Annotated in this window: 53 protein-coding genes and 1 other RNA gene (2 of these 54 running past the window's edge); 24 read left to right on the forward strand and 30 right to left on the reverse strand. The window is 67.5% G+C overall.

The window, feature by feature from the left end; all coding sequences use genetic code 11:
• On the forward strand, positions 1-197 hold the end of the coding sequence (gene xth / locus AC1DMS_RS10105; protein WP_012746780.1) for an exodeoxyribonuclease III. 589 nt of this gene lie to the left of the window's left edge; the window shows 197 of its 786 coding nt (coding positions 590-786); its start codon lies beyond the left edge, outside the window; the stop codon is at positions 195-197.
• Positions 197-709 carry a hypothetical protein gene (locus AC1DMS_RS10110; RefSeq protein ID WP_012746779.1) on the forward strand — a complete coding sequence of 171 codons (513 nt, stop codon included), beginning with the start codon at positions 197-199 and terminating at the stop codon, positions 707-709. Before xth ends, AC1DMS_RS10110 begins: the two co-directional genes overlap by 1 nt.
• A 143-nt stretch (positions 710-852) precedes the next feature.
• Here the strand turns inward: AC1DMS_RS10110 and ntrC are convergent, their stop codons facing one another.
• From ntrC to ompA, 16 genes are all read right to left on the reverse strand, one after another.
• Entirely contained in the window at positions 853-2,388 is a 1,536-nt protein-coding gene (gene ntrC, locus AC1DMS_RS10115) for a nitrogen regulation protein NR(I) (RefSeq protein ID WP_012746778.1), read from the reverse strand.
• Positions 2,389-2,411: 23 nt separating this feature from the next.
• Positions 2,412-3,491, reverse strand: coding sequence for a nitrogen regulation protein NR(II) (gene glnL / locus AC1DMS_RS10120; RefSeq protein ID WP_012746777.1), 1,080 nt, complete (start codon positions 3,489-3,491; stop codon positions 2,412-2,414).
• A gap of 4 nt (positions 3,492-3,495) precedes the next feature.
• Positions 3,496-4,002, reverse strand: a complete 507-nt coding sequence (locus tag AC1DMS_RS10125; RefSeq protein WP_012746776.1) for a hypothetical protein — start codon at positions 4,000-4,002, stop codon at positions 3,496-3,498.
• Positions 4,003-4,215: 213 nt separating this feature from the next.
• On the reverse strand, positions 4,216-5,631 hold the full coding sequence (gene glnA, locus AC1DMS_RS10130; RefSeq protein ID WP_012746775.1) for a type I glutamate--ammonia ligase: 1,416 nt from the start codon (positions 5,629-5,631) through the stop codon (positions 4,216-4,218).
• Between the two features lie 146 nt (positions 5,632-5,777).
• On the reverse strand, positions 5,778-6,578 hold the full coding sequence (locus tag AC1DMS_RS10135; RefSeq protein ID WP_027730788.1) for a competence/damage-inducible protein A: 801 nt from the start codon (positions 6,576-6,578) through the stop codon (positions 5,778-5,780).
• The gene (locus AC1DMS_RS10140; protein WP_012746773.1) at positions 6,575-7,459 is read right to left on the reverse strand and encodes an EI24 domain-containing protein; all 885 of its coding nucleotides are present in this window, start codon (positions 7,457-7,459) and stop codon (positions 6,575-6,577) included. Before AC1DMS_RS10140 ends, AC1DMS_RS10135 begins: the two co-directional genes overlap by 4 nt.
• A 38-nt stretch (positions 7,460-7,497) precedes the next feature.
• Positions 7,498-8,472, reverse strand: coding sequence for a sterol desaturase family protein (locus AC1DMS_RS10145; protein ID WP_478180965.1), 975 nt, complete (start codon positions 8,470-8,472; stop codon positions 7,498-7,500).
• Between the two features lie 10 nt (positions 8,473-8,482).
• Positions 8,483-9,295: a polysaccharide deacetylase family protein gene (locus AC1DMS_RS10150; protein WP_012746771.1), complete on the reverse strand. Its 813-nt coding sequence runs from the start codon at positions 9,293-9,295 to the stop codon at positions 8,483-8,485.
• Positions 9,279-10,286: a YncE family protein gene (locus tag AC1DMS_RS10155; protein WP_012746770.1), complete on the reverse strand. Its 1,008-nt coding sequence runs from the start codon at positions 10,284-10,286 to the stop codon at positions 9,279-9,281. The genes AC1DMS_RS10150 and AC1DMS_RS10155 overlap by 17 nt, the downstream gene beginning before the upstream one ends.
• Before the next feature lie 81 nt (positions 10,287-10,367).
• Positions 10,368-11,117: a pseudouridine synthase gene (locus AC1DMS_RS10160; protein WP_062362443.1), complete on the reverse strand. Its 750-nt coding sequence runs from the start codon at positions 11,115-11,117 to the stop codon at positions 10,368-10,370.
• A gap of 60 nt (positions 11,118-11,177) precedes the next feature.
• Positions 11,178-12,914, reverse strand: a complete 1,737-nt coding sequence (gene ggt, locus AC1DMS_RS10165; protein ID WP_012746768.1) for a gamma-glutamyltransferase — start codon at positions 12,912-12,914, stop codon at positions 11,178-11,180.
• 41 nt (positions 12,915-12,955) lie between these two features.
• Positions 12,956-14,551, reverse strand: coding sequence for a methyltransferase regulatory domain-containing protein (locus AC1DMS_RS10170; protein WP_436035398.1), 1,596 nt, complete (start codon positions 14,549-14,551; stop codon positions 12,956-12,958).
• A 139-nt stretch (positions 14,552-14,690) separates the two neighbouring features.
• Positions 14,691-15,075: a transfer-messenger RNA gene (gene ssrA, locus AC1DMS_RS10175) on the reverse strand.
• A 12-nt stretch (positions 15,076-15,087) separates the two neighbouring features.
• Positions 15,088-15,756: an HAD-IA family hydrolase gene (locus tag AC1DMS_RS10180; RefSeq protein WP_012746766.1), complete on the reverse strand. Its 669-nt coding sequence runs from the start codon at positions 15,754-15,756 to the stop codon at positions 15,088-15,090.
• Positions 15,753-16,481 (reverse strand): bifunctional 2-polyprenyl-6-hydroxyphenol methylase/3-demethylubiquinol 3-O-methyltransferase UbiG, encoded by a 729-nt coding sequence (gene ubiG / locus AC1DMS_RS10185; RefSeq protein WP_012746765.1) that lies wholly within the window; start codon positions 16,479-16,481, stop codon positions 15,753-15,755. Before ubiG ends, AC1DMS_RS10180 begins: the two co-directional genes overlap by 4 nt.
• A 126-nt stretch (positions 16,482-16,607) precedes the next feature.
• Positions 16,608-17,261 carry an outer membrane protein OmpA gene (gene ompA / locus AC1DMS_RS10190; protein WP_012746764.1) on the reverse strand — a complete coding sequence of 218 codons (654 nt, stop codon included), beginning with the start codon at positions 17,259-17,261 and terminating at the stop codon, positions 16,608-16,610.
• A gap of 225 nt (positions 17,262-17,486) precedes the next feature.
• Between ompA and gyrA the strand changes: the two genes are divergently transcribed.
• From gyrA to mnhG, 21 genes are all read left to right on the forward strand, one after another.
• On the forward strand, positions 17,487-20,132 hold the full coding sequence (gyrA, locus tag AC1DMS_RS10195; protein ID WP_012746763.1) for a DNA gyrase subunit A: 2,646 nt from the start codon (positions 17,487-17,489) through the stop codon (positions 20,130-20,132).
• Positions 20,129-20,719 (forward strand): DUF2059 domain-containing protein, encoded by a 591-nt coding sequence (locus tag AC1DMS_RS10200; protein ID WP_012746762.1) that lies wholly within the window; start codon positions 20,129-20,131, stop codon positions 20,717-20,719. The genes gyrA and AC1DMS_RS10200 overlap by 4 nt, the downstream gene beginning before the upstream one ends.
• 1 nt (position 20,720) lies before the next feature.
• Entirely contained in the window at positions 20,721-21,854 is a 1,134-nt protein-coding gene (gene serC, locus AC1DMS_RS10205) for a 3-phosphoserine/phosphohydroxythreonine transaminase (RefSeq protein ID WP_012746761.1), read from the forward strand.
• Positions 21,855-21,878: 24 nt separating this feature from the next.
• Positions 21,879-23,000 (forward strand): prephenate dehydratase, encoded by a 1,122-nt coding sequence (pheA, locus tag AC1DMS_RS10210; RefSeq protein ID WP_018903086.1) that lies wholly within the window; start codon positions 21,879-21,881, stop codon positions 22,998-23,000.
• A 14-nt stretch (positions 23,001-23,014) separates the two neighbouring features.
• Positions 23,015-23,896 (forward strand): prephenate dehydrogenase, encoded by an 882-nt coding sequence (locus tag AC1DMS_RS10215; RefSeq protein WP_012746759.1) that lies wholly within the window; start codon positions 23,015-23,017, stop codon positions 23,894-23,896.
• Position 23,897: 1 nt separating this feature from the next.
• Complete coding sequence (locus AC1DMS_RS10220) at positions 23,898-25,910, forward strand: bifunctional 3-phosphoshikimate 1-carboxyvinyltransferase/cytidylate kinase (protein WP_012746758.1); 2,013 nt, start codon at positions 23,898-23,900, stop codon at positions 25,908-25,910.
• A gap of 229 nt (positions 25,911-26,139) precedes the next feature.
• The gene (gene rpsA / locus AC1DMS_RS10225) at positions 26,140-27,828 is read left to right on the forward strand and encodes a 30S ribosomal protein S1 (RefSeq protein ID WP_012746757.1); all 1,689 of its coding nucleotides are present in this window, start codon (positions 26,140-26,142) and stop codon (positions 27,826-27,828) included.
• Positions 27,829-27,899: 71 nt separating this feature from the next.
• Positions 27,900-28,214 (forward strand): integration host factor subunit beta, encoded by a 315-nt coding sequence (locus AC1DMS_RS10230; protein ID WP_012746756.1) that lies wholly within the window; start codon positions 27,900-27,902, stop codon positions 28,212-28,214.
• A gap of 45 nt (positions 28,215-28,259) precedes the next feature.
• On the forward strand, positions 28,260-28,598 hold the full coding sequence (locus AC1DMS_RS10235; RefSeq protein WP_012746755.1) for a LapA family protein: 339 nt from the start codon (positions 28,260-28,262) through the stop codon (positions 28,596-28,598).
• Positions 28,588-29,766 carry a lipopolysaccharide assembly protein LapB gene (lapB, locus tag AC1DMS_RS10240; RefSeq protein WP_012746754.1) on the forward strand — a complete coding sequence of 393 codons (1,179 nt, stop codon included), beginning with the start codon at positions 28,588-28,590 and terminating at the stop codon, positions 29,764-29,766. The genes AC1DMS_RS10235 and lapB overlap by 11 nt, the downstream gene beginning before the upstream one ends.
• A gap of 149 nt (positions 29,767-29,915) precedes the next feature.
• The gene (locus tag AC1DMS_RS10245; protein ID WP_012746753.1) at positions 29,916-30,257 is read left to right on the forward strand and encodes a ComEA family DNA-binding protein; all 342 of its coding nucleotides are present in this window, start codon (positions 29,916-29,918) and stop codon (positions 30,255-30,257) included.
• A gap of 213 nt (positions 30,258-30,470) precedes the next feature.
• Complete coding sequence (locus AC1DMS_RS10250) at positions 30,471-31,439, forward strand: TRAP transporter substrate-binding protein (RefSeq protein ID WP_012746752.1); 969 nt, start codon at positions 30,471-30,473, stop codon at positions 31,437-31,439.
• A 21-nt stretch (positions 31,440-31,460) separates the two neighbouring features.
• On the forward strand, positions 31,461-31,970 hold the full coding sequence (locus tag AC1DMS_RS10255) for a TRAP transporter small permease (RefSeq protein ID WP_012746751.1): 510 nt from the start codon (positions 31,461-31,463) through the stop codon (positions 31,968-31,970).
• Entirely contained in the window at positions 31,963-33,264 is a 1,302-nt protein-coding gene (locus tag AC1DMS_RS10260; protein WP_012746750.1) for a TRAP transporter large permease, read from the forward strand. The genes AC1DMS_RS10255 and AC1DMS_RS10260 overlap by 8 nt, the downstream gene beginning before the upstream one ends.
• Before the next feature lie 31 nt (positions 33,265-33,295).
• On the forward strand, positions 33,296-33,673 hold the full coding sequence (crcB, locus tag AC1DMS_RS10265) for a fluoride efflux transporter CrcB (protein ID WP_018903093.1): 378 nt from the start codon (positions 33,296-33,298) through the stop codon (positions 33,671-33,673).
• A gap of 91 nt (positions 33,674-33,764) precedes the next feature.
• Entirely contained in the window at positions 33,765-36,716 is a 2,952-nt protein-coding gene (locus tag AC1DMS_RS10270) for a monovalent cation/H+ antiporter subunit A (RefSeq protein ID WP_012746748.1), read from the forward strand.
• Positions 36,716-37,069, forward strand: a complete 354-nt coding sequence (locus tag AC1DMS_RS10275) for a Na+/H+ antiporter subunit C (RefSeq protein WP_012746747.1) — start codon at positions 36,716-36,718, stop codon at positions 37,067-37,069. The genes AC1DMS_RS10270 and AC1DMS_RS10275 overlap by 1 nt, the downstream gene beginning before the upstream one ends.
• Entirely contained in the window at positions 37,066-38,772 is a 1,707-nt protein-coding gene (locus tag AC1DMS_RS10280) for a monovalent cation/H+ antiporter subunit D (protein WP_012746746.1), read from the forward strand. The genes AC1DMS_RS10275 and AC1DMS_RS10280 overlap by 4 nt, the downstream gene beginning before the upstream one ends.
• Positions 38,769-39,260 (forward strand): Na+/H+ antiporter subunit E, encoded by a 492-nt coding sequence (locus AC1DMS_RS10285; RefSeq protein WP_012746745.1) that lies wholly within the window; start codon positions 38,769-38,771, stop codon positions 39,258-39,260. The genes AC1DMS_RS10280 and AC1DMS_RS10285 overlap by 4 nt, the downstream gene beginning before the upstream one ends.
• Positions 39,257-39,535, forward strand: coding sequence for a K+/H+ antiporter subunit F (locus tag AC1DMS_RS10290; RefSeq protein ID WP_012746744.1), 279 nt, complete (start codon positions 39,257-39,259; stop codon positions 39,533-39,535). Before AC1DMS_RS10285 ends, AC1DMS_RS10290 begins: the two co-directional genes overlap by 4 nt.
• Positions 39,532-39,888, forward strand: a complete 357-nt coding sequence (gene mnhG / locus AC1DMS_RS10295; RefSeq protein WP_012746743.1) for a monovalent cation/H(+) antiporter subunit G — start codon at positions 39,532-39,534, stop codon at positions 39,886-39,888. Before AC1DMS_RS10290 ends, mnhG begins: the two co-directional genes overlap by 4 nt.
• A 15-nt stretch (positions 39,889-39,903) precedes the next feature.
• Here the strand turns inward: mnhG and AC1DMS_RS10300 are convergent, their stop codons facing one another.
• The 7 genes from AC1DMS_RS10300 to AC1DMS_RS10330 form a co-directional block, all read right to left on the reverse strand.
• Positions 39,904-40,926 carry an XdhC family protein gene (locus AC1DMS_RS10300; protein ID WP_018903096.1) on the reverse strand — a complete coding sequence of 341 codons (1,023 nt, stop codon included), beginning with the start codon at positions 40,924-40,926 and terminating at the stop codon, positions 39,904-39,906.
• A gap of 14 nt (positions 40,927-40,940) precedes the next feature.
• Positions 40,941-41,555 (reverse strand): SRPBCC family protein, encoded by a 615-nt coding sequence (locus AC1DMS_RS10305; RefSeq protein WP_012746741.1) that lies wholly within the window; start codon positions 41,553-41,555, stop codon positions 40,941-40,943.
• Positions 41,556-41,586: 31 nt separating this feature from the next.
• On the reverse strand, positions 41,587-42,801 hold the full coding sequence (locus AC1DMS_RS10310) for a vWA domain-containing protein (RefSeq protein WP_012746740.1): 1,215 nt from the start codon (positions 42,799-42,801) through the stop codon (positions 41,587-41,589).
• A gap of 27 nt (positions 42,802-42,828) precedes the next feature.
• Positions 42,829-43,815 (reverse strand): AAA family ATPase, encoded by a 987-nt coding sequence (locus AC1DMS_RS10315; RefSeq protein ID WP_012746739.1) that lies wholly within the window; start codon positions 43,813-43,815, stop codon positions 42,829-42,831.
• A 70-nt stretch (positions 43,816-43,885) separates the two neighbouring features.
• Positions 43,886-44,677 (reverse strand): FAD binding domain-containing protein, encoded by a 792-nt coding sequence (locus tag AC1DMS_RS10320; protein WP_018903097.1) that lies wholly within the window; start codon positions 44,675-44,677, stop codon positions 43,886-43,888.
• 31 nt (positions 44,678-44,708) lie between these two features.
• Complete coding sequence (locus AC1DMS_RS10325) at positions 44,709-47,093, reverse strand: xanthine dehydrogenase family protein molybdopterin-binding subunit (RefSeq protein ID WP_478180966.1); 2,385 nt, start codon at positions 47,091-47,093, stop codon at positions 44,709-44,711.
• 13 nt (positions 47,094-47,106) lie between these two features.
• The gene (locus tag AC1DMS_RS10330; protein WP_012746736.1) at positions 47,107-47,604 is read right to left on the reverse strand and encodes a (2Fe-2S)-binding protein; all 498 of its coding nucleotides are present in this window, start codon (positions 47,602-47,604) and stop codon (positions 47,107-47,109) included.
• Between the two features lie 181 nt (positions 47,605-47,785).
• On the opposite strand from AC1DMS_RS10330, the gene AC1DMS_RS10335 reads away from it, so the two are divergent.
• Complete coding sequence (locus AC1DMS_RS10335; protein ID WP_369664292.1) at positions 47,786-48,922, forward strand: helix-turn-helix domain-containing protein; 1,137 nt, start codon at positions 47,786-47,788, stop codon at positions 48,920-48,922.
• A 9-nt stretch (positions 48,923-48,931) separates the two neighbouring features.
• Here the strand turns inward: AC1DMS_RS10335 and AC1DMS_RS10340 are convergent, their stop codons facing one another.
• From AC1DMS_RS10340 to AC1DMS_RS10370, 7 genes are all read right to left on the reverse strand, one after another.
• The gene (locus AC1DMS_RS10340; protein ID WP_012746734.1) at positions 48,932-49,309 is read right to left on the reverse strand and encodes a nuclear transport factor 2 family protein; all 378 of its coding nucleotides are present in this window, start codon (positions 49,307-49,309) and stop codon (positions 48,932-48,934) included.
• Positions 49,310-49,415: 106 nt separating this feature from the next.
• The gene (locus AC1DMS_RS10345; RefSeq protein WP_012746733.1) at positions 49,416-50,276 is read right to left on the reverse strand and encodes an ABC transporter substrate-binding protein; all 861 of its coding nucleotides are present in this window, start codon (positions 50,274-50,276) and stop codon (positions 49,416-49,418) included.
• Positions 50,273-50,992 (reverse strand): ABC transporter ATP-binding protein, encoded by a 720-nt coding sequence (locus AC1DMS_RS10350; protein WP_012746732.1) that lies wholly within the window; start codon positions 50,990-50,992, stop codon positions 50,273-50,275. Before AC1DMS_RS10350 ends, AC1DMS_RS10345 begins: the two co-directional genes overlap by 4 nt.
• Positions 50,989-51,744, reverse strand: a complete 756-nt coding sequence (locus AC1DMS_RS10355; protein WP_012746731.1) for an ABC transporter permease — start codon at positions 51,742-51,744, stop codon at positions 50,989-50,991. The genes AC1DMS_RS10350 and AC1DMS_RS10355 overlap by 4 nt, the downstream gene beginning before the upstream one ends.
• A gap of 95 nt (positions 51,745-51,839) precedes the next feature.
• Complete coding sequence (locus AC1DMS_RS10360) at positions 51,840-53,312, reverse strand: M81 family metallopeptidase (protein ID WP_062362474.1); 1,473 nt, start codon at positions 53,310-53,312, stop codon at positions 51,840-51,842.
• Complete coding sequence (locus AC1DMS_RS10365) at positions 53,309-54,565, reverse strand: Zn-dependent hydrolase (RefSeq protein ID WP_478180967.1); 1,257 nt, start codon at positions 54,563-54,565, stop codon at positions 53,309-53,311. Before AC1DMS_RS10365 ends, AC1DMS_RS10360 begins: the two co-directional genes overlap by 4 nt.
• A gap of 34 nt (positions 54,566-54,599) precedes the next feature.
• Positions 54,600-55,262: the 3' portion of an ABC transporter ATP-binding protein gene (locus AC1DMS_RS10370; RefSeq protein ID WP_012746728.1), read on the reverse strand. 51 nt of this gene lie beyond the right edge of the window; the window shows 663 of its 714 coding nt (coding positions 52-714); the start codon falls outside the window, past its right edge; it ends in the stop codon at positions 54,600-54,602.

Genomic DNA, 55,262 nt, shown 5'->3' on the forward strand with positions numbered 1-55,262 from the left:
CCGAGAAAAGCTTTTCGTGGTGGGACTACCGGATGCTCGGCTACCAGAAGAACCGCGGCCTGCGCATCGACCACATCCTGGTGAGCGAGCCGCTGGTGCCGCGCGTCAAGGGCTGCATCATCGACCGCGTGCCGCGCAAGTGGGAAAAGCCGAGCGACCACGCACCGGTGGTGCTCGATCTCGACCAGGGAATTTGATGACCATGACCTTTCGCACCCTCACGATCGTCGCGGCGGCGCTCGCGCTCGCCGCCTGTTCCGCATTCAAGCCTGCGGACAAGGCCGGCGACGGCAAGCCGCCCGCTACCGCCACCGACGAGGTGCCCGGCACAAGGGGCGACGTGCCGACCGTGCGGCTGATCACCGCGCAGACGCCCGCCGTGCGGGCCTACCGCAAGACCGGCGCGCGCCAGATCTACAAGGCCTATCCGCAGCGCATCTACAAGGGAAAGATCCCACCGCTCGTCTATGCGGTGGTGGTGGTCGAGACCGACATCGATGCCGAAGGCAACGTCAAGAACGTCACCTTCAGCCGCGTGCCGAGCCATGCGCCCGAGGTGCCGGGCAAGATTGCAGAACTCATCAAGGCGGCGTCCCCGCTGCCCAGTCCGGGGCGCCTGGGCGGCCACACCTACGTGGACACCTGGCTCTGGGACAAGAGCGGCAACTTCCAGCTCGACTCGCTGACGCTGGGCCAGCGCAGCCGGTAAATAGGCTCGCCCCCAGTCTTCGCGCACTTCGTGTCGCTACGCCTTCCCCCTACCGGGGGCAACACCAGCGGCCCGGCAAAGCCGGTTCCGCGGTGTTCCTGGAAGGGGCCCAGCCACCCTCTTCCTTCTCTGTCCGAGGCAGCCTACTCGATCCCGAGTTCCTGGATCTTGCGGGTGATGGTGTTGCGGCCGATGCCCAGCTTCTGAGCGGCTTCGATCCGTCGGCCGCGGGTGTTGGCCAGCGCCGTGAGGATCAGCCGCGACTCGAAACGGCGCGACAGCACATCCCAGACGTCGGTGCGCCCGGCCGCGAGCAGCGCCTGGGCTTCGATCTCCAGGCCGCTCTCCCAGCTGCTTGCGCCCACCAAACCTTCAGTGGCCTCGGGTGCAGCGCCGCCCGCCGCCGGTGCCGCTTCGCGCTCGAGCCCGGGCGACGGCAGCGGTGCGGCTTGCGCGGGCACCGCGGTGGCGGCCGTGCCTTCCGCGGCTTGCACCGGCGCACCGGCCGCCGCGGCCATGACTTCGGGCGGCAGGTCCTTGGCCTCGATCAGCTGGGCCGGTGCCATCACGGTCAGCCAGTGGCAGATGTTCTCGAGCTGGCGCACGTTGCCCGGAAAGCTGAACGACGCCAGCTTGGCCAGCGCCGCATCGGAAATGCGCTTGGGCTCGACGCCGAGCTGGCGCGCGCTCACCTGCAGGAAGTGGCGCGTGAGCGCCGGCACGTCTTCGCCGCGCTCGCGCAGCGCCGGCAGGCGCAGGCGGATCACGTTGAGGCGGTGGAACAGGTCTTCGCGGAAGCCGCCGAGCTTCACGCGCTGCTCGAGGTCCTGGTGCGTGGCCGCGATCACGCGCACGTTGGCCTTGACCGAGTTGTGGCCGCCCACGCGGTAGAAGTGCCCGTCGCTCAGCACGCGCAACAGGCGCGTCTGCAGGTCGAAGGGCATGTCGCCGATCTCGTCGAGAAAGAGCGTGCCGCCCTCGGCCTGCTCGAAGCGGCCGCGCCGCATGGTCTGCGCGCCGGTGAAGGCACCGCGCTCGTGGCCGAAAAGCTCGCTCTCGAGCAGGTCCTTGGGGATGGCCGCGGTGTTGATGGCCACGAAGGGGCCGTTGGCACGCGGCGAATGCTTGTGCAGCGCGCGCGCCACCAGTTCCTTGCCCGAGCCCGATTCGCCCGTGATGAGCACCGTGACGTTGCTCTGCGAGAGCCGGCCGATGGCGCGGAACACGTCCTGCATGGCGGGCGCCTGGCCCAGCATTTCGGGCGCGGCGACCATGCGCTCCTCGGCCACTTCCTCGCGCTGGCTTTCGTCGACGGCGCGGCGGATCAGCTCGACGGCGCGCGGCAGGTCGAAGGGCTTGGGCAGGTATTCGAAGGCACCGCCCTGGAACGCCGAAACGGCGCTGTCGAGGTCGGAAAACGCCGTCATGATGATGACGGGCAGGCCCGGGTGCTTGGCCTTGATCTTGTCGAGCAGATCGAGCCCGGAGCCGCCGGGCATGCGGATGTCGCTCACCAGGACCTGGGGGCCCTGCTGTTCGTCGTCGTCGGCGAGTTCGAGGGCGGCCAGCACCTCGCGCGCGTTGGTGAAGCTGCGCGTGGGCAGGTCTTCGCGCAAAAGGGCCTTCTCCAGCACGAAGCGGATCGATTGGTCGTCATCAACTATCCAGATCGGCTTCATGCATCTCCTTGTTGCCGTGGCTGCTAGGGCAGCGGAATCAATATCTTGAAATCGGTTCGGCCCGGGACGCTGTCGCACTCGATCACGCCGTGATGCTGTTGCACGAAAGTTTGTGCAAGCGTCAATCCAAGCCCGGTCCCGCCCTCCCTGCCCGAGACGAGCGGATAGAAGATGCGGTCCTTGATCGTGTCCGGCACACCCGGTCCATTGTCGATGACATGCAATTCCAGTGCCAATCGATACCACTGCTTGTTGAATATCACCTGCCGGGCGATGCGGGTCTTGAAAGTGATCTGCGCATCGCCTGCGGCGCGGCGCTCGGCCAGGGCCTGCGCCGCGTTGTGCACGATGTTGAGCGTGGCCTGGATGAGCTGCTCGCGGTCGCCGCGGAATTCGGGAATCGACACGTCGAAGTCGCGCTCGATGTGCAGGTCGCGCGGAAACTCCGCAAGAATGACCGAGCGCACGCGCTCGCAGACTTCGTGGATGTTCACGTCGCCCACCACGTGCGGGCGCCGGTGCGGTGCCAGTAGCCGGTCGACCAGCGTCTGCAGCCGGTCGGCCTCGTGGATGATGACCTGCGTGTATTCGATGAGGTCGCGCGATTCGACCTCCATCTGCAGCAATTGCGCCGCGCCGCGGATGCCGCCGAGCGGGTTCTTGATCTCGTGCGCAAGGTTGCGGATGAGCTCCTTGTTGGCCTGCGCCTGGTCGAGCAGGCGCTCCTCGCGGTCCTGGCGCACCTGCTGCTCGAGCGGCGACATCTCGATGATGAGCTCGCCCGTCTTGTCGCCCTGCGCCAGCGTGACCTGCACCGGCATCAGCTCATGATTGACGCGGCGCAGGAAGGCCTCGTAGCGCAGCGTGGCGAAGTCGTTGCTGCGCGCTCCGTCGATGGCGGTGCGAAGCACGTGCGGCTCGTGAAAGCAGGCACCGAACTGAGAGCCTTCGAGCGTGCGGCGCGAGGTGCCCAGCGCGTCTTCGAGGGCCGCATTGGCAAACAGCACCGAACCGTTGGTGCTGACCACCGCGATCAGCGTGGACAGCAGGTCGAAGGACTGAAAGCGCGGAGTGGCGCCGGCCGCCTTCTTCCCGAACGCCATGGCCCTACTGCTTGGCCGGCAGGCGGCCGAGTTCGCGGCGGATGCCCGCGATGTCGCTCTCATTGCGGGCCAGCTCTGCCTTCATTTCAGCCACGCGATCGAGGTACTTCTGGTAGTTGCGGCCTTCGCTGCCCTGCTTCTCGGGCTCGCCGTTGTTGTATTCCTTCTGCAGCTCCGCCTGTCGGGCCTCGGCCTTCTTGAGCTCGGCTTCGAGCACCGAGCGGGCTTCGCCATCGCGTGCGCGCTGGTCGACGCCTTCGACGCGCGGACTGCCCGCGGGCGCACGAGAGGCTGCGGGCGCCGAGTTGCCGCCAGCCGAACCGCCGCCCGACGGCTTGGTGCCCTGCACGACGGTGACGTTGCCGCCTTCCATGACCTTGCAGCCCTTTTGCTGGGCGATGGTCGAATTGTTGGTGTATTCATTGCCGCAGCGCCACACGCGCTCCTGGGCGAGCGCAGGCAAGGCGACCAACAATGAACCGGCCAGGAAAATGAGGGAAGCAGTCTTCATGTGAATCGGTGATGGCGCAACAAAGGTGCATTTTCCTGCAATTCGACGCCACTGGTGACAAGATGTTCCGCGCCAGTAAAAAAGGACGGCCAAGCCGTCCTTTTCGATTCCCTTCCAGCAACACCGCGGAACCGGCTCCGCCGGGCCGCCGGTGTTGCCCCCCTTCGAGGGGGAGGCGGCTACACGAAGTGAGCCGCTTCGGGGGTGGGCCAATTACAGCGAGTAGTACATGTCGAACTCGACCGGATGGGTCGCCATGCGGAAGCGCGTGACTTCCTGCATCTTCAGTTCGATGTACGCATCGATGTAGGCATCGGTGAACACGCCGCCCTTGGTCAGGAACGCACGGTCCTTGTCGAGGTATTCCAGCGCCTGGTCGAGGCTGTGGCACACGGTCGGGATCAGCGCGTCTTCTTCCGGCGGCAGGTGGTACAGGTCCTTGCTGGCGGCTTCGCCCGGATGGATCTTGTTTTCCACGCCGTCGAGGCCGGCCATCAGGAGCGCAGCGAAACCGAGGTACGGGTTCATCAGCGGATCGGGGAAGCGCGCTTCGACGCGGCGGCCCTTCGGGTTGGCCACGAACGGGATGCGGATCGAGGCCGAGCGGTTCTTGGCCGAGTAGGCCAGCTTCACCGGGGCTTCGAAGCCGGGCACCAGGCGCTTGTAGCTGTTGGTGCCGGGGTTCGTGATGGCGTTCAGGGCACGGGCGTGCTTGATGATGCCGCCGATGTAGTGCAGCGCGAAGTCCGACAGGCCCGCATAGCCGTCGCCGGCGAACAGGTTCTTGCCGTCCTTCCAGACCGACTGGTGCACGTGCATGCCCGAGCCGTTGTCGCCGACGATGGGCTTGGGCATGAAGGTGGCGGTCTTGCCGTAGGCGTGGGCCACGTTGTGGATCACGTACTTCTGCAGCTGGACCCAGTCGGCGCGCTGCACCAGCGTGCTGAACTTGGTGCCGAGCTCCATCTGGCCGGCGTTGGCCACTTCATGGTGATGCACTTCGACCGGGATGCCGAGCGATTCGAGCACCAGGCACATTTCCGAGCGCATGTCCTGGAAGCTGTCGACCGGGGGCACAGGGAAATAGCCGCCCTTGACTGCGGGACGGTGGCCGGTGTTGCCGTGCTCGTATTCCTTGTCGGTGTTCCACGAGGCTTCTTCGGAGTCGATCTTCACGAAGCAGCCCGACATGTCGTTCTTCCAGCGAACGCCGTCGAACACGAAGAATTCGGGTTCCGGACCGAAGTAGGCGGTGTCGCCCAGGCCCGAAGCCTTCATGTAGGCCTCGGCGCGCTTGGCGAGCGAACGCGGATCGCGCTCGTAGGCCTTGCCGTCGGCGGGGTCGATCACGTCGCAGGTCAGGATCAGCGTCGTTTCTTCGAAGAAGGGATCGATGTTGGCGGTGTTCGGGTCGGGCATGAGCTGCATGTCCGAAGCCTCGATTCCCTTCCAGCCAGCGATGGACGAGCCGTCGAAAGCATGGCCCGAAGTGAATTTGTCTTCATCGAAAGCCGAGACGGGCACGGTCACGTGCTGCTCTTTGCCGCGGGTGTCGGTGAAGCGGAAGTCGATGAACTTGACCTCGTTTTCCTTGACGAGCTTGAGTACATCGGCGACGGTCTTTGCCATCAGTTTCTCCTGAGTTGGATGGTGGTTAGGAATACAGGGACGGAGGATGCAGTTTCTATGCCATTGTCGCCGCACGGGAACAGGCTTTGACGGCAGGCGCAAACCCCAAAAAAAGGCGAATAATCACCAAATTGGTGCAATAAAAACTACCGCACCAATTCCGGGCCAAGCTTCGCATCATAGGCGTGCAGACCCTCGATCAGCTGCGCGTAGGCGGCCTCCAGGCGGGTGGGGTCGCCTTTCACGCCAAGTTCGATGTGGCGGCCGTACTGCGGATGGTCGACGCTCGGCAGGCTGAACACCTTGATGCCGGCGTGCGCCGTCTCGATCGCGAGCATCAGCGGCGTGAGCGTTGCCTCCATCGCGCCGAACACGATGACCGACTTCTCGGCCGACTGGCCGCTGGTGAACAGGTGCGCATAGCGGCTGTCGAGCACCGACTCGATCATTGGCCAGGCCATGACCGGAAAGCCCGGCACGAAATGGACGTGCTCGACGCTGAAGCCCGGAATCTTGTTGTAGGGGTTGCGGATGATCTCGGCGCCCTTCGGGAACACGCCCATGTTGAGGCGGTGAATGTTGTCGGGGCGGTCGGGTTCGTAGGCAATGCCCTGCTCGCGCGCGGTGTCCTGCATGCGCTCGCGGATCAGCAGTTCGGCCTCGGGATGCAGTTCCAGCGGCACCCGCAGGGCTTGCGCGGCGCACTGGCGCGTGTGGTCGTCCGGCGTGGCGCCGATGCCGCCGGTCGAGAAGACGATGTCGCCCGAAGCGAAGGCCCGGCCGAGCGCGGCGGTGATGCGGGTGGGCACGTCGCCGACGTATTCGGCCCAGCCGAGCTGCAGGCCGCGCGCGGCGAGCAGTTCAATGACCTTGGGCATGTGCTTGTCGGCGCGCTTGCCGGAAAGGATTTCGTCGCCGACGACAATCAGGCCGAATGCACGGGTCATGGGGATTTCCATTGGGAGAGAAGGGCCTGGTCGGTCTCGGCCGCGGGTGCGCCGCCGGGCGGACCGGAAGAAGCTGCGGCGGCCCCGCGTTGGGCGCGAAGCTGCGCCAGCGCGTCGAGGCAGTAGTGGCCGAACCAGAGCGCCGAAAACGCAAACACCAGCGTGTAGATCCAGATCGCGAGCGGCACCAGCACGAAGAAGGCGGCGGCAAACAGCAGGCCGGAGGCCCAGACGATGCTGGGCGCCGCGCCCAGGTAGCCGCACAGCACGCCGATGCACAGCAGCGGCAGCCGGTGCGCGCGCAACAGTGCGGCGCGCTCTTCGGGGCTCGCGTGCTCGGCCAGCGCGTCGAAGCTCATCACGCGGTAGGTGAGCCAGCCCCAGATCAGCGGCGGCAAGATGAGCACCAGCGGCGGAATGAGCCAGAGCGGCATCGACACCACGAGCGCGAGCAGCGCCAGCAGCGTGAGGCCGAGCGAGCGCGCCACGCTGCCGAAGAAGGACGCGCCCTTCTTGCGTTCGAGCGCGGGAAAGCGGCGGTGCGCGACCAGCGCGGTGAGCGGGCCTGCCATGAGGCCGGCCACGATCAGCAGCGAAACCACCACGATCACCGGCGTGGCGGCAAACACCACCACCAGCGGCGCCAGCACGGCCGTGACGTCGCCCGAGAAGAGCCGTCCGATCCAGCCCCAGAAGCTCGACAGCAGCGGCCAGGCGTCGAGCGCGTCGCGGGTCCAGGCGACGGTCGCGTCCCAGTAGAAATAGCCGAAGCCTGCAGCCAGCAGCACCATCAGGCCCAGCGGCAGCAGCGACAGCACGATCACGCGCGGCAGCATGCAGTAGGCGACCGCGCGCCAGAAGGAATCGAGGAGCAGGCGCATTGGGTGCGAGGATAACCGGCCCGGTTCGGGCCCGGTGCTCAGCCGCAGCCGGCCATCCGCTTGAGCCCGAGCCATTGCTGGGCCCAGAAGCCGCGCCCGTAGTCGCGCACGCGGCCGTCCGCGTCGGGCTCGACCTGGTCGCGGATGCCCGTGGGGTCGTAGCGCTCCTCGAAGTTCACGGTGCGAAAGAGCATGTCCCACCATGGCAGCAGGACGCCGAAGTTGCACCCGCCCAGCGTGTGGGCGCCGCGCGATTCGTGGCCCAGCCCGATGCTGTGGTGCAGCCGGTGGAAGCGCGGACTGATCCACAGCCGCTCGCCAATGGCGCCGAAAGCCAGCCTCAGGTTGGCATGCTGCAGGCTTTCGCTGAGCTGCGTGAACGCCACGAACGCAATGAACTGCCCCGGCGCCACGCCAATGAGCTGCGCGACGATGACGATGAGCGTGTCGTGGATGATGTCGTCGAGCAGGTGGTTGCGGTCGTCGCTCCACATCGTCATCTGGCGCTGCGAATGGTGCAGCGAATGCAGGCCCCACCACCACCGGAACTGGTGCTGGCCCCGGTGGATCCAGTAGCCCACGAAGTCGAGCACCACGAGATAGATCGCAAAGGCCACCCACGGCACATCGGTCACGCCGGGCCAGACCTCGTCGAGGTGGAAGGTGCCCCAGCCCGCAGTGCGCAAAAAGCCGATGCCCTCGTCGAAGAACGGCTCGAGCGTGAAGAACATCGCGAGCCGGAACAGGCCCAGCCGATGGATCAGCGTATAGAGCACGTCGATGCGGATCGCGCGGCGGTCGGTGACCGGCTCGACGGCGCGCCAGCGCTGCAGCGGCCCGATGACCGCGAGCAGCACCACGACCTGGATCAGCCCGACCAGCAGCCAGCCGGTGGCGTCGAAGGCGTCCTCGGTCCAGCCGCCCAGGCCCACGGCAAACACCAGCGGCTGGACCAGTGTCTCGAAGAACCAGCCCTGCAGCGCGGAAAAAGCGTCCGTCAACCGATCGATCACGGCAGCAGCCTCAGGGGTGGGACGCGATCCAGGCGCGGTACTGCGGATGCTGGCGCAGCGTCTCGAAGCAGAAGCCCTTGGCCTTGAGGCCGGCGATCAGCGGTTCGAGGTTGGCCGGCGCCCACGGATCCTTGCGCGACCAGATGCCCAGGTGCGCGAGCAGGACGTCGCCGGGGCGGATGCTCTCCAGCGCCTGCGAAAGGAGCTTTTCGTTGCTGAACTTCTCGCTCGGCAACTCGTCCCCGAGGAAGCCGGCCGGCGACCAGCCCACGTGCTCGAAGCCGCAGGCCTTGGCCGCCGCCAGCAGCCGGGGCGAGGTCTTGCCGCCCGGTGCGCGGAACAGCGGCAGCGGCTTCTTGCCGGTGATGAGGGCCAGCCGCTCGGAGGCCTTGCTGATGTTGGCGCAGTATTCGGCCGCGCTCCAGGTGAACTCGCGCCCCGCCAATGCGCCCGCCGAAGGCTTGATGCGGAAGCTCGGCGCCACGCCCTTGAGGTCGCCGCGCCAGTACGCGTGGTCGTAGGTGTGGGAGGCGAATTCGTTGCCCTCGGCCGCCCTCGCCTTCCACCACGGCGCCCACTGGCTGTCGAGGCTGTCGCCGCCGGTCAGCGTGGGCTCGGCGGCAGCAAAGAAGGTGACGCGGACGTTCTGCCGCTTGAGCACATCGGCCACCAGCGGGGCCACGCCCATGTGACCGGTGTCCAGGGTCAGGTAGACCGGCTTCTCGCAGGACGCGCCCTGCTGGGCCCAGGCAGCGGGCACCGCCGCCAGGGCGATCGCCAGCAGGGCTGCGGCACGGCTGCTGCGGCTAGATGCGCTTGCCATGGTCCAGCGTCCAGACGCCGTGCGGCGAGCGGCCGACGTTCACCTGGCGCACGAGCTTGTTGTTCACCAGGTCCACCACGCTGAGCTTCTTGGCCCAGCGCGAGGTGACATACAGCGTCTTGCCGTCGGCTGACACGTCCATGCAGTCGGGCCCGCCCGGCACCGGGTAGACGGCGCCGACCTTCAGCGTCGCAAGGTCGATCCGGCTGATGGTGTTGGCCACCCGGTTGCTCACGAACACGCTCTTGCCGTCGCCAGCCGAGCGGAAGGCATGGGCGCCCTTGCCGGTCGGGATCTTGCCGACCAGCTTGGGCTCGGCACCGGCCACGTCGAACACCTGCACGCCGTCGCTGCCGGTCAGGCCCACGAGCAGGGTCTTGTCGTTGTGGACGCCGAAGATGTCGGCCGGCATGGCGCCGGTGGCCACGCGCCAGCGGATGGTCTGCGTGGGCAGGTCGATGGCGATCAGCTCGTCGCTGTCCTGCATGGTCACGTAGGCGATGGTGCTGGTGTTGTCGATCCAGATGTGGCTGGGCGTCTTGCCCGACGCGATGCGCTTGGCCAGCTTCAGGTCCTTGCCGTCCCAGCGGTAGATGTCGACGTGGTTCAGGCGGTTGCCCGCGGTGACGAACCACTTCATGTCGCGCGAGAACTGCAGCTGGTAGGGATCGATGATGCCGTAGACCACGCGCTGCACTTCGGCCGTCCTGGGGTTCAGGAAAGTGAGCGAATCGCCCGCCGAATTGGCCACGATGACCGACTTTTCGTCGGGCGTCATGTAGAGGTGGTGCGGCTCCTTGCCGGTGGCGATGCGCTGCTTTTCAGTCCAGTCGACTGGACTGATCACGCTGACGCTGGCGTCCAGCGAATTGAGCACGAAGATCGGCGGGGCTTCGGGCGGTGCGGCGGCGGCGGCTTGCGCCAGCCAGACCGCGAGGCATGAGAACAGGAAGGCCGAAAAGCGGCCATTCGGTCGGGCAGGAAATCGCAAGGGAAAGGTTCCGAGAGAGAGCTGGGAATCTTAACGGCCGCGCCTTAGGACTGGCTGACCGGGAAGACGCGCTTTCTGCCCTTATTTCGGCGTTTTCGGCGGCTTGGCGGGTGCCCGCAGCGCCGCGACCTGCTCGGCCGTGAGCCAGCGCCACTGGCCGGCCGCCAGGTCGCCCGGCAGCGCCAGGTCGCCGATGCGGGAGCGGTGCAGCCCCTCGACCCGGTTGCCGACCGCCGCCAGCATGCGCTTGACCTGGTGGTACTTGCCCTCGGTCAGCGTCAGCCGCAGGTGCAGCGGGCTGTCGGATTCGCAGGCCGCCGCGCGCACCGGCTTCGGGTCGTCGTCGAGCACCACCCCGGCCAGCAGCTTCTCGATCTGGGCCGCGTCCACCGGGTGCTTGGCCGTGACTTCGTAGACCTTGGGCACATGGTGCTTGGGCGAACCCATCTTGTGGATGAACTGGCCGTCGTCCGTCATAAGCAGCAGCCCGGTGGTGTCCTGGTCGAGCCGGCCGATGGCCTGCACGCCCTGCACCGCGCCCTTGTTGGGCCGAAGCCGCAGCGGCGACGGCAGCAGCGTGTAGATGCTCGGGTAGGTCGAGGGCTTCTGCGAGCACTCGGTGCCCGCGGGCTTGTGCAGCATCAGGTAGGCCTTCTCGTGGTAGGCCCATTCGGTGCCCTGCACGGTGAACAGCAGGTCTTCGGGATCGAGGTCGGCAAAGGGGTCGGTCACGGCCGCGCCGGCAATGCTCACGTGGCCTTGCTGGACCAGGCCCGCACACACGCGGCGGGTGCCGAAGCCCTGGGAATAGAGGATGTCTTGCAGGTGCATGAAAAATGAAAAAACGGCCGTGCCGACAGGGGCACGACCGCCTTCGAGTGTGCCGCAGGTTCAGTAGCCTGCCGCGAGGCCCGTGTTGCGGCGCGGGTCGTTCGCGCCGTAGAAACGGTTGGCACCCACCGGCTTGCCGCCCAGCGAGGGCGCGCCGACGATGATCGCCGCCAGGTGGTTGGCTGGCTGCGGCACGCCCAGGTTGTGGCCCATGTCGGTCAGGATCTTGCGGGTGTCGGGGCTCAGGGCGAAGGTTTCGACGTTGGTCACGTCGGGCAGCCACTGCTGGTGGAAGCGCGGCGCGTCGACGGCTTCCTGCACGTTCATGCCGTAGTCGACCACGTTCAGGATGGTGTGCAGCACCGCCGTGATGATGCGGCTGCCGCCGGGCGTGCCGACCACGAACACCGGCTTGCCGTCCTTGGAGACGATGGTCGGGCTCATCGAGCTCAGCGGGCGCTTGCCTGGAGCGATGGCATTGGCCTCGCCCTGCACCAGGCCGTACATGTTGGGCACGCCGATCTTCGCGGTGAAGTCGTCCATCTCGTTGTTCAGCAGCACGCCGGTCTTGTCGGCCGTGACCTTGGCGCCGAACCAGTCGTTCAGCGTGTAGGTGACCGACACCGCGTTGCCCTGCTGGTCGGTGATCGAATAGTGGGTGGTGTTGCTGCCTTCGTGCGGCGCGACGCCGGGCTTGATGTCCTTGGAGACGCCGGCCTTCTTGGGGTCGATGGCGGCGCGGATCTTCTCGGCGTAGCCCTTGTCGAGCAGGCGCTCGAGCGGGTTCTTCACGAAGTCGGGGTCGCCCAGGTAGCTGTTGCGGTCCACGTAGGCATGGCGCATGGCCTCGATCTGGTAGTGCACCGCCTCAGCCGAGCGGAAGCCCAGGTCCTTGAGCGGATAGCCCTCGAGGATGTTGAGCATCTCGCAGATGATCACGCCGCCCGAGCTCGGCGGCGGCGCCGACACCACGCGATAGCCGCGGTAGTCGCACTCGACCGGCGCAAGCTCGCGCGTCTTGTACTGGTCGAGGTCGGCCTGCGTGATGATGCCCTTGCCGGCCTGGCTCGATGCCACGATCGCCTGCCCGACCCAGCCCTTGTAGAACCCGTCGACGCCCTTGGCGCTCACGGCGCGCAGCGTCTTGGCGAGGTCTTTCTGCACCAGCTTCTGGCCGACTGCGAAGGGCTCGCCCTTGTTCAGGAAGATGGCGCCGGAAACCGGGTCCTTCTTGAAGTCGTTGGTGGAGGTGTGCAGCATGTCGATGTCGCCCTGCTCCAGCGCAAAGCCCTTCTCGGCCAGCTGGATCGAGGGAGCGATCAGATCGGCCCGCTTCATGGTGCCGTATTTCTCGCGCGCGTATTCCATGCCCGAGACCGTGCCCGGCACGCCGACGGCCAGATGGCCGTTGGTGCTCAAGCCCTTGATGACGTTGCCGTCCTTGTCGAGGTACATGTTGGCGGTGGCGGCCAGCGGGGCCTTCTCGCGGAAGTCGAGGAACGTCTTGCGGCCATCGGCCAGCTGCACGGTCATGAAGCCGCCGCCGCCCAGGTTGCCGGCCGCCGGATAGACCACCGCCAGCGCGTAACCCACGGCCACCGCCGCATCGACCGCGTTGCCGCCGCGCCGGAGCACGTCGACCCCGACCTTGGTGGCCAGGTGCTGCGCGCTCACGACCATGCCGTGCTCGGCCGCGACCGGCGCCTGCGACGCGGCATTCGAGGCGCTTGCGCCCGCGAGCAGGAGCGCAGCCGCCACGGCGGTGCGCAAGTTCGGAGTCCAGTGGAGGTTCTGCATGGGTGAATTTCCTCTTTTGAGTTCGATGGGAACGGTAACGGTCACGCGACGAGCAGCGCCTTGCGCCGCAAGGCGGCCAGGCCAAGCACCACCTGCTGCCGTGCGAATTCCTTCAGGACCGATGGATCGGTCAGCGGCTGGTCGTTCTGGATGAAGCGCAAGCGGCCGGCGCCCACTTCGTCCGCCAGGTGGTCGGCCAGCATGCCGTGCGAATGCGCGCCGTCGAGCAGCGGCAGCAGGCAGCGCTCGAGCGCTGAAAGCCCCACGAGTTCGTGCCACTGGTTGCAGGCGTTCGCCGCGCTCCCGGCCGACAGCGCCAGGCCGGGCGCACTGCGCACCGACGGCAGCGCCCGCGGCAAGGCAGAGACCTCCGCGGCGGCGTGCACGGGCGCGCGCCGCACGCGCACAGCGCCGAGGATCACCAGTTCCTCGAGCATCGACAACACCACGGGCTCGACCGACGAACGCGGCTCGCCCAGCAGCGCGAGTACCGCGGCCACCAGCCCCTCGACCGGCATGCTGGCGGGGTAGCGCGCATCGAGCACCTGTGCCAGCGCCTTGTGCACCGGCAGCCGCAGCGTCACCGTCAGGTTGCGCAGCGCATTGGATGGCTGCTCGCGCGCATCGAGCGTGAGCGCGCTGCCGTCTGCGGCGGCAAACACGCCGGCAAACTCGAAGCCGCGAATGCGGGCCGGGTCGAGCCGGTAGCGGATGTCCCCGGCGCGGCCCTGCTTCACCAGCAGCGTCTGGCGGAAGGTGCGGTTCACGAGGAAGTCGAGGTACTGCTCCATCAGGATCTGGCTGCCGCCGCACTCGCGCAGCAGCGGCTCGCGGACCTTCTCTCCATAGTTCTGGACGAACATCGTCGACGGCTCGGCCTCTGCCAGGTAGCTGAGGCCATTCGCCTCGGCGCGCGCCGCGAACTCCTTGAAGTAGCACGGTGCGTTGCAGGGCTCGAGGAACTCGTGCAGCAGATAGGAGCCGTTGGCCCCGCGCACGATCGGCATGGTTTCCTCGAGCGTCTTGCCGAGCACGCTGCCGGGACGCGCCGACTGCTCGAGGAATTCGAGCATGCCGCGCGCATAGGACAGCTTTTCCTCCGGCGTGTCGCGCGGGCCGCCGCGCAGGATCATCGCGTCGCGCACGATCTCCCTCGCCTTCCAGCCGGGGTAGACGTTGTAGCTGACATAGGCAACGCCATCGGGCGCCAGATTCTCCGAACACACGCGCAGGATCGCGTCCTGCACCGGGCCCGGCACCCAGCTGTAGACGCCGTGGCAGATGATGTAGTCGAACTGGCCGAACGATGCATCGATCTCCGCCAGATTGAACGCCCGCAGCTCCACATTCGACAGTCCGGCACGCGCGATGGCCTCGCGGCCTTGCTCGACCTGCACCGTCGACAGATCGAGTCCCAGGGCGCTGGCTTCGGGGTGGCGCGCCGCAAACGGAATCAGGTTGCCGCCGGCCGCGCAGCCGAGTTCCAGCACGCGCGCGGTCGACGGGGCCGGTGTCTCGAGGCCGAACAGAAAGGCAATGGCCTCCAGGTGCTCGACGGCAGTTTGCGGGAACGGGTGCGACTCGTAGGGCACCGCGTCGTAGTAGCTCGTGAGCGTGGAAGTCAGTGAATCGGGCACGGCGTCCTTTGGAATCGAGGCCGGCCGCAGCACCCTTTGCCAGGGAAACAGCGGCCATGGTGTGTCGGTTCCCGCTGACTATAGCCTCGCGCCGGGCAAAAAAAAGCCAACCCGTCGAAGGTTGGCTTTTTGCGGTGGATGGTGGAGCTGGGGGGATTTGAACCCCCGTCCGCAAGCCTTCATCGCGCAGTTCTACATGTTTAGTGATCTGATTTGAGTCTCGCTTCCGGAGTCGCGCAGTCACACGCTAAACCGGACGCCAGCACCCTATTTTCTCACCCCGACCCAAGGTACCCGGATCGGAGCCAGCCCATGTAATTATCCTTGCAGCCGGGAGGTCAGGATTGCTCCAGACCCCCTTGCCCAGCCCATCGGCCAACTGTTGCAAGGCTCACTGGCAATTAAGCAGCGAGTGCGAAACGTTCGTCGTTTGCAGTTAGTTTGTTTGAATCTGTTTTACGAGCGCATTCAGCTCGACATGCCCCGCTGCGACTCCGAACCCACGTCGAAACCAGTGCAGCCCCAAGCACAGCATTTTAGGCCGGGTTGAGGAATTGCAAGAGCTCCAGGGGTGAAGTAATTGCGGCATCGGCCTCCCAGAGCGTCGCGTCCGCCTGCGGCCCCATGTAACCATAGGTAGCCGCAATGGTTCGCATGCCTGCGGCCCGGCCCGCGATGATGTCGCGTTCGTCGTCTCCCACGTAGATGCAGGCGCTGGACGGAATTCCAAGCCGGCGTGCCGCTTCATGCAGGGGCTCGGGGTGCGGCTTGGAGAACGGCGTGGTGTCGCCGCTCACGATGGCGCCCGCGCTGCCGAAAAGCGGAATGGCGTGCGTCAGCGGATCGGTGAAGCGCGCCGACTTGTTGGTGACGACGCCCCAGGCGAGGCCGCGCGCGCGGATGGCTTCGATGAGCGGCGGCACCCCGTCGAACACCTGCGTGTTGAGCAGCATGCGGTTTTCGTAGGCAACGAAGAACTCTTCCCTCAGCGCAGGAAATTCCGGCGACTCGGGCGTGATGCCGAAAGCCACGCCGAGCATGCCCCGGGCGCCGGCGCCCGCCATGAATCGGTAGCGCTCCAGCGGGTACGACTCGAGCCCGCGATCCGTGCGCATCTTGTCGGCCGCGGCGCCGAGATCGGGCGCGCTGTCGATCAGCGTGCCGTCCAGGTCGAACAGCACGGCCCGGATTGCGGTGGCCGTCACGTCTGCGAGCCCGGCAATGCCGGCTTCTGCGTGGCGAACATGTAGTTGACACTGGTGTCGGCGCTGAGCCAGTAACGCCGCGTCAGCGGGTTGTGTTCCATGCCGCGCGTATGCCGCAGGTCGAGGCCTGCCGCGCGGCAGTGGGCCGCCAGTTCGCTGGGGCGCAGCAGCTTCGCGTATTCGTGCGTGCCCCGGGGCAGCATGCCCAGGACGTATTCGGCGCCGACGATCGCAAGCATGAACGACTTCAGGTTGCGGTTGATGGTGGAAAAGAACACCCAGCCGCCCGGCTTGACGAGCGTGGCACAGGCCTGGACGATCGAAGCGGGCTCGGGCACGTGCTCCAGCATTTCCATGCAGGTGACGACATCGAAACTGCCGGGCTGCTCCGCAGCCAGCGCCTCGGCGCTGACTTCCCGGTACTTGACGCCCTGGGTGCCGGCTTCGAGCGCATGCAGGCGCGCCACCTTGAGCGCCTTGCTCGCCAGGTCGATGCCGAGCACGTCCGCGCCCTTTCGGGCCATCGAATCGGCCAGGATGCCGCCGCCGCAACCGATATCGAGCACCCTGCGCTGCGAAATCGGCGCAATACCGTCAATCCATTCCAGTCGCAATGGATTGATTTCATGGAGCGGGCGGAATTCGCTGTCCAAATCCCACCAGCGGTGGGCAAGCTCCGAAAACTTGGCGAGTTCCGCCGGGTCGGCATTCACATGATCTGTCATGCCGTGATTATGAAACGGAGAATGCGCCGTCGGACATCGAGGCGCACTTGACACCGGCCGGATGGAATTCGGCAGGCATAAAAAAACCCCGCCGAGGCGGGGTTTTCTTTTAGCGATTCAATCGAATCACTTGGTGGCGCGGGTGCCGACCACTTCGATTTCCACGCGACGGTTCTTGGCGCGGCCTTCCTTGGTGCGGTTGTCCGCAACAGGCTGCTTCTCGCCCTTGCCTTCGGTGTAGACGCGGTTGCGTTCGATGCCCTTCGAGACCAGGAAGGCCTTGACGGCTTCGGCGCGGCGCACCGACAGACGCTGGTTGTAGGCGTCCGAACCGATCGAGTCGGTGTGGCCCACGGCGATGATCACTTCGAGGTTGACGTCGCGGATCTTCGAAACCAGGTCGGTCAGCTTGGCGCGACCTTCAGGCTTGAGAACCGACTTGTCGAAATCGAAGAATGCGTCGGCAGCGAAGGTGACCTTCGAGGCAGCCACGGCCGGCGGTGCGACAGCGGCAGGCGGCGTCACAGCGGCAGGAGGCGTCGCGGCGGGAGCCGGAACCAGAGCACCGTCGCAACCGGCGGCGGCAGTAGCCGGCGTCCAGTTGGCATCACGCCAGCACAGTTCGTTCGTGCCGTTCTTCCAAACCAGTTCGCCGGTGCCGTTTTGCCAGTTGTCGATCGTAGGACCGCCGTCCGCAGCGGTGACACGGGTCTGCGCGCCGGCGGCAGTGGCGAGCGCAGCGACTGCAAACATCATCGCCACTTTATTCAGTTTCTTCATGGTTCTCCTCTTGGGGAAAAAGCCGCAGCCGCGCTGCGAATCAAGGACGCTTTAAGTGACCACCACCCAAAACGTTGAGGCGATTGTGCCATAGGGTCTTTGGCAAACAGGCCGCTGGACACCCCGGAAGCGTAGGACGGAGGCGGAATAGCGGCCTTGTGTTGCGGCGGTGCGACACCCCTCACAGCGTAAAATTTCGCCTTCCTGCCGCCAGCCTCTTGCTCAATGACCTCCTTCGCCAAAGAAACCCTGCCCATCAGTCTCGAAGAGGAAATGCGCAGCAGCTATCTCGATTACGCCATGAGCGTGATCGTGGGCCGGGCGCTTCCCGATGCGCGCGACGGCCTCAAGCCCGTGCACCGGCGCGTGCTGTATGCCATGCACGAGCTCAACAACGACTGGAACCGGGCGTACAAGAAGTCCGCCCGCATCGTGGGCGACGTGATCGGCAAGTACCACCCGCACGGCGACCAGTCGGTCTACGACACCATCGTGCGGCTGGCGCAGGACTTTTCCATGCGCCATATGCTGGTCGACGGCCAGGGCAACTTCGGGTCGGTCGACGGCGACAACGCGGCTGCAATGCGGTATACGGAAATCCGCCTCGCCAAAATTGCGCACGAAATGCTGGCCGATATCGACAAGGAAACTGTCGATTTCCAGGACAATTACGACGGCTCCGAAAAAGAACCAAAGGTCCTTCCGAGCAAACTGCCGAATTTGCTGGTGAATGGTTCCGGCGGTATTGCGGTGGGCATGGCCACCAATATTCCGCCGCACAATCTCAATGAGGTGGTGGACGCCTGCCTGCATCTGCTGCGCAATCCGCAGGCCACCATCGACGAGCTGATGGAAATCGTGCCGGCGCCGGACTTCCCCACCGCCGGCATCATCTACGGCATCAATGGCGTGCGCGACGGCTACCGCACCGGCCGCGGCAAGGTCGTGATGCGCGCCAAGTGCCACTTCGAGGACATCGACCGCGGCCAGCGCCAGGCGATCATCGTCGACGAGCTCCCCTACCAGGTCAACAAGAAGACGCTGCAGGAGCGCATGGCCGAGCTGGTGCACGAGAAGAAGATCGAAGGCATCAGCCACATCCAGGACGAGTCCGACAAGTCGGGCATGCGCCTGGTGATCGAGCTCAAGCGCGGCGAAGTGCCCGAGGTGGTGCTCAACAACCTGTACAAGCAGACCCAGCTGCAGGACACCTTCGGCATCAACATGGTGGCGCTGGTCGACGGCCAGCCCAAGCTGTGCAACCTGAAGGACCTGATCGAGGTCTTCCTGCAGCACCGCCGCGAAGTGGTCACGCGCCGCACCGTCTTCACGCTGCGCAAGGCGCGCGAACGCGGCCACGTGCTCGAAGGCCTGGCGGTGGCCCTGGCCAACATCGACGAATTCATCCGCATCATCCGCGAGTCGCCTACCCCGCCGGTTGCCAAGGCCGAGCTCATGACCCGCAGCTGGGACAGCAAGCTGGTGCGCGAGATGCTGACGCGCTCGCGCGCAGACGGCGGCGTGGTCAATGCCGACGACTACCGCCCCGAGGGCCTGGAGCGCGAGTTCGGCATGGGCTCGGACGGCCTCTACCGCCTGTCGGAAACCCAGGCCCAGGAAATCCTGCAGATGCGCCTGCAGCGCCTGACCGGCCTCGAGCAGGACAAGATCGTTGCCGAGTACAAGGAGGTCATGGCCGAGATCGACGACCTGCTCGACATCCTGGCCAAGCCGGAGCGCGTCTCGGTCATCATTGGCGAGGAACTCGGCACCATCAAGCAGGAGTTCGGCCAGTCCAAGCTCGGCGCGCGCCGCAGCCTGGTGGAGCACAGCGCCTACGACCTCTCGACCGAAGACCTGATCACGCCCACCGACATGGTGGTGACGCTTTCGCACAGCGGCTACATCAAGAGCCAGCCGCTGAACGAATACCGCGCGCAAAAGCGCGGCGGGCGCGGCAAGCAGGCCACCGTCACCAAGGAAGACGACTGGATCGACCAGCTCTTCATCGCCAACACGCACGACTACATCCTGTGCTTCTCCAACCGCGGCCGGCTGTACTGGCTCAAGGTGTGGGAAGTGCCGGCGGGTTCGCGCGGCTCGCGCGGGCGCCCCATCGTCAACATGTTCCCGCTGCAGGAAGGCGAGAAGATCAACGTGGCGCTCGCGCTGACCGGCGAGAAGCGCAACTTCCCGGCCGACCAGTACGTGTTCATGGCCACCTCCATGGGCACGGTCAAGAAGACCACGCTCGACGAATTCAGCAACCCGCGCAAGGGCGGCATCATTGCCGTGAACCTCGACGAGGGCGACTACCTCATCGGCGCCGCCCTGACCGACGGCAAGCACGACGTGATGCTGTTCAGCGACGGCGGCAAGGCCGTGCGCTTCGACGAGGAAGACGTGCGCCCGCTCGGCCGCAATGCACGCGGCGTGCGCGGCATGTCGCTCGATCCGGGACAGGGCGTGATCGCCATGCTGGTGGCCGAGGACGAGCAGCAAAGCGTGCTCACCGCCACCGAAAATGGTTACGGAAAGCGCACAAGCATTACCGAGTACACGCGTCATGGCCGCGGAACCAAAGGCATGATTGCGATTCAACAGAGTGAGCGCAACGGCAAGGTCGTTGCCGCCACCCTCGTGCATGCGGACGATGAGATCATGCTCATCACCGACAAGGGCGTGCTCGTGCGCACCCGGGTAGCCGAGATTCGTGAACTGGGTCGCGCAACGCAAGGCGTTACGCTGATCGGGCTCGACGAAGGCGCCAAACTCAGCGGGCTACAACGTATCGTCGAAAACGACGCCAACGGCGAGAGTGAGCCTGGCGCAGACGATACTTCCTCATCTTCAACGGAGAATCCTCAGTGAAAAAATTCAAGCTCGCACTTCTGACCGTCGCCCTGGCCGGCAGCTCCATGGCCGCCATGGCGCAGGACAAGGCTGCGCTCATCAAGCAATTCATCGACGTGCAGCGCCCCGGCATCGAATCGCTGGCCCGCGGCCTGGTCGAGCAATCGAGCGCCCCCATCGCGCAAGCCGGCTCGCAGTACCTGCAGACGCAAGTGCCCGAAGCCAAGCGCGAATCGGCCGCCAAGGCTGCCGACGCCGAACTCAAGAAGTACTTCGACGAGGCCTACCCGATCGTGCGCGACAAGGCCGTGCAACTGGCCCCCGGCGCCCTGACCCCGCTGCTCGAGCAGAACTTCAGCGAAGAAGAACTCAAGCAGCTGCTGGCCTGGATCAACTCGCCGCTCAGCAAGAAGTACCAGGACCTCAATCCGAAGATGCAGACCGCGCTGACCGAAAAGCTCGTGAACGACACGCGCGCCACCATCGAGCCGAAGATGCGCGCGCTGGACGAGAACGTGGCCAAGGCATTGGGTGCACCGACCGGCGGCTCGCAGCAAGGCGCCGCCCCCGCCAAGGCACCGGCCAAGGCTCCCGCCAAGAAGTGACGTGACCCAGCAGCAGCACCAGCCGGCCGGCACGCGCCCGTACAACTTTTCCGCCGGCCCGGCCGCCATGCCGGAGGCGGTGCTGCAACGCGCCGCCGCCGAAATGCTCGACTGGCAGGGCAGCGGAATGAGCGTGATGGAAATGAGCCATCGCGGCAAGGAATTCGGCGCGATCTGCACCCAGGCCGAAGCCGACATCCGCACGCTGCTGGCCGTGCCGGAGCACTTCCACATCCTCTTCATGCAGGGTGGCGGCCTCGGCGAGAACGCCATCGTGCCGATGAACCTGTCGCGCGGCACCGCCGCCGACTTCGTCATCACCGGCAGCTGGAGCATCAAGTCGCAGAAGGAAGCGCAGCGCTACTGCACGGCGAACATCGCCGCGAGCAACGCCGGCGACCATCACACGCGGCTGCCCGACCCTTCGACCTGGCAGCTCAGCAAGAACGCCTCGTACGTGCACCTGTGCACCAACGAAACCATCAACGGCATCGAGTTCCAGCAGCTACCCGACCTCGCGGCCCTTGGCAGCGATGCGCCGCTGGTCATCGACTTTTCGTCGCACGTGGCCTCGCGCAGCGTCGACTGGCGCCGTGTCGGCCTTGCCTTCGGCGGCGCCCAGAAGAACCTCGGACCGGCCGGGCTCACCCTGGTGATCGTGCGCGACGACCTGCTCGGGCATGCACTCGAGATCTGCCCGAGCGCGTTCAACTACAAGATCGTGGCCGACAACAAGTCCATGTACAACACCCCGCCGACCTGGGGCATCTACATGGCGGGGCTGACGTTCCAGTGGCTGCTGCAGCAGACCGAAGGCACGCTCACCGGGGTGGCCGCCATGGAGCAGCGCAACATCGCCAAGGCCAGGCTGCTGTACGACTTCATCGACGCCTCCCCGTTCTACGTCAACAAGATCGACCCGGGTTGCCGTTCGCGCATGAACGTGCCGTTCTTCCTGGCGGACGAGAGCCGCAACGACGCCTTCCTGGCCGGTGCGCGCGAGGCCGGCCTGCTGCAGCTCAAGGGCCACAAGTCGGTCGGCGGGATGCGCGCGAGCATCTACAACGCCATGCCGCTGGAAGGCGTACAGGCACTTGTGAGCTACATGCGAGAATTCGAGCGATCGCATGCCTAGGCGCATGCCCAGCTGCTCGCACCGATGACCGCCTCCGCTCCAACACCGCCCTCCTCTCCCGACAACTCCGAAAGCCTTGCCGATCTGCGCGTGCAGATCGACTCGCTCGACCAGCAACTGCTCGGCCTGCTCAATGAGCGGGCCCACGTGGCAGAGCTGGTGGGCGAGGTCAAGAAGCGCGAAGGCACCCCGTATTTCCGCCCCGACCGCGTGGCCCAGGTCATCGAGAAGATGCAAAAGAGCAATGCGGGCCCGCTCAAGGACCTGCATGTGGCCGCCATCTGGCGCGAAATCATGTCGGCCTGCCTGGCGCTCGAATCGCCGCAGCGCGTCGCCGTGCTCGGTCCCGAGGGCACCTTCTGCGAGCAGGCGGCCATCGAATACTTCGGCGGCGCGGCCGACCTGATCTACTGCGCCAGCTTCGACGAGGTGTTCCACGCCACGGCGGCCGGCAGCGCCCAGTACGGCGTGGTGGGCGTCGAAAACTCGACCGAAGGCGTGGTCACGCGCTCGCTCGACCTGTTCCTGCATTCGCCGACCCACGTGGTGGGCGAAGTCAGCCTGCTGGTGCGCCACCATCTGCTGCGCAGCAGCAATACGCTCGAGGGCGTCGAGGCCGTGCTGGCCCACCCCCAGGCACTGGCGCAGTGCCAGACCTGGCTGTCGAAGCACCTGCCCAATGCCGAGCGGCGTGCCGTTTCGAGCAACGCCGAAGGCGCGCGGCTCGCGGCCACCAACCCGGCCTGGGCCGCGCTGGCCGGCGAACGCGCCGCCACCCGCTTCGGCCTGCACATCGTGGCGCATGCAATCCAGGACGATTCGTACAACCGCACGCGCTTCTCCGTGATCTGCCTGCCGCAGACGCTGGCCATGCCGCCGGCCTCGGGGCGCGACTGCACGAGCCTGATCGTCTCCGTGCCCAACCGTCCCGGCGCCGTGCACGACCTGCTGGTGCCGCTGAAGGTCAACAATGTGTCCATGACCCGGTTCGAGTCGCGCCCGGCGCGCACCGGCCAGTGGGAGTACTACTTCTACATCGACCTGGACGGCCATCCCTCGCAGCCCAACGTGGCTGCCGCGCTGGCCGAACTGCGCGGCCTCTGCGCGTTCTACAAGGTGCTGGGCGCCTATCCCGTCAAAGCCTGAGCCGGACAAGCACCATGTTCGAGCAATTGGGATTGATCGGCTGCGGCCTCATGGGCGGCTCCTTTGCGCTCGCGCTCAAGCGCGCGAAGCTCGTGAAACGCGTGGTCGGCTACAGCAAGTCGCCCTCCACCACCGAGCGGGCGCGCCAGCTCGGCGTGATCGACGTGGCGGCGCCTTCCGCGCTGCTGGCGGTCTCGGGCTCCGACCTCGTGCTGCTGGCGGTGCCGGTGGCGGCCTCGGAAGCCACCTTCAAGGCCATCCGCCATGGCATTTCGAGCGACACCCTCGTGATGGACGTGGGTTCGACCAAGGGCGACGTGATCGAAGCCGCGCGCAACGGCCTGCAGGACCAGTTCGCCCACTTCGTTCCGGCCCACCCGATCGCCGGCAAGGAGGTGTCGGGCATCGAGCACGCCGAGGCTTCGCTCTACGCCGGCCGCAAGGTCGTGCTGACGCCCGTCAAGGCCACGCTGCGCTCGAACGTGCAGCGCGCCTCGCAGATCTGGAGCGGCATCGGCGCCCACGTCGTCACCATGACGCACGAGGAGCACGACAGCGCCTTCGCGGCCGTGAGCCACCTGCCGCACCTGCTGGCCTTTGCCTATCTCAACGCGCTGATCGCGCAGCCGCAGGGCGACGATTTCCTGCGCCTTGCAGGGCCAGGCTTTCGCGATTTTTCGCGCATTGCGGCCAGCGATCCGGTCATGTGGCGCGACGTGCTGCTCGCCAACCGCGAGCAGGTGCTGCTGCAATCGCAGGCCTTGCGCAAGTCGCTCTGCGATCTGGAGGCGCTGATCACGGCCGGCGATGCCCAGGCGCTCGAGCACTCGATCGCCGCCGCCAGCAAGGCCCGCGCCGCCTGGCAGCCCAACACCGACGCGCCCCAGGACTCCTGACATGTTCTCGACGGCATTCCTCGACATTCCTGCGCTGGCCGGGGCATCGGGCACCGTGCGGCTGCCGGGCTCCAAGAGCATTTCGAACCGCGTGCTGCTGCTGGCCGCGCTGGCGAGCGGAACCACCACGGTCCACGACCTGCTCGATTCCGACGACACCCGCGTGATGCTGGATGCGCTGCGCGCGCTCGGCTGCGGCATCGATGCGGCCGGCAGCACGCTGCGCATCACCGGCATCGGCGGCCAGCTGAAGCCAGGCGGGCCGATGCTGCCGCTTTTCCTCGGCAACGCCGGCACCGCGATGCGTCCGCTGACCGCCGCGCTGTCGCTGCTCGGCGGCGAATTCGAATTGAGCGGCGTGCCGCGCATGCACGAGCGGCCGATCGGCGACCTGGTCGATGCGCTGACCCAGCTCGGCTGCCGCATCGACTACCTGGGCAACCCCGGCTACCCGCCGCTGCGCATCCGCCCGGTCGATCACGGCGCGCTGGTGCTGGATGCGCCGATCCGCGTGCGCGGCGATGTCTCGAGCCAGTTCCTGACCGCGCTGCTCCTCGCGCTGCCTCTCGCCGCCCGCAAGGACATCGTGATCGAGGTAGTCGGCGAGCTGATCTCCAAGCCCTACATCGAGATCACGCTCAACCTGCTGGCGCGCTTCGGCATTGCCGTGCAGCGCGAGGGCTGGGAGCGCTTCACCATCCCCGCGGGCAGCCGCTACAGCTCGCCGGGCGACATCCACGTCGAGGCCGACGCTTCCTCTGCCAGCTATTTCATCGCGCTCGGCGCCATTGCCACGGGTGCTTCCGGCCAGGACAGCATCCGGATCGAAGGCGTGGGCGCCGATTCGATCCAGGGCGACATCCGCTTCATCGAGGCGGCGCGGCAAATGGGCGCGCAGGTCGACAGCGGGCCGAACTGGCTCGACGTGCGCCGCGGCGCCTGGCCGCTCAAGGCCATCGACCTGGACGCCAACCACATCCCCGATGCCGCGATGACGCTGGCCGTGATGGCGCTCTATGCCGACGGCCCCAGCACCCTGCGCAACATCGCCAGCTGGCGGGTCAAGGAAACCGACCGCATCGACGCCATGGCCAACGAACTCCGGAAGCTCGGCGCCACGGTCGACTCCGGCCCCGATTTCATCCGGGTCCATCCGCTGGAGCGCCCGGGCTGGCAGGCGGCAAGCATCCGCACCTACGACGACCACCGCGTGGCCATGTGCTTTTCGCTCGCGGCGTTCAATCCGGCGGGCTTGCCGGTGCGCATCCTGGAGCCGCACTGCGTCGCCAAGACCTTCCCGGACTATTTCGAAACGCTGTTCTCGGTGGCCCAGGCGCCCGAGGTGCCGGTGATCTGCATCGACGGCCCCACCGCCTCGGGCAAGGGCACGCTTGCGGCCGAGGTGGCGCGCCTGCTGGGCTACCACTACCTGGATTCGGGTTCGCTCTACCGCGTGACCGGCCTGGCCATGCGGCGCGCCGGGCTCGGCGCCGAGCCGCAGCACGAGGCGCAGATCGCCGCCCTGGCGGCCGCCCTGCCACTGCATTTCACCGAGGGCAAGGTGCTGCTGGGCGGCGAGGACGTGAGCGACGAAATCCGCACCGAAGCCGCCGGCATGGACGCCTCCCGCGTCTCCACGCTTCCCGCGGTGCGCGCAGCGCTCCTGGCCCTGCAGCAGCGCTTTCGGCAGCTCCCGGGGCTGGTCGCCGACGGCCGCGACATGGGCACCGTGATCTTCCCCGACGCGGCGCTCAAGGTCTTTCTCACGGCCAGCGCCGCCCAGAGGGCCGAACGCCGGCATAAGCAGTTGATTTCAAAGGGTATTTCAACTACACTTGACAGTCTCCGCTCCGACTTGGAAGCGCGCGACGCCCGGGACTCGTCCCGCAGCGTCGCTCCGCTCAAGCCGGCGCAGGATGCCCGCCACCTCGACAACTCCCAGCTGTCCATCGAGCAATCGATCGACCAGGTGCTGAACTGGTGGCAGGAAAAACAGCCGTTCAAGCCCGCTTGAGCGGTTGAAAGCCACAGCCCTCCAGGCCCGCCTGAAGGGCTCGCGCCAACCGGATTCCGGGGCAGCGCATACCGCTCCAGCAGGCTCTTCTCGCGCGACAGCGCACCGGCCTGCTGGTTGTTCAACCAACCGGGCACCTGCCCACAAAACCGCCGTCTCCAGACTCACAGCAGCCGCACGCAATTTCGCATGAGCGCCTGCCAACCCTGCCTGACGGAAGGAACCATAAATGTCTGAATCTTTTGCCGACCTATTCGAAGAGTCCCTGAAGCGTTCCGAAATGCGCACCGGCGAGGTCATCACGGCCGAAGTCGTGCGCGTCGAACACAACCACGTGGTGGTCAACGCCGGCCTCAAGTCCGAAGCGTATGTGCCGATCGAGGAGTTCAAGAACGACAAGGGCGAACTCGAAGTCCAGGCCGGCGATTTCGTTTCCGTTGCCATCGGCAGCGTTGAAAACGGCTACGGCGACACCATCCTCTCTCGCGACACCGCCAAGCGCCTCGCTTCGTGGCTCGCCCTGGAGAAGGCCCTGGAATCGGGCGACTTCGTCACCGGCACCACCAGCGGCAAGGTCAAGGGCGGCCTCACGGTGCTCGTCAACGGCATCCGCGCCTTCCTGCCGGGCTCGTTGATCGACACGCGTCCGATCAAGGACCTGACGCCGTACGAGAACAAGACCCTCGAATTCAAGGTCATCAAGCTCGACCGCAAGCGCAACAACGTCGTGCTGTCGCGCCGTGCCGTGGTCGAAGCCAGCATGGGCGAAGAGCGCGCCAAGCTGATGGAAACCCTGAAGGAAGGCGCTGTTGTCCGCGGCGTGGTCAAGAACATCACCGAATACGGTGCGTTCGTGGACCTCGGCGGCATCGACGGCCTGCTGCACATCACCGACATGGCATGGCGCCGTGTCCGCCACCCGAGCGAAGTCGTTCAGGCCGGCCAGGAAATCACCGCCAAGATCCTCAAGTTCGACACCGAGAAGAACCGTGTCTCGCTGGGTCTGAAGCAAATGGGCGACGATCCGTGGATGGGCGTTTCGCGCCGCTACCCGCAATCGACCCGCCTGTTCGGCAAGGTCACGAACATTGCCGACTACGGCGCGTTCGTCGAACTCGAACCCGGCATCGAAGGCCTGGTGCACGTCTCCGAAATGGACTGGACCAACAAGAACATCGCTCCGAACAAGATCGTCTCGCTGGGCGACGAAGTCGAAGTCATGGTCCTCGAAATCGACGAAGACAAGCGCCGCATCAGCCTGGGCATGAAGCAGTGCAAGGCCAACCCGTGGCAAGAGTTCGCGCAGAACACCAAGCGCGGCGACCGCGTCAAGGGCCCGATCAAGTCGATCACCGACTTCGGCGTGTTCGTGGGCCTGGCTGCCGGCATCGACGGCCTGGTGCACCTGTCGGACCTCTCGTGGAACGAAGCCGGCGAAACCGCCGTTCGCAACTACAAGAAGGGCCAGGAAGTCGAAGCGATCGTGCTGGCCGTCGACGTCGACCGCGAGCGCATCAGCCTGGGCATCAAGCAGCTCGACAGCGACCCGTTCACCACCTTCACCACGGTGAACGACAAGGGCCAGATCGTGACCGGCAAGGTCAAGACCGTGGACGCCCGCGGCGCTGAGATCGACCTCGGCGAAGACATCATCGGCTACCTGCGTGCTTCGGAAATCTCGCGCGACCGCGTCGAAGATGCCCGCAACGTGCTGAAGGAAGGCGACGAAGTCACCGCCATCGTCGTGAACGTGGATCGCAAGACCCGCAACATCCAGCTGTCCATCAAGCAGAAGGACATGGTCGACGAACAAGGCGCCATGGCCAACCTGAGCCAGCAGTCGGCACGCGAGAACGCGGGCACGACGAGCCTGGGCGCCCTGCTGCGCGCCAAGCTCGACAACAACGACAGCAAGTAAGCTGCCCCCGAAGACAGAGCAGGCCCTGGGGCCGCTCTGTCTTTTTTTTCGTCCACGTTTTTGTTTGGCCTATGACCCGCTCTGACCTCGTCGAAGAACTCGCAGCGCGCTTCGCGCAGCTGACGCACCGCGATGCCGAATACGCCGTCAAGACCATCCTGGACGCGATGAGCGACGCGCTGGTGCGTGGGCACCGGATCGAGATCCGTGGCTTCGGCAGCTTCTCGGTCACCCGGCGTCCGCCGCGCATCGGCCGCAACCCGCGTTCGGGCGAGAGCGTTCAGATCCCCGAAAAGCGGGTGCCTCATTTCAAGCCGGGCAAGGCATTGCGCGAGGCCGTCGACGCCAAGACCGCCGAGCTCGACGCCAAGGGCCGCAAGGCCTGATCGCATGGATGCAAACGTAGAATGCTCCCGGCAACGGGAACGGCTATGAAATACCTCCTGTGGCTGCTCAAGGCAGCCATTTTTTTTACGCTTTTTGCTTTCGCGCTGAACAACCAGCACGACGCTACCGTCTATTTCTTCTTCGGCACGCATTGGCGTGCGCCCCTGGTGCTCGTCGTGCTCGCGGCTTTCGCCGGCGGCCTCGTGGTGGGTGCGCTCGGCATGCTGCCTGGATGGTGGAAGCACCGTGCGGCGGCGGCGCAGGTTCCGGCCGCGCGCGGCGACGAAGCCGCGGCGCCTGCACCATCCACGCCTGCTCCGGCAGCGGCGCCGCCGTCCATTTCCGCCACCGACCTACCCACCGTACGCCAACATGGACTTTGATCCCAGCTGGCTGCTGATCAGCCTGCCCGTCGCCTTTGTGCTGGGCTGGCTCGCCTCGCGCTTCGACATCCGGCAGCTCAAGCTCGAGAACCGGCAAGCCCCCAAGGCGTATTTCCGCGGCCTCAACTTTCTTCTCAACGAACAGCAGGACCAGGCCATCGACGCCTTCATCGAGGCCGTGCAGAACGACCCCGACACGCAGGAGCTGCACTTCGCGCTCGGCAACCTGTTTCGCCGGCGTGGCGAATACCAGCGCGCGGTGCGCGTGCACGAGCATCTGCTGGGTCGCGGCGACCTGAGCCGCAGCGACCGCGAACGCGCCCAGCACGCGCTGGCGCAGGATTTCCTGCGCGCCGGACTGCTCGACCGCGCCGAAGCCGCGCTGCAAAAACTCGAGGGCACGCGCTACGAGAACGAGGCGCGGCTTTCGCTGCTGGCCATCTACGAGCGTTCACGCGAATGGGCCCAGGCCGCCGCCGTGGCACAGAAGCTCGACGAGTCCGACCAGGCCAGCTACAGCACGCGCCGAGCCCACCACCTTTGCGAGCAGGCCTCCGAGCAGGTGGCGGCCGGCGACCTGGCCGCGGCCGGCCGGCTGCTCTCCGAAGCGGTGGCGCTGGCCCCGCAGGCGCCCCGCCCCGCCATCGATTCCGCCACGCTGCAACTGCGCAATGGCGACGGCGCCAAGGCCTTCGACACCCTCGTCGCGCTGAGCGACACCGCCCCGCTCGCCCTGCCACTGTATGCCGCTGCGCTGCAACAGGCCGCGGTCGCCGCCCACCGCGAGGGCGAAGCACTCGCGCTGCTGCAGCGGCACTATGCCGATTCGCCCTCGATCGACGTGCTCGAAGCGCTGATCGCGCTCGGCGGCTCGCCGACCAGCGCGATTCCAGCGGCCAACGGCCAGCCGCTCGCTCCGCGCGACGGCTACATCGCACACCTCGCCCAGCAGCCCTCGCTGGTGGCCGCCTCGCGCTGGCTGGCCGGCGAGCGCTTCGAGCACGAGCAGTTCCACCCGCAGGTGCAGCGCGCGCTCGACCAGGCCACCCGGCCGCTGATGCGCTACCGCTGCGCTGCATGCGGCTTCGAGGCGCACCAGCACTTCTGGCACTGCCCCGGTTGCCAGGCCTGGGACAGCTATCCGCCGCGGCGCGTCGAGGAGCTCTAAGCCACATTCCGAACACGTTTCGGAACAATGGTGAACGCGCTCTCCGCAGGGCGCGAGGCCGTCAACCCGCCCTACCCTGAACCGTTGAACGCGAGCCGGCACCTTCTGCCGGCGAACTGTCATCTCAACAAATCAGGGAGTTGAAAATCATGCTGAAGAAAATCCTGGCCGTGATGGCCATGCTGTTTGCGGCTGTCTCGTTCGCCGCGGTCGATGCCAACAAGGGCACGGCTGCCGATCTGGACGGCATCAAGGGCGTCGGCCCTGCCATGTCCAAGCGCATCCTCGATGCCCGCAAGGAAGGCGAGTTCAAGGACTGGCCCGACTTCATGCAGCGCGTGAAGGGCGTGAAGGAAAAGAAGGCCGGGAAGCTGTCGGCCGAAGGGCTCACGGTCAACGGCAAGGCCTTCGGCGGCACCGCGGGCGAAGCAGTGGCCGCCAAGGCAGAAAAGCCCGCGAAGGCAGCCGCTGCCAAGCCGGCCAAGCCCTGATCGAAACGCCCGCGGGCCGGCGGGCCGATGCCGCGCTCGCGGCAGGCCCGCAACACAGTGAAAGCCGCCGCAAAGGCGGCTTTTTTGCGTGCGCCGCAGCAGCCAAGGCAGGCCGCAGCGCAACGACGCGTGGCAGGGAAATGCCTCAGGAGTGGCCCGGAATTTGCACGTATGCTCGCACTCGTTTTCAATTTCATACGTTCCGGAGCGCTCATGAATCACAAGTTCGGCATTGCACTGGCTGGCCTCACCCTTGGCGCCGCAGCCTTCGCGCAAACCAAGTGGGACCTGCCCACCGCCTACCCGGCGACCAACTTCCACACCGAGAACATCACCCAGTTCGCCAACGATGTCGAAAAGGGCAGCGGCGGCAAGCTCAAGATCACCGTGCATGCCAACGCCTCGCTGTTCAAGGCGCCTGAAATCAAGCGCGCAGTGCAGGGCGGGCAGGCGCAGCTCGGCGAGATCCTGCTGGTCAACTACCAGAACGAATGGCAGATGTTCGGCGCCGATGGCATTCCCTTCCTCGCCGACAGCTACGACGCCGCCTGGAAGCTCTATCAGGCGCAGAAGCCCGCGCTCGAAAAGAAGCTGGCCGAGCAAGGCATCGTGCTGCTCTACACGGTGGCCTGGCCGCCGCAGGGCATCTTCGTGAAGAAGGAAATCGCTTCGGCCGCCGACCTCAAGGGCGTGAAGTGGCGCGCCTACAGCCCCGCCACCGCGCGCATCGGCGAACTGGTCGGCGCACAGCCGGTCACGGTGCAGCAGGCCGAGCTCTCGCAGGCCATGGCCACGGGCGTGATCGAGTCGTACATGTCGTCGGGCTCCACCGGCTACGACACCAAGACCTACGAATACATCAAGAACTTCTACGACACGCAGGCCTGGCTGCCCAAGAACGCGGTGCTCATGAACAAGAAGGCCTTCGACGCGATCGACAAGCCCACGCAGGACGCGGTGCTCAAGGCCGCCGCCGATGCGGAGAAGCGCGGCTGGGAGCTCTCGAAGAAGAAGAACCTCGAGTACCTGGACCTGCTCAAGAAAAATGGCATGACCGTGCACGCGCCTTCCGCGGCCCTCAAGGCCGACATGAAGAAGGTCGGCGACACCATGCTCAAGGAATGGCTGGAAAAGGCCGGGCCCGAGGGCCAGGCGGTGGTCGACGCGTACAAGAAGATGTGACGCAACCCCGAACAGCCACCGATGCGAAAGACGCTCGATTTCCTCTACAACAGCGCCGCCGCCCTGGCGGCGCTTTTCATGATCGGCCTGCTGGTGATGGTGCTGCTGTCCATCGTCGGGCGGCAGCTTCATTTCAACATTCCGGGCATCGATGCCTATGCCGGCTACCTGATGGCCGGCGCCGGCTTCCTGGCGCTCGCCCACACGCTCAAGCGCGGCGAGCACATCCGCGTGACGCTGGTGCTGCAGAACCTGCCGCCGGCCGCGCAGCGCTGGCTGGAGCGCTGGGCGATGGGTGCGGGCGCCCTGCTCGCGGTGCTGTTTGCCTGGTACAGCGCGCGGCTGGCGTTCCAGTCGTACGACTTCCACGACATTTCCACCGGCAACGACGCCACGCCCCTGTGGCTGCCGCAGCTCTCGATGGCCGTGGGTGCGCTGGTGTTCGCCATCGCAGCCTTCGACGAGTTCGTGATCGAGTGGCGCGGAAGGCCGGCCAAGCCGGCCGGGACGGAGGCCCTGCGCCATGAGTGACATTGCCGTTGCGGCCCTGCTGATTGGCGCACTCTTCCTGATCCTGGGCAGCGGCGTGTGGATCGGCCTCACGCTCTCGGGCGTGGCGTGGATCGCCATGCAGATCTTCTCGTCGCGGCCCGCGGGCGACGCCATGGCCGTGACCATCTGGGGCTCGGCCTCGAGCTGGACGCTCACCGCCTTGCCGCTGTTCATATGGATGGGCGAGATCCTGTTCCGCACGCGGCTGTCGCAGGACATGTTCAAGGGCCTCGCGCCCTGGATGCAAAGCCTGCCGGGCCGGCTGCTGCACACCAACGTGGTGGGCTGCGCGGTGTTCGCGGCGGTGTCGGGCTCGAGCGCCGCCACCTGCGCCACCATCGGCAAGATGAGCCTGCCCGAGCTCAAGCGCCGCGGCTATCCGGACGACATGGTGATCGGCACGCTGGCCGGCGCCGGCACGCTGGGCCTCCTGATCCCGCCCTCGATCATCATGATCGTCTACGGCGTGAGCGCCGACGTGTCGATCGCCCGGCTGTTCATTGCGGGCGTGATCCCGGGCATCCTGCTCGCGCTGCTGTTCTCGGGCTACATCGTGTTCTGGGCGCTGCGCAACCCCGACCTTATTCCGCCGGCCGATGCGAAACTGCCCTTCGCCCAGAAGCTCAAGGCTTCGATGTCGCTGATCCCGGTCGCGCTCCTGATCCTGTCGGTGCTCGGGTCCATCTACGCGGGCATTGCCACGGCCACCGAAGCGGCGGCCGTGGGCGTGGTCGGGGCCATGGTCATTTCGGGCGCGCAGGGCTCGCTGAACCGGCACAGCTTCAAGGAAGCGCTGCTCGGCGCCACGCGGCTCTACTGCATGATGGCGCTGATCCTCGCGGGCGCGGCCTTCCTCACGCTCGCCATGGGCTACATCGGCCTGCCGCGCCACCTGGCCGAATGGATCGGCTCGCTCGGGCTCTCGAAGTTCCAGCTGATCGCGATGCTCGCGGCGTTCTACGTGGTGCTGGGCTGCTTCCTCGATGGCATCTCGATGGTGGTGCTCACCATGGGCGTCATCATGCCGACGGTCAACGCCGCCGGCATCGACCCGGTGTGGTTCGGCATCTTCATCGTGCTGGTGGTCGAGATGGCGCAGATCACGCCGCCCGTGGGCTTCAACCTGTTCGTGCTGCAGGGCATGACCGGAAAAGACCTGCTCTACATCGCACGCGTCACGCTGCCGATGTTCTTCCTGATGGTGGCGGCCGTGCTGATCATCTACTTCGTGCCGCAGCTGGTCACCTGGCTGCCGCAGCAGATGGCGCCCTGAACAGCGCCAGGCGTGCCCCGACAATAGGCCCATGCTGCTTCCGATTCTTGCCATCTGCATGGGGGCCTCCGTGGGCGCGCTGGCGCGCTGGGGCCTTGCGCTGTGGTTCGGCGCGGGCGGGTTCATGCCCTGGGGCACGCTGGCCGCCAACCTGGTCGGAGGCTACCTCGTCGGCGTGGCCATTGCCTCGTTCCATCTGCTGCCCGACCTCGATCCGGCCTGGCGGCTCGCGCTGGTCACGGGCTTTCTCGGCGGCCTGACGACCTTCTCGAGCTTCTCGGCCGAGGTCGTGACCATGCTTCTCGAAGGCCGGCCGGGCGTGGCGCTGCTCACGGCAGCAGCCCACCTCGGCGGATCGCTGTTCCTGACCTGGCTGGGCATACGCAGCGTGCAGGCCCTGGCGGGCTGACCGGCCGCCTCATCGCCAGGCTGCAAGGCCGTCGATCTTCGCGGGTTTCCGGGGGAATCTTCCGAGGGGTCGATCGATAGAATCGACCGCAATGCCCCTGGTCTTTCTCGTCGCACTCCCCTTCATTGCCAGCGTGCTGGCCGCGTTGATGCCGTCGAACGCGCGCAACCGGGAGTCGACGCTGGCGGGGCTCGTGGCACTGGGCTGCGCGCTGCAGACCGCATGGTTCTTTCCGCAGATCGCGCGCGGCAACGTGCTGCGCCAGGAGATCGCGTGGCTGCCCGAGCTCGGGCTCAACCTCGTGTTCCGCATGGACGGCTTTGCCTGGCTGTTCTGCATGCTGGTGCTGGGCATCGGCACGCTGGTGGTGCTCTATGCGCGCTACTACATGTCGGCGTCCGATCCGGTGCCGCGCTTCTTCTCTTTCTTTCTCGCCTTCATGGGCGCGATGACGGGCGTGGTGCTCTCGGGCAACCTGATCCAGCTGGTGCTGTTCTGGGAGCTCACCAGCCTGTTCTCCTTCCTGCTGATCGGCTACTGGCACCACCGGCGCGACGCGCGGCGCGGCGCGCGCATGGCGCTCACGGTCACCGGTGCCGGCGGGCTTTGTTTGCTCGCGGGCGTGATCGTGCTGGGCCGCATCGCGGGCAGCTACGAGCTCGACGTGGTGCTCGCCTCGGGCAACGAGATCCGCGCGCATGCGCTCTATCCGGCGGCCCTGGTGCTGATATTGCTGGGCGCCTTCACCAAGAGCGCGCAGTTCCCGTTCCACTTCTGGCTGCCGCGCGCCATGGCGGCGCCCACGCCGGTCTCGGCCTACCTGCATTCGGCCACCATGGTGAAGCTTGGCGTGTTCCTGATGGCGCGGCTGTGGCCGGTGCTGTCGGGCACCGAAGAGTGGTTCTGGCTGGTGGGCGGCGCGGGCGCGATCACGCTGCTGCTCGGCGGCTTCGTCGCGATGTTCCAGCGCGACCTGAAGGCATTGCTCGCGTACTCGACCATCTCGCACCTCGGGCTCATCACGCTGCTGCTGGGGCTGAACAGCCCGCTGGCGGCAGTGGCGGCGGTGTTCCACATCATCAATCACGCGACCTTCAAGGCATCGCTCTTCATGGCGGCCGGCATCATCGACCACGAGAGCGGAACGCGCGACATCCGCAAGCTCAGCGGCCTGCTGCGGCTGATGCCGATCACCGGCACGCTGGCGATCATCGCGAGCGCATCGATGGCCGGCGTGCCGCTGCTCAACGGCTTTCTCTCGAAGGAAATGTTCTTTGCCGAGACCGTGTTCATCCAGGCGACGCCGTGGATCAGCCTGAGCCTTCCGGTCATTGCCACCGTGGCGGGCGTCTTCAGCGTGGCCTATTCGGCGCGCTTCGTGTTCGACGTGTTCTTCGGCCCGCCCTGCGGTCCCGAGGTGCCGAGGCAGCCGCACGAACCGCCGCACTGGATGCGCGTGCCGGTCGAGCTGCTGGTGCTGGTCTGCCTGGTGGTGGGCGTGGCGCCGGCCTGGTCGGTCGGCACCTTGCTGGCCACGGCCGCCACGCCGGTGGTCGGCGGCGTGCTGCCCGAATACAGCCTGGCCGTATGGCACGGCTTCAACCTGCCGCTGGCGATGAGCTTCGTGGCGCTGGCGGGTGGCATGGCGCTCTACCTGTCGCAGCGCCGCCGCCGCGCGGAGGGCAAGCTCGAACACACGCCGCTCCTGCACCGCTTCGACGGCCAGGCCATCTTCGAGCACCTGCTCGCGCAGCTCAGCGAGGCCGGCCGGCGCAGCCGGCGCCTGCTGGGCACGCGGCGCATGCAGTCGCAATTGCTGCTCTTGATCGCGGTGGCGGCGGCGGGCGCCGCGGCTTCGCTCTGGACCGCACCCGTCGCGCGCGGCGACCGCGAGCTGCTGCCCTTCTCGCCGATGTTCGCGATGACCTGGCTGATCGGCGGCGTCTGCGCGCTGGCGGCGGCATGGCAGGCCAAGTTCCACCGCCTGGCCGCGCTGATGCTGGCCTCGGGCGCCGGATTGGTGTGCTGCGTGACCTACATCTGGTTCTCGGCACCCGACCTGGCGCTGACGCAGCTCGTGGTGGAGGCCGTGACCACGGTGCTGATCCTGCTGGGCCTGCGCTGGCTGCCGATGCGCAGCAAGGACGCGGTCCAGCCAGCGCGCGCCAGGCTGCGCCCCTGGGGCCGGCGCGGGCGCGACCTGCTGGTGGCGGCCGGCGTCGGCAGCGGCATGGCGGCGCTGGCGTGGCTCATGATGACGCGGCCGTTTCCGCAAAGCATCTCGCCCTTCTTTCTCGAGCATGCGCTGGCCGAGGGCGGCGGCACCAACGTGGTCAACGTGATGCTGGTCGACTTCCGCGGCTTCGACACCTTCGGCGAGATCACCGTGCTGGGCGTGGTGGCGCTCACGGTCTATGCACTGCTGCGCCGCTTCCGGCCGGCGCGCGAATCGATGGCCCTGCCGGTGCAGCAGCGCGCGCAGGCCGACGATGGCAGCAGCGACCTGCTGAACCCGCGCCTGGCCAAGGACACGGCCGTGGGCTACCTGATGGTGCCGGCCGTGCTGGTGCGGCTGCTGCTGCCGCTCGCGGTGCTGGTGTCGGTCTATTTCTTCATGCGCGGGCACAACGCACCCGGCGGCGGCTTCGTCGCGGGGCTGGTGATGTCGGTGGCGCTGGTGTTGCAGTTCATCGTCTCGGGCACCGAGTGGGTGGAAGAGCACCTGCGCATCTATCCGCGCCGCTGGATCGCCGCCGGCCTGCTGCTCGCGCTGGCCACGGGCAGCGGCGCGGTGCTGTTCGGCTATCCGTTCCTGACCACCCACACCGCGCACCTGCATCTTCCCGTGCTGGGCGAGCTGCACGTGCCGAGCGCCCTGTTCTTCGACATCGGCGTGTTCGCGCTGGTGCTGGGCGCCACCATGCTGATCCTCACCGCGCTGGCCCACCAGTCGGTGCGCAGCCACCGCTGGGCCGACGAGCAGCGCGAGAAGGAAGCCGAAGCCGCTGCGGCCGCCGTCGCCATGCCGGAAGGAGCGCGCTGATGGAGATCGTGCTCGCACTGGCCATCGGCGTACTCAGCGGCTCGGGGGTGTACCTGCTGCTGCGGCCCCGCACCTTCCAGGTGATCATGGGCCTCACGCTCATCTCGTACGCGGTCAACCTGTTCATCTTCAGCATGGGGCGGCTCAAGCTCGACAGCGAACCGGTGCTGATCCACGGCATCACCGCCACGCTGGCCAACACCGCCGACCCGATGCCGCAGGCGCTGGTGCTGACGGCGATCGTCATCGGCTTTGCAATGACGGCGCTGTTCCTCGTGGTGCTGCTGGCCTCGCGCGGCCTCACCGGCACCGACCACGTGGACGGCGAAGAGCGGCAGGAGGCAGCGGAATGACGGGGCAACTGGTCCAGCTGCTCGACCGCCTGCTCGAGTTCAGCATGCCGCACCTCGTCGCGGTGCCGATCCTGGTGCCGCTGCTCACGGCCGCACTGATGCTGCTGCTGGGCGAAAGCCGGCGCCGCACCAAGTCGGCGTTGAGCGTGGTCTCGGGCCTGGTGGGCCTGCTGGCGGCGCTGGCACTGCTGCGCTGGGTGAACGCGCCCGAGACCGGCGACGGCCCCGGCTCGGTCGGCGTCTACCTGCCGGGCAACTGGCGCGCGCCCTTCGGCATCGTGCTGGTGGCCGACCGGCTGTCGACCATGATGGTGGCGCTCACGGGCGTGGTCGCCTTTGCGGCCTCGATCTATTCCACCTCGCGCTGGGACCGCGCCGGCGTGCATTTCCATCCGCTGCTGCAATTGCAGCTCATGGGCCTGAACGGCGCCTTCCTCACGGGCGACCTGTTCAACCTGTTCGTCTTCTTCGAGGTGATGCTCGCGGCCTCCTACGGCCTGCTGCTGCATGGCTCGGGCCGGCTGCGGGTGCAGGCGGGGCTGCACTACATCGCCATCAACCTGGCCGCATCGTCGCTCTTCCTGATCGGCGCGGCGCTGCTCTACGGCGCGACCGGCACGCTCAACATGGCCGACCTCGGCATGCGCATCGCGCAGCTCGCGCCGGCCGACCGCGGCCTCGTGCATGCGGCAGCCGCCATCCTGGCAACGGCGTTCTTCGCCAAGGCCGGCGCCTGGCCGCTCAACTTCTGGCTGGTGCCGGCCTACAGCGCGGCGGTGTCGCCGGTGGGTGCCGTGTTCGCGCTCCTGACCAAGCTCGGCGTCTACACATTGCTGCGGCTGTGGACGCTGCTCTTCGCGCCGGATGCCGGCAGCTCGGCGGCGTTCGGGCAATCCGCGCTCCTCGCGATCGGGCTCGCGACGCTGTTCGCGGGTGCCATCGGCATCGTGGGCACGCAGCGGCTCTCCAACCTCGCGGGCTTCAGCGTGCTGGTGTCGGCGGGCACGCTGCTCGCGGCCATCGGGCTGGGGGAGCCGGCCGTGTGGGCCGGCGCGCTCTACTACCTGCTGAGCTCGACGCTGGCCGTGAGCGCCTTCTTCCTGCTGACCGACATGATCGAGCGCTGGCGCAATGCCGGCATGAGCGTGGCGCCGCACGAGAAGGCCGGCAATGCGCCTTTCCTCGCCGAAGACCTGCGCGTGCTCGACGACGTGAACCTCGACGACGAGGCGCAGGCGCTCTACGGCCGCGCGATTCCGGCCGGCGTGGCCTTCCTGGGGCTGAGCTTCATCGGCTGCACGCTGCTGCTCGCGGGCCTGCCGCCGCTGTCGGGCTTCGTGGGCAAGTTCGCGATGCTGTCGGGCGCGTTTTCCACCGGCGGCACCTCGGTGCCCGCATGGATCTTCCTGGCGCTGCTCGTCGTTTCGGGCCTGCTCGCGCTGATTGCGCTGAGCCGCACCGGCATGCGCCACTTCTGGACCCAGCCGCATCCCACCATGCCGGCCCTGCCCGCGCTCGAGGTGCTGCCCGTGGCCGGATTGCTCGCGGCCAGCGTGGCGCTCACGGTCTGGGCCGGCCCCGTCATGCGCCACGCCATCACCACCGCCGAAGGACTGCGCACGCCCACCGCCTACCGCAATGCCGTGATGGGCGCGCGGCAGGTGCCCAACCCCGCGGGCCCCGCGAAAGGCCCGGCACCATGAAGCGCTGGCTTCCTTCGCCGCCGCTCTCGCTGGCGCTGTTTGCGGTGTGGCTGCTGCTCAACCAGTCGCTCGACGCCGCCACGCTGCTGTCGGCCGCGCTGCTGGCCATGGCGGTTCCGCTGCTCACCAAGGGCCTGCGGCCCGCCACCGTGCGCATGCGCAAGCCCTGGGTGGCGCTGCGGCTCGCGGGCCGGGCCGTGGCCGACATGCTGGAATCGGCGCTCTTCGTGGCGCGGCGGCTGCTGACGCGCCGCAACTCGCGCATCGCCTCGCGGTTCATCAACGTGCCGCTGGACCTGCGCGACCCGAACGGGCTCGCGGTGCTGGCCATGATCATGTGCCTCACGCCCGGCACGGCCTGGGGCGAGATCGCGTTCGACAGCAGCACGCTGCTGATCCATGTGTTCGACGTCGACGACGAAGCCGCTTTCATCGCCATGATCAAGCAGCGCTACGAGCACCCCCTGATGGAGATTTTCGAATCATGACGCCTGTACTTTTCTGGGCCTTGAAATTCGCGCTGCTGCTGCTGGCGGTGGCCATGCTCTGCGCGCTGGCCCGGCTGCTGGTGGGCCCGAGCGCGCAGGACCGCGTGATGGCGCTGGACTGCCTCTACATCAACGGCATGCTGATGATGCTGGTGCTGGGCATCGTCTATGCGAGCAACGTGTACTTCGAAGCCGCGATGCTGACGGCGCTGTTCGGCTTCGTCGGGTCGACGGCGATGGCCAAGTTCCTCCTGCGCGGGGAGGTCATCGAATGACGGATTTCATCGTGGGGCCGCTGCCGCTGTGGGCGGAAATCGTCACCGCCGTGTTCGCGGTGCTCGGCGCGGCCTTTGCGGCCATCGGCTCCTTCGGCCTCGTGCGGCTGCCCACATTTTTCCGCCGCATCCATGCGCCGACGCTCGGCGCCACGGTGGGCGTGTGGTGCATGACGATTGCCACCATCGTCTATTTCTCGGTGCAGGGCTTCAGCCTCTTCCTGCACGCCGTGCTGATCGTCCTGTTCATTGCGCTCACGGCGCCCATCACCACCATCTTCCTGATGCGCGCGGCGCTCTTCCGCGAACGGCAAAAGGGCGGCGACGTGCCGCCGGCGGCCAAGCCGGGCTGAAACCGGCGGCAGGGATCAGCTCATCGCGAGCTGCTGCATGCCCTTGGCGCGCGCCACTTCCATTTCGCGCGGCAGCGTCACCGCGTTCTTCACGGCCAGGATCTCGGCCATCACGCTCACGGCGATCTCGGGCGGCGTCTTGCTGCCGATGTAGATGCCGATGGGTCCGCGCAGCCGTGCGAGCGATTCCTCCGTCTGGCCGAAGTGCTCGATCATGCGGCCGCGCCGCGCCTCGGCATTGCGGCGCGAGCCGATCGCGCCGACGTAGAAGGCCTCGCTCTGCAGTGCTTCGAGCAGCGCAAGGTCGTCGAGCTTGGGGTCGTGCGTGAGCGCCACCACGCAGCTGCGGCGGTCGGGCTTGAAGGCCAGCACCGCGTCGTCGGGCATCTCGGTCGTGATCTCCACGCCGGCGAGCGTCCATGCGGTGCGGTATTCGGCACGCGGGTCGCACAGCGTCACGGCAAAGCCGCTGAACTTGGCCATGGTCGCGAGGTATTCGGCCAGCTGGCCGGCGCCGATCAGCAGCATGCGGTATTCGGGGCCGAAGGTGTTGGTGAGCTCGGTGTCGTCCACCTTGAGCGCATCGGGCGCGGTGGCTTCGGCCAGGCGCACGGCACCGGTCGAAAGCGTGACGGTGCGCTGCATGAGCCGGCCTTGCTCCAGCTGGGCCACGAGCGTGTCGAGCAAGGCCGCGTCGGGGTCGTATTCGAGCAGCAGCTCCAGCGTGCCGCCGCAGGGCAGGCCGAAGCGGTGCGCCTCGTCGGCCGTGATGCCGTACTTCACGAGCACGGGCGGCGCGCCCACGGGCACCTGTTCGCCGTTGCCGTGCGCATGGCTGTAGCGCGCGATCAGGTCGTCCTCGATGCAGCCGCCGGAGACCGAGCCCACCACCGCGCCATCGTCGGCCAGCGCCATGATCGAACCGACCGGCCGCGGCGACGAGCCCCAGGTGCGCACCACGGTCGTGAGCAGCGCGCGCTTGCCGGCGCGCCGCCAGTCGCGCAGCGTGCGCAGCACCATGACGTCGAGATTTTCCATCGCCCGGTCCGCTCCTAGCTGGCGTCGCCCGGTGCGACGGACGCGTCCTTGTCGTCCTTCTTGCCGAGGCCGATCTTCTTCATGAGGCCGGACATCATGCCGGCCTTTTCGGCGGGCGCCTCGGCCGTGTCCTCGGCCGCGGCGGCCGGCGGCGGGCCGTAGCGGCTCTGCATCTCGGCCTCGAAGCGCTTGAAGAAGTCGTCGGCGGTCGACTTGGCGGCGCCATCGATGAGGCGCTGGCCCAGCTGGGCGATCTTGCCGCCGACCTGCGCCTGCACGGTGTAGTCGAGCTCGCAGCCGGCCGCGGCCGGCGCGGCTTCGGCGGCGCCGTCCAGCGGCCGCAGCGTCACGCTGGACGAACCCTTGGCAAAGCCCGCCACGCCGCCCTGCCCCTCGAAGCTGAGCTTGTAGCCATCGGGCGCCACGATGTCGGACAGCGCGACCTTGCCGCTGAACTTGGCCGACACCGGACCGATCTTGACCGCCAGCGCCACGCTGTACTGGTTGTCGCCCGTGAGCTCGAATTTGTCGCAGCCGGGAATGCACTTCTTGAGCGTCTCGGGATCGTTGAGCGCTTCCCAGGCCTGTTGTTGGGTGACGCCGAGGCGGCGGTTGCCGAGCATTTCCATGGTGGTTTTCCTTTTTGCTTCCGTGAAGTCCCTAGCGCCCGGACCGCATGAGGGCGGCGAGGCTGCTGGCGAGCTGTTCGAGGGCACTGAGATTGTGGACCGCCAGCATCGCATCCGCATGCCGGTGCAGCACACTGGCCCCACGCGCCAAAGGGGCGTAGCCCTCGAAGCGCAGCAGCGGGTTGAGCCACAGCAGGCGGCGCGAATGGCGCTTGAGCCAGAGCAGCTCGCTTTCGAGCAGTGCCGGCTCGCCGGTATCGAGCCCGTCGCTGATCACCAGCACCAGCGTGCGGCGGCCGGTCAGGCGGCGGGCATGCGCGCGGCGAAGCTCGGCCAGCGAACTGCCGAGCCGCGTGCCGCCCGCGAAATCGTCGATGGCCAGGCCGGCGGCCGCCAGCATGGCATCGGTGTCGGCCAGCCGGAAGGCCGGCGTGAGATCGGTCAGGCGCGTGCCGAAGGCGAACACGTCGCGCCGCCCGGCCCGCCGCGTCGACGCATGCAGAAAGGCCAGCAGCAGCCGCGCATAGCGCTCCATCGAGCCCGACACGTCGACCAGCACCAGCAGCGGCAAGGGCTGCTCGCGCCGGCTCAGCTTCGGCAGGCGAAGTATTTCGCCACCCGTGCGCGCCGCCTCGTGCAGCACGCCGGGCCAGTGCATGCGCGCATGCTGCGAACCTGCATCGTTGGCAGCACGCAACCGGCGCGACGGCAGCAAGGGAATGGGCAAGCTGACATCGCGCGCGAGCCGCTCGACCAGCCGGTACTCGGACGCGCCAAGCGCATTGAAGTCGGCATGCTGCAGGCGCTGCCGGTCGCTCGATGTCATGGCGGCATCGAACTCGACCTCCTTGTCGGGCTTGGCGGCCACGGCGGGCCTGGCGGGATCGCGCGGCGCCGTGAGGGCCTCGCGCACGCGCGGGCGCCGCTTGGAGGGCTCGGCCTTGCCCTCGGCGCTTGGCAGCATCTGCGCGAGCAGCTTGTTGGCAAGTTCGGGGTCACGGAACCAGACATCGAAGAGTTCGCGGAACACCATGCGGTCCTGCTCGCGGCTGACCATGACGGCTTCCATCGCGGCGCTCAGGTCGAGCCTGCTTTCCACGCCCACCAGCGTGGCCGCTTCGGCGGCCAGCGCAATGCGCATCGCATCGGTGCGGACGCCCGCGCGGCGCAGTGCGCGGCCGAAGGCCGTGATGTTGCCGGCCAGCTTGCCGCTGCGTACGTCGCCGAGTTGCTGGATGCCGGCCATGCGGGAGGCCTTGCGCTTCGGACGCGCTCAGGGCGCGACCGGCTCCTCGGGTTTCAGCAGCTCCGATGCCAGTTCGTGCGTGAGCGCCGCCACGTCGTCGCGCTGCTTGAACAGGATGCCGGCCGTGTCGACCACCACTTCGGGGTCGAGCTCGACGGTGTCGAGCGCGATCAGCGCCCTTGCCCACTCCACGCTTTCGGCGATGCCGGGCGCGCGCTGGAAGGCGTTGACGAAAGGCGCATCGCGCAGCCGCGCAACGAAGGCCGCCACCTGGGCCGAAAGTTTTTCGCCGGCCTGCGGCACCTGGGCCCGCACGATGGCCAGTTCGCGTTCGCGCTCCGGATAGTCGAGCCAGTGGTAGAGGCAGCGCCGCTTGACCGCGTCGTTGAGTTCGCGCGTGCGGTTGCTCGTGAGGATGGTGACCGGCGGCACCACGGCGCGCACGGTGCCGAGCTCGGGAATGCTGACCTGGTACTCGCCCAGGTATTCGAGCAGGAAGGCCTCGAAGGGCTCGTCGGCGCGGTCCACTTCGTCGATCAGCAGCACGGCACCCGGCGCGGGGGTCTGCAGGGCCTGCAGCAGCGGGCGGCGGATCAGGTAGTGCGGCTGGTAGACCTCGGCTTCCACGTCGCGCACGAGCGCCGCCCGGCCGCCCGAAGGCGCGAGAGCCCCCTCGGGGGGCAGCGAGGACGCGCCAGCGCCGAGCGTGGGGGCCACGATGGCGCCGGTGGCCTCGGCCGCGCGCATGTGCAAGAGCTGCGCGGCGTAGTTCCATTCGTAGAGCGCCTCGCGCTGTTCCAGCCCGTCGTAGCACTGCAGGCGCAGCAGCTCGCGGTTCAGCGCGGTCGACAGCGCCTTGGCCAGCTCGGTCTTGCCGACGCCGGGCTCGCCCTCGAGCAGCAGCGGACGCTGCAGCCTGAGCGCGAGGAACACGGCCGTGGCCAGGCGGCGGTCGGCAAAGTAGCCGGCCTGCATCAAGCCTTCGGAAAGGGAATCGATGGTCGGGAAGATCATGGCGAAGCGTAGCGGAAGACGCGGGGTTGTCGCGCCTTCCGGCCCGCGAGCGGTGGCGGCGCTGCCTGGTTCAGCCCAGCGCCCTGGTGACGGCGCGCTGCGTGAGCACGCTGATCAGGTTGGCGCGGTAGGCCGCCGAGGCATGCAGGTCGCTGTTGAGATCGCTCGCGTCGATCTTCACGGCCGCGGCGGCGGCCGCGGTGAAGCTCTTGTTGAGCGCGTCTTCGAGCCCCGCGTGGCGGAACACGCCGTTGCCCGCGCCGGTGATGGCCACGCGCACGCCGCTGTCGAACTGCGCAAGGAACACGCCGACGAGCGGAAAGTTCGATGCCTTCTGGCGCAGCTTCTCGTACACGGCGCGCTTCGGAATGGGAAAGCGGATCGCGGTGATCAGCTCGTCTTCTTCGAGTGCCGTGCTGAAGAGGCCCAGGAAGAAATCGTCCGCCGCGATCTCGCGCTTCGAGGTGATGAGCGTTGCACCGGAGCCGAGCACCGCGCTGGGGTAGCAGGCTGCCGGGTCGTTGTTGGCCACCGAGCCGCCGATGGTGCCCATCGCGCGCACCTGCCGGTCGCCGATGCGCCCGGCCAGGTCGGCCAGCGCCGGAAAGGCGGCTTTCACGTCGGCGTTGTTGGCCACGTCCAGGTGGCGGGACATCGCGCCGATGGTGATCGTGCCGGCATCTTTCCTGATGCCGGTGAGCTCCTTGATGCCGCCCAGGTCCACGAGCTGCTCGGGCGCCGACAGCCTGAGCTTCATGGAGGCGAGCAGGGTCTGGCCGCCCGCCAGCGGCTTGGCGCCCGCGGCAACGAGCTTGGCCGCATCGGCCACGGTGGCCGGCCGTTCGAGTGTGAAGGCGTACATGGTGTGGGTTCCTTCGTTGTTCTGGTGTGTTCTAGTGGGAGGCGGCCGCCTGCATCGCTTCCCAGACGCGGCTGGCCGATGCGGGCATGTCGAAGTCCTTGACGCCCAGCGGCGCCAGCGCGTCGAGCACGGCGTTGATCACGGCCGGCGGCGAACCGATGGCCCCCGCCTCGCCGCAGCCCTTGGTGCCCAGCGGGTTGTGCGTGCACGGCGTGCACACGGTGTCGAGCTTGAACTGCGGAAAGTCGCCCGCCCTGGGCATGGCGTAGTCCATGAAGCTGCCGGTGAGCAGCTGGCCGGTCTCGTTGTCGTACACGCAGTTCTCGAGCAGCGCCTGGCCGATGCCCTGCACCAGCCCGCCGTGCACCTGGCCCTCGACGATCATCGGGTTGATGATGGTGCCGAAGTCGTCCACCGCGGTGAAGCGGTCCACGCGCACTTCACCGGTCTGCTTGTCGACCTCGACCTCGCAGATGTAGGTGCCGCCCGGGAAGGTGAAGTTGGTCGGGTCGTAGAAGGCGGTCTCGTTCAGGCCGGGCTCGAGCTTGTCGAGCGGATAGTTGTGCGGCACGTAGGCCGTGAGCGCCACCTGGCCGAACGGGATCTTCTTGTCGGTGCCCTTCACGGTGAACTCGCCGTTCGCAAACTCGATGTCGGCATCGCTCGCCTCCATCAGGTGCGCGGCGATCTTCTTGGCCTTGGTCTCGATCTTGTCGAGCGCCTTCATGATGGCGGCACCGCCCACCGAGATGGAGCGCGAGCCGTAGGTGCCCATGCCGAAGGGCACGCGGCCGGTGTCGCCATGCACCACGTCGACGTTGTCCACCGGAATGCCCAGGCGCGCCGCCACCACCTGCGCAAAGGTGGTTTCGTGCCCCTGGCCGTGGCTGTGCGAGCCGGTGAACACCGTCACGCTGCCGGTGGGGTGCACGCGGATCTCGCCGCACTCGAACAGGCCGGCCCGCGCGCCCAGCGCCCCGGCGATGTTCGACGGCGCGATGCCGCAGGCCTCGATGTAGCTCGAGTAGCCGATGCCGCGCAGCTTGCCCGCGGCCTCGCTGGCCGACTTGCGCTGCGCATAGCCATCGACGTCGGCCAGCACGCGGGCCTTGTCCATGCAGGCGTGGAAATCGCCCGTGTCGTACTGCAGCGCCACCGGCGTCTGGTAGGGAAAGGTGGTGATGAAGTTGCGCTTGCGGATCTCGTCCTGGCCGAGGTTCATTTCCCAGGCGCAGCGCGACACCAGGCGCTCGAGCAGGTAGGTGGCCTCGGGCCGGCCCGCACCGCGGTAGGCATCGACCGGCGCGGTGTTGGTGAACCAGGCATCGACCTCGACGTAGATCTGCGGCGTGGTGTACTGGCCCGCGAGCAGCGTGGCGTAGAGGATGGTGGGCACGGCCGTGGAGAAGGTCGACAGGTAGGCGCCCAGGTTGGCGTCGGTGTGCACCCGCATCGCGAGGAACTTGCCGTCCTTGTCCATCGCCATCTCGGCATGGCTCACATGGTCGCGGCCGTGCGCGTCGGACAGGAAGCACTCCGAGCGCTCGGCCGTCCACTTGATGTTGCGGTTGAGCTGCTTGGCGGCCCAGGTCAGGCACACGTCTTCGGCGTAGAGGAAGATCTTGGAGCCGAAGCCGCCGCCCACGTCGGGCGCGATCACGCGCACCTTGTGCTCGGGCAGGCCCAGCACGAAGGCCGTCATCAGCAGGCGCTCGACGTGCGGGTTCTGGTTGGACACATAGAGCGTGTAGTCGTCGGTGCCGCGGCTGTAGCTGCCGATGGCCACGCGCGGCTCGATCGGGTTGGGCACCAGCCGGTTGTTGACGAGGTCGAGTTGGGTCACGTGCGCGGCACCGGCAAACACCGCATCGACGGCCGCCTTGTCGCCCAGCGCCCACTTGTAGCACTGGTTGTCGGGCGCCTCGTCGTGCAGCGTGACGCCGCTCGCCTTCTTGGCCGCATCGGCCACGCTCACGACGGCGGGCAGCACGTCGTAGTCGACCACCACGGCCTCGGCCGCGTTCTTGGCCTGCTCGACGGTTTCGGCCACCACCATCGCCACGTGGTCCCCCACGTAGCGCACCTTGTGGATCGCGAGGATCGGGTGCATCGGCTCCTTCATGGGGGTGCCGTCGGGGTTGTTGATGAGCCAGCCGCAGGGCAGGCCGCCCATCTTGCCCTCGATGTCCTTGCCGCTGAAGATGCCGACCACGCCGGGCATCTTGAGCGCCTCGGCGGTGTCGACCGACTTGATGACGGCGTGGGCGTGCGGCGAGCGCACGAAGACCGCATGGCTCTGGTTGGCCAGCGTGATGTCGTCGGTGTAGTTGCCCGCGCCGGTCAGGAAGCGATAGTCTTCCTTGCGCCGCAGCGCTTCGCCGATGTGGGGCAGGTTCGAGAAGTCGGAGGCACCCATGATGTTGCTCCTTTCACACCGTGGCGGTGGTCTTGACCGGCGTGCCCGAGGCCATGGCCTCGCCGCCCATCTGCACGGCCTTCACGATGTTCTGGTAGCCCGTGCAGCGGCACAGGTTGCCGTCGAGCAGTTCGCGGATCTCCGATTCGCTCGACCTGGGATGGTGGGTGCACAGGTCGATGGCGCTCATGACCATGCCCGGGGTGCAGAAACCGCACTGCAGGCCGTGGCATTCCTTGAAGGCCGCCTGCATGGGGTGCATGGTGCCGTCGGGCTGGGCGATGCCCTCGATGGTGGTGATTTGCGCACCGGCCGCCTGCCCGACCAGGATGTTGCACGACTTCACCGCGCGCCCGTTCATGTGGACGGTGCATGCGCCGCACTGGGCGGTGTCGCAGCCGACATGGGTGCCGGTCAGGTGGAGATGCTCGCGGATGGCGTGCACCAGGAAGGTATTGGGGGGCGCGTCGACCGTGGCCGGTCGGCCGTTGACCGTGAAAGCTACCTGCATTTGGCTGTCTCCGTTGAAGGTGATGGCTGGTTCAGCGAAAGGCATCTTGGATGCCGGCCCGGTGCACTATCCTAGGCAAAACCCTTGCCGCTTGCGCAGCGCGTACGAAATTCTCAAAATGAAACAGCTTGCGGCCCCGGCAAGTCTGAAAAAACCGCCCCACCCGAGCGAACCGATCCCGATGTCCGCCTCCCTCGTTGCGCCCCTGCCCGAACGCTCCGCCGCCATTGCGCAGGCCCGCCGGGAGCTGATCCACGGCGAAGCCCCCCGCTCGCGCAGTGCGGTGCGCATCGAGCCATGGATCCTGCGTTCCTGGGAGCGCTGCCTGGCGGCGGGGCGGCAGCCGCAGCAGCGGATCAGCTTCGAGCCGGTGGCCAGGTCGGCCGAGCGCGAGGCGGCCGAGCGCAACCGCGCGCTGGTGTCGGCGGCCCGGCCGGTGATCGAGCGGCTGTCGCGCGCCATTGCCGACACGCGCTATTTCGCCGTGCTGACCGATGCCGAGGGCATCGTGGTCGACGTGGGCCCGCTGCCCGACGGCACCGAGGCCGACAGCCGCTACGCCCGCAACATCGCCCGCGTGGGCGTCGACCTGTCGGAGCGCGCGGTCGGCACCAGCGCGATCAGCACCGCGCTGGCCGAGCAGGAGTCGGTGTGGCTGCACCGCGGCGAGCACTTCTTCGAGGACACCAGCATCTACAGCTGCGCCGGGGCGCCGCTCTTCGGCCCGCGGGGCGACTGCATCGGCATGCTCGACCTGACCGGCGTGCAGGCGGTGGAACGGCCGGAGCTGCGGCACCTGGCCACGCTGTCGGCGCGCAGCATCGAGAACATGCTGGTGCTGAACCAGCCCTGCGAGCTGCGGCTGCACCTCTCGTGGCCGGGCTGCCCGCGCGGCGAAGCCACCGACGGGCTGCTGTGCATCGATGCCGACGGCACGGTGGCGGGTGCCAATGCCGCGGCGCGCCAGATGCTGCACGAGCCGCTGGCGCGCAGCCCGCATGCGCTGCACTGCAACGACCTGTTCGCAATGCCGCTGGACATGCTGTTCGATGCGGCCCGCCGCGGCGACGCCGTGCTCGAGGTGCCGCTGTGGTCCGGCCTGCGCGTGCAGGTCCGGCCCCAGCGCGGCGGCAAGGGCTCGGCCGTTGTGGTGCCCGAAGCCCGGCCGCGGCTGCGCGACGTGGAAGCCGCGCTGATCCGCAAGGCCGTGGCCGACGCCCGCGGCAACGTGGCCGAAGCCGCACGCACGCTGGGCATCAGCCGCGCCACGGTCTACCGCAAGCTCTGGCGCGGCCGCGCTTCCGGCTCCGCGGACTGAAGCCTCTCTTCAGGCTCCGACGGGCACCTTGTCGAGGAAGCCGGTCACCGATTGCAGCCTGCCGCCATCGAGCCGGGCGAAATCGGTGCCCTGGATCAGGTCTTCGGCCCCGCTCGGGCCCAGGGTCCACGAGAAGCGCAGGTTGTCGCCGTGCGCCTCGGGCGTGCCGAACAGGCTGAAGCGGAAACCCGGATAGCGCTGGTGCACGGCACCGATCAGCGCGCCGATCTGCTCGCGGCCGCTGGCCTGTGCCAGCGGGTCGGCATAGTGCGCATCGGCGGTCCAGGCGGCTTCGATCAGCTGGGCGCGGCGCGCGGCATCGGTTTCGTTCCAGGCCGCGATGTAGCGTTGGGCAATGGTGGCGGCGTCGTGTGCGGCGGTGTTCATGATGACCATTTCCTTTCGGGGGTTCGACCCGCAACATCGCGGGGTGAAGGAATGGTCGCGCCGGGCGCGCGCGGCGTCGATGACCTCGCAGGTCATGCGACGATGCTCAGTTCGACAGCGCGTTGGGAAAGAACAGCTGCTCGCCGCCGATCTTGTAGGCTGCGATGGTCTGCTGCCCGGCCGGCGAGATCACCCAGTCGACGAACTTCTGCGCGCCCCGGCTATTGAGCGAGGGGAATTTCGCCGGGCTCACGACCATCACGCCATATTGGTTGAAAAGGCGCTTGTCGCCCTCGACCAGCACCGCCAGCCCGGCGCGGTTCTTGAAGCTGAGCCAGGTGCCGCGGTCGGCCAGCACATAGGCGCCGGACGAGGCCGCGATGTTCAGCGCCGGCCCCATGCCGCAGCCGCATTCCTTGTAGCCCGTGCCCTTGCGCTCGTTGGGCACCGGCTGCCCGGCCTCGGCCACGCCGGTCTGCGTCCAGAGGCGGCGCTCGGCCGCGTCGGTGCCGCTCTTGTCGCCGCGCGACACAAAAGGCGCATTGGCGGCTGCGATCTTCTTGAGCGCCGCGACGATGTCGCCGCCCTTCGCGCCGACCGGGTCGGCCTGCGGGCCCACCAGCACGAAGTCGTTGTACATCACAGGGTAGCGCTTGGCGCTGAAGCCTTCGGCCACGAATTTTTCCTCGGCCGCGGTGTCGTGCACGAACAGCACGTCGGCATCGCCGCGCTTGGCCATGTCGATGGCCTGGCCGGTGCCCACCGCCACCACCTTGATGTCGATGTCGCTCGCCTTCTTGAAAGCCGGCAGCAGGTGCGAGAACAGGCCCGACTGCTCGGTGGACGTGGTCGAGGCCATGGTGATGGTCTCGGCGCGCGCCGCGCCCGCGGCCAGGAAGAAAACGGCCACGGCCAGCGAGGCGCGGATGCCCGCGCCTGCGCGGTGCTGCTTGAGGAACGGATTCATGCCAACTCTCCTTTGACGAACAGGCGGGCCTCCTCCGGCAGGGGCCCATGGAAGAAATCGTGGACGGGCAGGTCGGCCAGCACGCGGCCGTGCTCGAGATAGACCACGCGGCTCGCGAGCCGCTTCACCTGCCCGAGGTTGTGGCTCGCGAACACCAGCGTGCGGCCGGCGGCGGCTTCGGCGATGAGCGTCTCGACCTCGCGCTTGGCAGTGGGATCGAGGCTGGCCGTGGGCTCGTCGAGCAGCAGCACCGCCGGATGCAGCGCCCAGGCGCGCGCCAGCGCCACCCGCTGCTGCTGGCCGCCCGACAGCGCACGCGCGTTGCGCTCGGCCAGGTCTTCCAGGCCCACGCGCGCCAGCGCCGGAATGGCGGCGCGGCGGGCATCGCGCCAGCGCATGCCGCGCAGCCACAGCGCCAGGGCCACATTGACCGTCACCGAGGCGCGCAGCATGTGCGGGCGCTGGAACAGCATGGCCTGCTGCCGGCGCGGCGCGGCGCTGGTGAAGCTCCCCGCCGCATGCGGCACCAGGCCGTGCAGCAGCCGCAGCAGCGTGGTCTTGCCGCTGCCGTTGGCGCCGATGAGCGCCACGCGCTCGCCGGCCGCGATGGTCAGGGTTGCGCCGTGCAGCGCCGCCACCCGCCCCAGGCGCACGTCGACGCCGTAGAGCGCAAAGACGGTGGCATCCGCGCTCGCGAGCTGCGCGTGTTCGTTCACGGGCGCGCCTCCGGCCGCCACCAGGCCGCCATGCCGCCTGCGCCGCCGCCGCCGTCGACCCGCTCGCGCCAGCCCCGCACGGCGGCAATCGCAAGATTGAGCACCAGCACCACGCCCAGCAGCACGATGCCCAGGGCCAGCGCCAGCGGCAGGTCGCCCTTGCTGGTTTCGAGCGCGATGGCGGTGGTCATCACGCGCGTGAAGCCGTCGATGTTGCCGCCCACCACCATCACCGCGCCCACCTCCGATACCGCGCGGCCGAACGCGGCGATCAGCACCGTGAGCAGCGCATAGCGCTCGTCCCACACCAGCAGCAGCGCGCGCGCCAGAGGCCCCGCGCCGAGCGAGCTCAGCTGCTCGCCATGCGCACGCTCGGCGTCCTCGATGGCCTGGCGCGTGAGCGCCGTCACCACCGGCAGCACCAGCACCGTCTGCGCCAGCACCATGGCCTTGAACGAAAACAGCCAGCCCAGGAAGCCGAGCGGGCCCGAGCGCGACAGCAGCAGGTAGATGACCAGCCCCACCACCACCGACGGCAGTGCCAGCAGCGTGTTCAGCAGCGTGAGCAAGCCGGCGCGGCCGCGAAAGCGCGCCACGCCCAGCCAGGCGCCCAGCAGCAGGCCCAGGCCGCAGGCCAGCACGCAGGCGCTCGCGCTGACCGCGAGCGAGCGTCCGACGATGGCCAGCAGCACCGGATCGCCGGACACGAGCAGTTGCCAGGCCGCGACGGCGCTCTGTGCAAAGGTGTTCACGCGGTGGGCTTCATGGGTGGAAGCGCCGCAGTATCGGGGTGTACTTCCAATTACCTATGCAGGATTTTGCATAGGTAGGCCCAGCCCCCTCCGGCTCAGATCGGGTCGAGCGGAAAGACCGGCCTGCGCACCTTGGAAAAAGGGAACAGGCCGTAGTCCGAACTGGTCACGCCCGGGCTGTCGCACTCCACCAGCGCAGCCGAGAGCGGCTCGAACACCGGCCGGCAGTACATGCGCGACTTGAGCAGCAGGAAACGTTCCCTGCGCGGATCGAGCCCCGCGCATTCGAAGACGCCGATGTCCCAGGGCTCCTGCGTGCGCTCGGTCACCACGATGCGCGCTGCGCCGATGTCGAACAGCACCGTGCGGCCCATGCTGCTGCGCTGGCCGGTGTAGGTGGGGCCGGTGATCACGTATTCGCCGTTGCCGATGGTGCGCACCGTGCCGGTCAGCGTCATGGGCTTCTTCGACAGCCCGATGCCTTCGAGCGACACCTTGTTGCCAAGGGCCACCGTCACCTCTGCGCCCTCGCCCGCCGCGATCAGCGCGGCCACGGCCTCCGGATCGCACAGCGGACCGACACCGATGCCATCGAGCCCCTGCGCCAGCGCCTCCTGCAGCACGTCCATGGTGTCGCAGCTGCCGCCCGACATGCAGTTGTCGCCATGGTCGAGCAGCAGCACCGGGCGCGTCGCGCCCTCGGCGATGGCCTTGGCGCGCGCAATCGACTCGGCCAGCGGCTCGCTGCGGTAGATGAAGGCCTCGCGCTCGTCCCACATCTGCCTGGCGATCCGGTCGGCCGTGGCCTGCGCGCGTTCGGGCGCTTCTGCATCGACCACCACCACGCTCATGCAGGGCGCCTCGATGTCCGACAGCGAGAAGCCCGCAAAGATCGACACCGCGAGCGATTCCGATTTTTCGGCTTCGCGCGCTGCCTCGATGGCCCGCTGCATCGCGCCGGTGAACGAGGCGCTGCGCAGCGTGTGCGCCATCAGCGGCAGCGGATGCCAGCGCATCGCGGGCCTGCTGCGCCCTTCGAGCAGGTCGAACAGCAGGCGGCCGGCATGCGCGCCGGTCTCGTACATGTCGATGTGCGGATAGGTCTTGAAGCCGACGATCACATCGGCATTGCCGACCATCGCAGGCGTGACGTTGGCATGCAGGTCGAGCGCCACGCCAATGGGCACGCCGGGCGCCGCGGCACGCAGCCGCACGAGCAGGTCGCCTTCGCCGTCGGCGCTGTTCTGCGCCACCATGGCGCCGTGCAGGTCGAGCAGGATGGCATCGCAGCCCGGCGCCGCATCGACGATGCATTGGGTGAGCGTGCTGTAGGCCCCGGCATCGACCGGCCCGCTCGGATTGGCCGAGGCCGACACCGGCGTGACCAGCGTGGCGCCGGCCTGCTCGGCCAGGTCGATGAAGGCCGACATCGCCGTGCGCATGCCCTTGTTGTCCCTGTAGGCCTGCGCTCCGAACGTGGGGCCGTCGGGCCCGAAGGCCGCGAGCGGCGTGGGCACCGGCGAGAAGGTGTTGGTCTCGTGGTTGAGCCTTGCGACCAGCACCTTCATGACGACGCCACTCCCGCGCTTTGCAGCATCGCCTGCAGCAGCACATTGCAGCCGGCCTCGAGGTGGCCGGGCTGCGCATCCTCGATCTCGTTGTGGCTGATGCCGTCGAGACAGGGCACGAAGATCATCGCCGTGGGGCACACGCGCGCGAGGTACACCGCGTCATGGCCCGCGCCGCTGATCACGTTCATCCAGGTCATGCCCTGCTGCTGCGCGGCCTCTCGAATGGCCGACACCAGCGCAGGCGTGAAGGGCTGCGGCGGAAAGTAGACGACCTGCTCCACCGTGGCCTCGACCTTGCCCTTGGCGGCGATGCGCTGCACCGCCTCCTTCAGCTCGGCGTCCATGGCCGACAGCACCACGTCGTCGGCCGCGCGCAGGTCGACGCTGAGCTTCACGCGGCCCGGGATCACGTTGCGCGAATTCGGATAGTTGTCGATCCAGCCCACGGTGCCGCGCGCATGCGGCGCATGGGCCAGCGCGATGCGGTTGACCTCGATCACCAGTTCGGAGGCCGCGAGCAGCGCGTCCTTGCGCAGCTCCATCGGCGTGGGGCCGGCATGCGCTTCCATGCCCTGCACCACCACGTCGTACCAGCGCTGGCCGAGCGCGCCCTCGACCACGCCGATCACGCGCTCGTTGGCCTCGAGCACCGGTCCCTGCTCGATGTGCGCCTCGAAATACGCGCCCACGGGCGACGCCGCGGCCGAAGCCGGCGCGCTGCCCGCATAGCCGATGGAAGCCAGCGCCTCGGCCACGCTGATGCCGTCGTTGTCGCGCTGCGCGAGGGCATGCTCGAGCGTGAAGGCATCGGCGAACACGCCCGAGCCCATCATCACAGGCACGAAGCGCGAGCCTTCCTCATTGGTCCACACCGCAATTTCCAGCGGCGCTTCGGTCACGACCTTCGCATCGTTGAGGCTGCGGATCACCTCCAGCCCGGCCAGCACGCCATAGTTGCCGTCGAACTTGCCGCCCGTGGGCTGGGTGTCGATGTGGCTGCCGGTGACCACCGGCGGACGCGTGTTGTCGCGGCCGGCGCGGCGCGCAAAGATGTTGCCGATCCGGTCGACGCGCACCTCGCAGCCGGCTTCGCGCGCCCAGCGGGTGAAGAGGTCGCGGCCCTGGCGGTCGAGGTCGGTCAGCGCGATGCGGCAGACGCCGCCCTTCTCGGTGGCGCCGAGCTTCGCCAGTTCCATCAGCGAGCTCCAGAGACGGTCGCCGTTGATGCGCAGTGGGGTGGGTGAGTTCATGGCTTTGCAAAAAGAAGAAGGGATGCGCGAAGCCTCAAGCAAGGCCCACGCCCAGATAGCGGTCTTTCACATCGTGGTCGGCCATGAAGGCGGCGTTGCCCGCCTCGTGCACGATCACGCCTTGCTCCAGGATGTAGTGGCGGTCCGCCAGCTGCACGCAGACTTCCAGGTTCTGCTCGACCAGCAGGATGGCCACGCCGGCCGCCTTGATGAGCTTGAGCTGCGCGACGATTTCTTCCACGATCACCGGCGCGAGGCCTTCGACCGGCTCGTCGAGGATCAACAGCCGCGGGTGGTTCATGAGCGCGCGGCCGATGGCCAGCATCTGCTGCTCGCCGCCCGAGAGCTGGCCGCCGCCATTGCGGCGCCGCTCCTTCAGGCGCGGGAAGATGCGGTAGATGTCGTCCAGCTGCCAGGGCGAATCGCGGCGCTGGCCGAGCAGCAGGTTTTCTTCCACCGTGAGCAGCTTGAAGACCCCGCGGTGCTCGGGCACCAGGCACACGCCGCGCGTAGCAATGCGATGCGGCGGCAGGCCCGCGATGTCCGCGCCCCGGAAGCGCACGCGGCCGCCGGTGGGCGTGACCGCACCGGCAATGCCCTTGAGCGTGGTCGACTTGCCTGCGCCGTTGCGGCCCAGCAGCGTGACCAGTTCGGCCTCGCCGACCGTCATCGACACGCCCTGCAGCACGTGGCTCTT

The organism is Variovorax sp. 05T418, assembly GCF_056396385.1.

What these genes read in the sequence shown, in the direction of transcription:
- ggt (WP_012746768.1), bottom strand. Translation starts at nt 12,914, where the DNA reads ATGCAGAACCTCCACTGGACTCCGAACTTGCGCACCGCCGTGGCGGCT.
- AC1DMS_RS10215 (WP_012746759.1), top strand. Translation starts at nt 23,015, where the DNA reads ATGTTCGAGCAATTGGGATTGATCGGCTGCGGCCTCATGGGCGGCTCC.
- AC1DMS_RS10310 (WP_012746740.1), bottom strand. Translation starts at nt 42,801, where the DNA reads ATGGCCGGCATCCAGCAACTCGGCGACGTACGCAGCGGCAAGCTGGCC.
- AC1DMS_RS10305 (WP_012746741.1), bottom strand. Translation starts at nt 41,555, where the DNA reads ATGGAAATGCTCGGCAACCGCCGCCTCGGCGTCACCCAACAACAGGCC.
- AC1DMS_RS10280 (WP_012746746.1), top strand. Translation starts at nt 37,066, where the DNA reads ATGACGGGGCAACTGGTCCAGCTGCTCGACCGCCTGCTCGAGTTCAGC.
- AC1DMS_RS10365 (WP_478180967.1), bottom strand. Translation starts at nt 54,565, where the DNA reads ATGAACTCACCCACCCCACTGCGCATCAACGGCGACCGTCTCTGGAGC.
- AC1DMS_RS10290 (WP_012746744.1), top strand. Translation starts at nt 39,257, where the DNA reads ATGACGCCTGTACTTTTCTGGGCCTTGAAATTCGCGCTGCTGCTGCTG.
- gyrA (WP_012746763.1), top strand. Translation starts at nt 17,487, where the DNA reads ATGACCTCCTTCGCCAAAGAAACCCTGCCCATCAGTCTCGAAGAGGAA.
- AC1DMS_RS10325 (WP_478180966.1), bottom strand. Translation starts at nt 47,093, where the DNA reads ATGGGTGCCTCCGACTTCTCGAACCTGCCCCACATCGGCGAAGCGCTG.
- rpsA (WP_012746757.1), top strand. Translation starts at nt 26,140, where the DNA reads ATGTCTGAATCTTTTGCCGACCTATTCGAAGAGTCCCTGAAGCGTTCC.
- glnA (WP_012746775.1), bottom strand. Translation starts at nt 5,631, where the DNA reads ATGGCAAAGACCGTCGCCGATGTACTCAAGCTCGTCAAGGAAAACGAG.
- AC1DMS_RS10330 (WP_012746736.1), bottom strand. Translation starts at nt 47,604, where the DNA reads ATGCAGGTAGCTTTCACGGTCAACGGCCGACCGGCCACGGTCGACGCG.
- AC1DMS_RS10125 (WP_012746776.1), bottom strand. Translation starts at nt 4,002, where the DNA reads ATGAAGACTGCTTCCCTCATTTTCCTGGCCGGTTCATTGTTGGTCGCC.
- AC1DMS_RS10345 (WP_012746733.1), bottom strand. Translation starts at nt 50,276, where the DNA reads ATGAATCCGTTCCTCAAGCAGCACCGCGCAGGCGCGGGCATCCGCGCC.
- AC1DMS_RS10360 (WP_062362474.1), bottom strand. Translation starts at nt 53,312, where the DNA reads ATGAAGGTGCTGGTCGCAAGGCTCAACCACGAGACCAACACCTTCTCG.
- ompA (WP_012746764.1), bottom strand. Translation starts at nt 17,261, where the DNA reads ATGAAGAAACTGAATAAAGTGGCGATGATGTTTGCAGTCGCTGCGCTC.
- mnhG (WP_012746743.1), top strand. Translation starts at nt 39,532, where the DNA reads ATGACGGATTTCATCGTGGGGCCGCTGCCGCTGTGGGCGGAAATCGTC.
- AC1DMS_RS10110 (WP_012746779.1), top strand. Translation starts at nt 197, where the DNA reads ATGACCATGACCTTTCGCACCCTCACGATCGTCGCGGCGGCGCTCGCG.
- AC1DMS_RS10160 (WP_062362443.1), bottom strand. Translation starts at nt 11,117, where the DNA reads ATGCACCTGCAAGACATCCTCTATTCCCAGGGCTTCGGCACCCGCCGC.
- AC1DMS_RS10335 (WP_369664292.1), top strand. Translation starts at nt 47,786, where the DNA reads ATGTCCGCCTCCCTCGTTGCGCCCCTGCCCGAACGCTCCGCCGCCATT.
- crcB (WP_018903093.1), top strand. Translation starts at nt 33,296, where the DNA reads ATGCTGCTTCCGATTCTTGCCATCTGCATGGGGGCCTCCGTGGGCGCG.
- AC1DMS_RS10150 (WP_012746771.1), bottom strand. Translation starts at nt 9,295, where the DNA reads ATGGCAAGCGCATCTAGCCGCAGCAGCCGTGCCGCAGCCCTGCTGGCG.
- AC1DMS_RS10275 (WP_012746747.1), top strand. Translation starts at nt 36,716, where the DNA reads ATGGAGATCGTGCTCGCACTGGCCATCGGCGTACTCAGCGGCTCGGGG.
- AC1DMS_RS10300 (WP_018903096.1), bottom strand. Translation starts at nt 40,926, where the DNA reads ATGGAAAATCTCGACGTCATGGTGCTGCGCACGCTGCGCGACTGGCGG.
- AC1DMS_RS10315 (WP_012746739.1), bottom strand. Translation starts at nt 43,815, where the DNA reads ATGATCTTCCCGACCATCGATTCCCTTTCCGAAGGCTTGATGCAGGCC.
- ubiG (WP_012746765.1), bottom strand. Translation starts at nt 16,481, where the DNA reads ATGACAGATCATGTGAATGCCGACCCGGCGGAACTCGCCAAGTTTTCG.
- lapB (WP_012746754.1), top strand. Translation starts at nt 28,588, where the DNA reads ATGGACTTTGATCCCAGCTGGCTGCTGATCAGCCTGCCCGTCGCCTTT.
- AC1DMS_RS10220 (WP_012746758.1), top strand. Translation starts at nt 23,898, where the DNA reads ATGTTCTCGACGGCATTCCTCGACATTCCTGCGCTGGCCGGGGCATCG.
- pheA (WP_018903086.1), top strand. Translation starts at nt 21,879, where the DNA reads ATGACCGCCTCCGCTCCAACACCGCCCTCCTCTCCCGACAACTCCGAA.
- ntrC (WP_012746778.1), bottom strand. Translation starts at nt 2,388, where the DNA reads ATGAAGCCGATCTGGATAGTTGATGACGACCAATCGATCCGCTTCGTG.
- AC1DMS_RS10245 (WP_012746753.1), top strand. Translation starts at nt 29,916, where the DNA reads ATGCTGAAGAAAATCCTGGCCGTGATGGCCATGCTGTTTGCGGCTGTC.
- glnL (WP_012746777.1), bottom strand. Translation starts at nt 3,491, where the DNA reads ATGGCGTTCGGGAAGAAGGCGGCCGGCGCCACTCCGCGCTTTCAGTCC.
- AC1DMS_RS10135 (WP_027730788.1), bottom strand. Translation starts at nt 6,578, where the DNA reads ATGACCCGTGCATTCGGCCTGATTGTCGTCGGCGACGAAATCCTTTCC.
- AC1DMS_RS10235 (WP_012746755.1), top strand. Translation starts at nt 28,260, where the DNA reads ATGAAATACCTCCTGTGGCTGCTCAAGGCAGCCATTTTTTTTACGCTT.
- AC1DMS_RS10285 (WP_012746745.1), top strand. Translation starts at nt 38,769, where the DNA reads ATGAAGCGCTGGCTTCCTTCGCCGCCGCTCTCGCTGGCGCTGTTTGCG.
- AC1DMS_RS10255 (WP_012746751.1), top strand. Translation starts at nt 31,461, where the DNA reads ATGCGAAAGACGCTCGATTTCCTCTACAACAGCGCCGCCGCCCTGGCG.
- AC1DMS_RS10230 (WP_012746756.1), top strand. Translation starts at nt 27,900, where the DNA reads ATGACCCGCTCTGACCTCGTCGAAGAACTCGCAGCGCGCTTCGCGCAG.
- AC1DMS_RS10140 (WP_012746773.1), bottom strand. Translation starts at nt 7,459, where the DNA reads ATGCGCCTGCTCCTCGATTCCTTCTGGCGCGCGGTCGCCTACTGCATG.
- AC1DMS_RS10260 (WP_012746750.1), top strand. Translation starts at nt 31,963, where the DNA reads ATGAGTGACATTGCCGTTGCGGCCCTGCTGATTGGCGCACTCTTCCTG.
- AC1DMS_RS10250 (WP_012746752.1), top strand. Translation starts at nt 30,471, where the DNA reads ATGAATCACAAGTTCGGCATTGCACTGGCTGGCCTCACCCTTGGCGCC.
- AC1DMS_RS10320 (WP_018903097.1), bottom strand. Translation starts at nt 44,677, where the DNA reads ATGTACGCCTTCACACTCGAACGGCCGGCCACCGTGGCCGATGCGGCC.
- AC1DMS_RS10270 (WP_012746748.1), top strand. Translation starts at nt 33,765, where the DNA reads ATGCCCCTGGTCTTTCTCGTCGCACTCCCCTTCATTGCCAGCGTGCTG.
- AC1DMS_RS10340 (WP_012746734.1), bottom strand. Translation starts at nt 49,309, where the DNA reads ATGAACACCGCCGCACACGACGCCGCCACCATTGCCCAACGCTACATC.